The following is a 54,405-nucleotide window of genomic DNA, read 5'->3' on the forward strand; positions in this document are numbered from 1 at the left end:
CCCCGACCTCGACATCACCGAGCACGGCCTCACCCTGTGGGACCTGGAGCGGGACTTCGCGGTCGGCGGGTTCGCCGGCAAGTCGATGATGAAGCTCCGTGACATCCTCGGTGTGCTCCGTGAGTCGTACTGCCGCACCACCGGCATCGAGTTCATGCACATCCAGGACCCGAAGCAGCGCAAGTGGCTCCAGGACCGGGTGGAGCGGCCCCGCGCCCAGCAGCCCGAGCGCGAGGAGCAGCTGCGCATCCTGCGCCGGCTGAACGCGGCCGAGGCGTTCGAGACGTTCCTGCAGACGAAGTACGTCGGTCAGAAGCGGTTCTCGCTGGAGGGCGGCGAGTCCGTCATCCCGCTGCTCGACGCGGTCATCGACTCCGCCGCCGAGGCCCGCCTCGACGAGGTCGTCATCGGGATGGCCCACCGCGGCCGTCTGAACGTGCTCGCGAACATCGTCGGCAAGTCGTACGCGCAGATCTTCCGGGAGTTCGAGGGCAACCTCGACCCGCGCTCGATGCACGGTTCCGGCGACGTCAAGTACCACCTGGGCGCCGAGGGCACCTTCACCGGTCTGGACGGCGAGCAGATCAAGGTCTCGCTGGCCGCCAACCCCTCGCACCTGGAGGCGGTCGACCCGGTCCTGGAGGGCATCGCCCGCGCCAAGCAGGACATCATCAACAAGGGCGGCACGGACTTCACGGTCCTGCCCGTCGCGCTCCACGGCGACGCGGCCTTCGCGGGCCAGGGCGTCGTCGCCGAGACGCTCAACATGTCGCAGCTGCGCGGCTACCGCACCGGCGGCACCGTGCACGTGGTGATCAACAACCAGGTCGGCTTCACCGCCGCCCCGGAGTCCTCGCGCTCCTCGATGTACGCCACCGACGTGGCGCGCATGATCGAGGCGCCGATCATCCACGTCAACGGTGACGACCCGGAGGCCGTGGTCCGGGTCGCTCGGCTCGCCTTCGAGTTCCGGCAGGCGTTCAACAAGGACGTCGTGATCGACCTCATCTGCTACCGCCGCCGCGGTCACAACGAGGGCGACAACCCGGAGTTCACCAACCCGCAGATGTACACCCTGATCGACAAGAAGCGCTCGGTGCGCAAGCTCTACACCGAGTCCCTCATCGGTCGCGGCGACATCACCCTGGAAGAGGCGGAGCAGGCGCTCCAGGACTTCCAGGGTCAGCTGGAGAAGGTGTTCGCCGAGGTCCGCGAGGCCACCTCGCAGCCGGCCGCCCCGCACATCCCGGAGCCGCAGGCCGCGTTCCCGGTCGCCGTGGAGACCGCGGTCTCCGCCGAGGTCGTGAAGCGGATCGCCGAGTCCCAGGTCAACATCCCCGAGTCGATCACCGTCCACCCCCGTCTGATGCCGCAGATGCAGCGTCGTGCGGCCTCGGTGGATAACGGCACGATCGACTGGGGCATGGGCGAGACCCTGGCCATCGGTTCGCTGCTGATGGAGGGCACCCCGGTCCGGCTCGCCGGCCAGGACACCCGCCGCGGCACGTTCGGCCAGCGCCACGCGGTGCTGGTGGACCAGGTCACCGGCGAGGACTACACCCCGCTGCTGTACCTCACCGAGGAGCAGGCCCGTTACAACGTCTACGACTCGCTGCTCAGCGAGTACGCGGCGATGGGCTTCGAGTACGGCTACTCGCTGGCTCGTCCGGAGTCGCTGGTCATCTGGGAGGCCCAGTTCGGTGACTTCGTCAACGGCGCGCAGACCGTCGTGGACGAGTTCATCTCCTCGGCCGAGCAGAAGTGGGGCCAGACCTCCGGCGTCACGCTGCTCCTGCCGCACGGTTACGAGGGCCAGGGCCCGGACCACTCGTCCGCGCGTCCCGAGCGCTTCCTCCAGATGTGCGCGCAGGACAACATGACGGTCGCGATGCCGACCCTGCCCTCGAACTACTTCCACCTGCTGCGCTGGCAGGTGCACAACCCGCACCACAAGCCGCTCATCGTCTTCACCCCGAAGTCGATGCTGCGTCTGAAGGCCGCGGCGTCGAAGATCGAGGAGTTCACCACCGGCGGTTTCCGTCCGGTGATCGGCGACGCGTCGGTCAAGGCGGAGGAGGTCCGCAAGGTCGTCTTCTGCGCGGGCAAGCTCTACTACGACCTGGACGCCGAGCGGGAGAAGCGCGGCGACACGGAGACCGCGATCATCCGGCTGGAGCGCCTGTACCCGCTGCCGGGTGCGGAGATCCAGGCCGAGATCGCCAAGTACCCGAACGCCGAGAAGTACCTCTGGGCCCAGGAGGAGCCGGCCAACCAGGGTGCGTGGCCGTTCATCGCGCTCAACCTGATCGACCACCTGGACCTGGCCGTCGGCGCGGACGTGCCGCACGGCGAGCGCCTGCGCCGCATCTCGCGGCCGCACGGCTCGTCCCCGGCGGTCGGCTCGGCCAAGCGTCACCAGGCGGAGCAGGCGCAGCTGGTCGAAGAGGTCTTCGAGGCCTGAGGACCGCACGGCTGTACGTCCCGGGGACCCGGTTCCGCGCTCGTCGCGGGGCCGGGTCTCCGGCGTTCGGGCCACCTCGGGGCATCGCTATTCTTTTCGCATGTACTTCACGGACCGTGGCATCGAGGAACTGGAGAAGCGGCGCGGCGAGGAGGAGGTCACCTTCGAGTGGCTCGCCGAGCAGCTGCGTACGTTCGTCGATCTCAACCCCGACTTCGAGGTGCCGGTCGAGCGCCTCGCGACCTGGCTGGCCCGGCTGGACGACGAGGACGACGAGGACGCGTAACCCGCCGCCTCACGCCCGTCCGGCCTCCGCGCCCGCCCTGGCCCGGTGGTAGGCGAGCCCCAGCGCACCCTGCGCGAGGAGGACGGCTCCGGCGGCCGCCCACCCCCCGCTGCGGCGGCGGACGCCCCACAGCAGGAGCGGGAACCCGGCCGCGAGCTGGGCGGCGGCGATGGCCCGGGCCCGAGGGCCGCGCACCCAGGGACCGAGGCTGCCGGCCTCGACGGCGTCGAGTTCGACCCGTACGGCATCGCGCCACCCCGCCCACTCGATGCGCTCCGCCCCGCGCTGCACCCCGGCGACGCTGCGCAGCCGGTCGGCGCTCTCGCCCGGGCCGAGCCCCGGCGGCAGGGTGAGTCCCGTACGGGTCAGGACCGCGAGCAGTCCGCGCAGCCGGGCCTCGGCGTCCGCGTCGGGGTCGGGGCGGGTCAGTTCCTCCAGGGCCTGGAGGTCCAGTACGGGATCGAGGCCGAGGCGGGCCGCGAAGGTGCGCATCGCCTCGTCCTCGCCCACCGGGGTGCCGTCGGCCAGCCAGATGTAGCCGACGGTGCGGCGGAATCCGGCGGCGAGGGTGTAGCCGGCCCGGTCCCCGTCCCACCACAGGGCGATCACCGGCCAGGTGGAGCCGACGGCCAGGGCGGTGGCCCAGCCGCCGAGGACCCGGTCGACCGGCTCGGGGTCGCCGCCACCGGAACCGGCGTCCCGCCAGGGCTTCCCCTCCGGCACGAGGACGCTCCACTCCCCGCCGGCCCGCGTCAGCAGCATCTGCTCCCGCAGCAGGTGGGCGAGCGGCCGTACGGTCTCGGGGTCGGCGCGGCACAGCAGGAGCGCCCCCGTGGATGTCGCGTTCATGTGCCACACGCTAGGGCAATTTGCCCAACTCTGATGCTCTTTGCCTGCCCTAGGCGCTCACGGATGACGCTTGACTTCCCCCATCCGCGATATATCGTGTTCTCTACGAGACGCGATATGTTGCGTCGAAATCCTTTCCGGGAGGTCCTGTCCATGGCTGTGTCGAAGCGGACCGTAGCCGAACCGCAGAAGCTCACCTTCGACGACGCGGTGACCGCGCTCCACGTACGCATCGTGGGCGGCACGGTCAACGTGGTCGGGACCGACGAGCCGGGCGCCCGGCTGGAGGTCTCCTCCATCGAGGGGCCGCCGCTCCAGGTCACCCACGAGGACGGCCGCCTGACCGTGGCGTACGAGGACCTCCCCTGGCAGGACTTCCTGCGCTGGCTCGACCCCAAGGGGCGCCGCCGCAGCGCGGTGGTCTCGGTCGTCGTGCCCGCCGCCGCCTCGGTGGAGGTCGGCGTGGTCGGCGCCGGGGCCGTGGTCTCCGGGATCGGCGGCCGCACCGACGTACGCGGCGTCACCGGGGACATCACCCTCGTCGGGCTGACCGGCGCGGTCCGCGGGGAGTCCGTCTCGGGCAGCCTTGAAGCCCAGCACGTCACCGGGGACCTGCGCTACCACTCCGTGGCCGGGGACCTGACGGTGGTCGACGGGGCGGGGGCCTCGGTCCGGGCCGAGTCGGTCAGCGGGGACATGGTGCTGGACCTCGACCCCTCGGGGAAGCCCACCGACATCCGGCTGACCACGGTCTCCGGCGAGATCGCGATCCGGCTGCCGCACCCGGCGGACGCCAGGGTCGAGGCGAACACCGCGAGCGGGAGCGTCTCCAACGCCTTCGAGGACCTGCGGGTCGGCGGGCAGTGGGGCGCGAAGAAGATCACCGGCACACTCGGCGCCGGAACGGGGACCCTCAAGGCGACGACCGTTTCCGGTTCGATCGCCCTCCTGCGCAGGCCCCCCGCCGAGGACGACGCGTACGGTACCGAGCCGACCGGAGAGGTTCTCTGACATGCCCCCCGTATTCGCCCACGGCCGTCTGCGCCTGTATCTGCTCAAGCTCCTGGACGAGGCACCTCGCCACGGCTACGAGGTGATCCGGCTGCTGGAGGAGCGCTTCCAGGGCCTGTACGCCCCTTCCGCGGGCACCGTCTACCCCCGGCTGGCCAAGCTGGAGGCCGAGGGCCTGGTCACCCACGCCACCGAGGGCGGCCGCAAGGTCTACTCGATCACCGACGCCGGGCGCGCCGAGCTGGCGGGCCGCAGCGGTGAACTGGCCGATCTGGAACTGGAGATCCGCGACTCCCTCTCCGAGCTGGCCGCCGAGATACGCGACGACGTGCGCGGCGCGGCGGGCCGGCTCCGCAACGACATGCGGGCCGCCGCATCCGAGTCCCGGCAGGGCGCAGGGGCCGGCGGCACCAAGGACAAGCAGTCCTCCCCCTTCGGGGACTTCTCCGACTTCGGCAACCTGGGCGACTTCGGCGACAGCGAGGCGTGGCGCACGGCCAAGGAGGAGCTGAGCCGGGCCAAGCAGGAGTGGAAGGAGCAGGCGCGCCGGGCGAAGGACGAGTCCCGCCGCGCCCGCGAGGAGGCCCAGCAGGCCCGCCGCCAGGCCAAGGAGGCCCAGGACAGGGCGCGCGAGCAGATGCGGGACGCGGCCCGCCAGGTGCAGGAGCACTTCGCGCGGGGCGACTGGCCCTCCGGCGTACGGGAGGGTCTGGCCGAGATCACCGGCCAGCTCGGCGGGTTCGCCCGCGCGGGCGGCTGGTCCTCGTTCGGCAGGCCGGACGGGTTCGACTCCGAGGCGGCCGAGGCCGCCCCCGCGCCCGAGGGCGCCTCCGACTGGGGCCAGGACGTCCCGGTCACGGACGACCCGGCGCGCGACCTGGACCGCCTCCTGGACCGGTTCCGCGACACCGTACGGGACGCGGCCCGCGACCACGGGGTGACGGGCGCCCAGCTGGCCGAGGCCCGCCGCCACCTGGGCGCGGCGGCGGCGCGGATCGAGGCGCTGCTGACGGTGGAGGACGAGGGCGAGAACGTGGGCGAGGGCGAGGGTGAGGGCGAGGGCAAGGGCTACAAGAAGGGCTGAGCCCGGGTGGGCTGCGGCGGGGGCGGGTGCTTTGTCGGCTGCGACGGGCGGGTGCCTGGTCGCAGCCCACCAGGCACCCGCCCCTCACTTCCGCCCCGCCCTCACCCCGCCTTGGCGTGACCCCGGCCGTCGGCCTCGGGCCCGTACAGCGCGCGGTGCACGGTCGCGTACGTGGCCCCGTGCTCGGCGAGGACGTCGGCGACGACCCCGTGGGCCGCGGTGAGGGCCAGGAGCAGGTGCTCCTCGCCGATGAAGCGGTCGCCGCGCCCCAGGGCGACCCGCAGCGACTTCTCCAGGATGCTCTTCGCCCCCGGGGTGAAGGGACGGTGCCCCGACCACCACCGGCGGCCGCTGCGGCCGGCTGCGAGGGCGCCCTCACCGTGGGCCCCTTCGACCCGGTCCACGATGGCGCCGACGTCGATCCCGATCCCCGCGAGGGCGTCGGTGTCGGCCTTCGTGAGCCCGCCCCGGCGGCGGGCCTCGGCGAAGGACGCCTCCAGGGAGGCCCGGCGGCCGTGCAGCCCGAGGGCGGCGACGGCGAAGGAGGCCCGGCTGCCCTCCTGTTCCAGCAGCGCGAGCAGCAGATGCTCCTCGGTGACCGACCCGGCCCCGACGCGCTCCGCGTGCCCCGCGGCACCCTTTACGGTCGCGCGGGCCCCTTGGGTGAACCGTTCGAACATCAGCGCCTCCCGTACTTCTTGTGCACAGCCTGCCGGCTGACACCCAGCTCGGCGGCGATCTCCTGCCACGACCAGCCCTGGACGCGGGCACTGCGTACCTGTACGGCTTCGAGCTGCTCCAGCAGCCGCCGCAGCGCTGCCACCGCCCGCAGCCCGACGCGCGGGTCGCGGTCACCGGCGCGTGCGGCCAGATCCGTTGCTTCGGTCATGACGTCAACCTACATTGACACCACCCGCACGTCAATCAAAGTTGACATCGTCGTCGGCCAGACGGGCGTGCCGTTCGAGGTCGTACCGGACATCGCCGTAGCGCAGCCTCCCCCGCTCGATCCCTTCGAGCGCGAACCCGGACCGTTCGGCGACCCGGCAGGAGGCGGGGTTGTCGGTGCGGTGCCCCACCTCGAGCCGGTAGAGGCCGACCTCGCCGAAGGCCCACCGCGCCAGCGCCCGTACTCCGGCGGTGGCGACACCCCGGCCGCGCGCCGTCTCGGTGGTCCAGTAGGAGATCCAGCCCGTGTCATGGATCCGGTTGACGGCGTCGACCGCCACGCAGCCGAGCGGATCGCCCTTCTCCCCCACGACGGCCCAGGAGTAGCCCGTACGGGCCCCCCTCTCCCGCGTACGGTCCGCGATCCAGGCCAGCGCTCCGGCCCGGTCGTCGACGGGCCGGTCCGTCTGGCGGTCCATCTCGGGCGGGGCGAAGGCGCGGAGTACGGCCGAGGCGTCGGAGGGGAGCCAACCGCGCAGCAGGAACCCTTCAGGAGTGGTCAGTTCATCCATGGGAACCAGCCTCCCGCACCGTCACCACCACCTCCGCCCCGGGCCACGCCAGAACGGTCAGCCGGCCCCCGTGCGCTGCACTGCCGAGGACGCGGGCGGGGCCGGTGACCAGGACGCGCCAGCCCCGGGTGGAGGGCGGGAGGGACAGCTCCGTGACGGCGGGGCGGGGAGCCGCACGGTAGGCGAGGCGGTAGGAGCGCCTCTCCGCGTCGTACGTGTCGGAGCGGACCGCGCCCGCGACGGCGGGGGCGTACGGGGTCGCCGTCCGCTCCTTGTTCGTACGGAAGCGGCCGCGCTCGTCGACCGCGCAGTAGCCGCCGCCATAGCACCAGACGTACCCGGCCCAGCCGGAGCTGTAGCGGTTCAGGGAGGCGACGGCCTCGCGGTAGAAGCGGCCCATGTTCGGCAGGGCGTTGTTCAGCGGCCCCCACTCGCCGACGACCACGGGCATCCGGTACCGGGCCGGGTAGGCGGTGACAGCGGCCTCGTACGCCTCGATCCAGCCTGCCGAGGGGTCGTAGTCCGCGCCCGCCTCCATGGCGGTGTTGTAGAAGTGCGGCGCGTACACCGTGCGGCTGTCCTCGATCCGGCCGAGGCCGGTGGGCACGCCCTCGCCGACGATGGGGGTCGGTTCGACGAAGAGCCAGGTGTCACGGTCCTTCACCCGGATCGCGCGGGCCAGGCGGTTGTACATCGGGGTGAGGTGCTGGGCCTCGATCCGGCGGGCGGCGGCCGGCAGGTCCTCGCCCTCGCGCAGCTCCCCCATCGGCTCGTTGATCAGGTCGTAGCCGATCACGGCCGGGTGGCCGCGGAAGCGTTCCGCCAGGACCTGCCACATGGCGGCCTGGGCGCGCTGCAGGTCGGGGTCCTCGTAGAGGTGGGTGAAGGCCCGTTGGACGGCGGGCTCGAAGTACTCGGAGAACCAGTCGTCGGGGTTGGGGGTGAACGGCAGCCCGTCGGTCCTGGTGGCCCAGGCGGGGATGCCCCGGTGGCCGAACGCGGGCCCGAAGACGTCCTGGTGGGCGTCGATGAGGACGTGGATGCGGTGCTTGTGCGCCCAGCCCAGGATGCGTTCGATCTTCAGGAGGTAGCGTTCGTTGTACTGGCCGCGCCGGGGCTCCAGGTCGTCCCAGAAGACCAGCAGCCGGGCGAAGTTGAAGCCGCCTGCCCGCAGGTCGCGGAAGTGGCGTTCGGTGATGGCGCTCAGCGCGGCCTCGCCCCGGTTCGCCTTGTCCTCGACGTTCCAGCCGCGCAGGGTGAGGGTGCGGCCCCGGTCGTCGGTGAGGGGCGGGATGGAACGTTCGTACGTCGTCGGGGCGGGGGCCTGGGTGGATGCCGGGCGCGCGGAGGCGGCGGGAGCGAGGGCTCCCGCCGCCAGCACGGACGCGATGACAACTGCTATGAGTTCTCTGCCCATTCGCATGGGCGGCATCCCATCAGCAAAGCTGACACTTGTTCAAGTATGGGGCGGCGACGAGTTCCGTGGGACTATTCTGTCGGCCGGAGGACGATCTTCCCGAACTGCTCCCCGTCGGCCAGCCGCTGGAACCCCTCGCGGGCCCGGTCCAGCGGCAGCACCTCGTCGATGACCGGGCGCACCCCGGTCGTGGCGCAGAACGCGAGCAGGTCCTCCAGCTCGTCCTTGGTCCCCATGGTCGAGCCGACGACCTTCAGCTCCAGGAAGAAGATCCGGGTGAGCTCCGCGTGCGAGGGCCGGTCGCCGCTGGTGGCGCCCGAGATGACGAGTGTGCCGCCGGGGCGCAGCGACTTAACGGAATGGGACCAGGTGGCGGCCCCGACCGTCTCGATGACGGCGTCCACCCGCTGTGGGAGCCGCGCCCCGGGCTCGTACGCCTCCAGCGCGCCGAGCTCGACGGCCCGCTTGCGCCGGGTCTCGTCGCGGCTGGTGGCGAAGACCCGGAGCCCGGCGGCCTTCCCGAGCACGATCGCGGCGGTGGCGACCCCGCCGCCCGCGCCCTGGACGAGCACCGAATCGCCCGGCCGCACCCCGGCGTTGGTGAAGAGCATCCGGTACGCGGTGAGCCAGGCGGTCGGCAGGCAGGCGGCCTCCTCGAAGGAGAGCTCCTTCGGCTTGGGCAGCACGTTCCAGGTGGGGACGGCGACCTGCTCGGCGAAGGTGCCCTGGTAGCGCTCGGTGAGGATGGAGCGCGGCTCCTTCGGCCCGACCCCGTGCCCGGACTGCCCGATCACGGAGTGCAGGACGACCTCGTTGCCGCCCTCGTCGATGCCGGCGGCGTCGCAGCCGAGGATCATCGGAAGCCGGTCCTCCGCGAGGCCCACGCCCCGCAGCGACCAGAGGTCGTGGTGGTTGAGGGAGGCGGCCCGGACGGTGATGGTGCTCCATCCGGAACGCGCCTGAGGCACCGGGCGTTCGCCCAGCTCAAGGCCGTTGAGGGGCTGGTCGGGGTCGATGCGGGCTGCGTAGGCGGCGAACATGGCTAGACGATAGGCCGGGCGGGCCGACGACGTAACCGCCTACGCGTGTGACGCACACCAAGCACCCTGCAGATCAAGCCCCTCCGGCGTTTGAGGAGCGCGGACCGAATTCAAGCCCCTCCGGCGATTGAGGAGCGGGGGTCTGGGGGCGGAGCCCCGGGGGGGGGGGCCCCCCCCCCCCCCCCCCCCCCCCCCCCCCCCGGCGGGGGGGGGGGGGGGGGGGGGGGGGGGGGGGGGCGGGGGGGGGGGGGGGGGGGGGGGCCCCTCCGGCGATTGAGGAGCGGGGGTCTGGGGGCGGAGCCCCGGGGCGCCGCCCCGGACCCCGCCCCTCAACCACCGGAGGGCTGAAAATGGGCGGGGCCCCAACCATCAGGCCCCGCCCCCCCCCCCCCGCCCCCCCCCCCCCCCCCCCCCCGGGGGGGCCGCGGCGCCCCCCCCCCCCCCCCCCCCCCCCCCCCCCCGGGGCGCCGCCCCGGACCCCGCCCCTCAACCACCGGAGGGCTGAAAATGGGCGGGGCCCCAACCATCAGGCCCCGCCCACCGCACAACCGCTCAGCGCAATGTCAGCGCCGAGCCACACCCTCGGCCCGCGCGGCCGCGGCCACCGCCGCGGTGACGGCGGGAGCGACCCGCTCGTCGAACGGCGACGGGATCACGTAATCCGCCGCCAGCTCATCGCCGACCACGTCGGCCAGCGCGTTCGCCGCGGCGATCTTCATGCCCTCCGTGATCCGCGAGGCCCGCACCTGAAGCGCTCCCGCGAAGATCCCCGGGAACGCCAGCACGTTGTTGATCTGGTTCGGGAAGTCGGACCGCCCGGTCGCCACCACGGCCGCGTACTTGTGCGCGACCTCGGGGTGGACCTCCGGGTTCGGGTTGGCCATCGCGAAGACGTACGCACCGGGCGCCATCGACGCCACCGCAGCCTCCGGCACCGTACCGCCGGAGACCCCGATGAAGACGTCCGCACCGGCGAGCGCCTTCTCCAGCGAACCGGAGATCCCGGCCCGGTTGGTGAGCTCGGCCAGTTCGCGCTTGACGTCGGTCAGGTCGTCCCGGTCCCGGCTCACGATGCCCTTGCGGTCGGCCACCGCGACATCGCCGATGCCGGCCTCCAGCAGGAACTTGGCGATCGCCACGCCCGCCGCACCCGCGCCGGAGATGACACCGCGCAGGTCACCGAGCGTCCGCCCGGAGAGCTTGGCGGCGTTGCGCAGGGCGGCGAGGGTGACGACGGCGGTGCCGTGCTGGTCGTCGTGGAAGACCGGGATGTCGAGGCGCTCCTGGAGCTTGCGCTCGATCTCGAAGCACCGGGGCGCCGAGATGTCCTCCAGGTTCACGCCGCCGAAGGAGGGGGCGAGCCGGACGACGGTCTCGACGATCTCGTCGGTGTCGGTGGTCGCGAGCGCGATCGGCACCGCGTCGACGCCGCCGAACTGCTTGAAGAGGATGGCCTTGCCCTCCATCACGGGGAGGGAGGCCTCGGGTCCGATGTCACCGAGGCCGAGCACGGCGGTGCCGTCCGTCACGACGGCCACGACCTGGGACTTCCAGGTGTAGTCGTGGACGAGCTCGGGGTTGGCGGCGATGGCGCTGCACACTTTGGCCACGCCGGGCGTGTAGGCCAGGGAAAGGTCGTCCTTGTCCCGGATCGGGACGGTGGACTGCACGGCCATCTTCCCTCCCCGGTGGAGGGCGAAGGCCGGATCGAAGGGCTCGTCGGCCCCGGTGTCCGCTGCGCTCGTGCGCTGGATGCCACTGTCGGTAGTGCTGTCGCTGCGAGGATTGACGATCTCCGCTGCCATGGTGTTGACCCCTTAAGTCTTCATCGTTTGAGGGTGGCCACTCCTGGTTGAGGAGGGGTGGGCGGGCACCGCGTATGTGCCCTGCACCAGGCGGTTGGCCCGCCCCGGCAGGGAGAGGTACATACGCGCGGGCGCGCCGCACACGCGCCCTGAGCCCCGGATGAGGGGTGTAAACGTCTTTCTTACCGGACCAACCCTGTCCCGCACGAGTCCATTCCGATGCGGTGACGTGACTCATAGTCGAATATCTGGACAAGTCGGCAAACCAGCACAAATGCGCCCAGCAGGAGAGACGCACCGGAGATTCTCCGGCGTCGAGAAGCGTTCGCGGGAGATGGTCCGGTCCCCAGGTACCGGCCACGCGAGTTCGGGGGTCACCCGTTATCCGATTTTGACATGACTGGGCCCCTGAATGGGCCAGTCCAAATGGCAGGATGCCGTCATCACACAAGGTGGCGACACTCGAAGGTGCGTGCCAAGCCGCCCGAAAGCACCCTCACCCTCACCTGCCGGAGGATCCCGACATGACCGCAAGCATCATGCGTCGTAAGACCGCGAAGTCCCGGATTGCGGCGGTCGGCGCCATCGCGGTCGCCGGCACCCTGCTGCTCACCGCCTGCGGCGACCAGACCGAGAGCGCCTCCTCGGAGGGCGGCGACGGCACGGCCACCAAGGCCGGGGCCCCGCTCTTCTCCAAGCTGCCGGAGAAGTACCAGAAGTCGGGTGTCATCAAGGTCGGCACGAACGCCGAGTACGCCCCGATGGAGTCCGTCGAGAACGGCAAGATCGTGGGCGTCGACCCCGACATCGCCGAGGCCCTCGGCAAGCAGCTGGGTGTGAAGTTCGAGTTCACCTCCGGCTCCTTCGACGGGCTGATCACCGCCCTGAACTCCGGCCGCCACGACATCGCCATGTCGTCCATCACGGACAACAAGCAGCGCCAGGAGGGCCTGGACGACTCCGGCAAGAAGCTGGGCGAGGGCGTCGACTTCGTCGACTACTTCCTCGCCGGCACCGCCGTGTACACGAAGAAGGGCAACCCGCAGAACATCAAGTCCATCGAGGACCTCTGCGGGAAGACCGCCGCCGTCCAGCGCGGCACCACCTACGAGGAAGCCCTCAAGAAGCAGTCCAAGGCGTGTACGGACGGCGGCAAGAAGGCTGTCAAGATCGAGTCGTTCGAGAACGACACCGAGGCCCAGACCCGGGTCAAGTCCGGCGGTGCGGTCGCCGGTGTCAACGACTACCCGGTCGCGGTCGACCTGGCCCGCAAGGCCGACGGCGGCAACGCCTTCGAGGTCGTCGGCGAGCAGATCGACGCCGGCCCGTTCGGTATCGCCGTCAAGAAGGACAACACCGCGCTGCGGGACGCCCTGAAGGAGGCCGTCGACGCGATCATCGCCGACGGTTCGTACAAGAAGGTGCTCGACAAGTGGGGCGCCGGCACGGGAGCGATCGACAAGGCCGCCGTCAACGGCGGCAAGTGACCGGACGCTCCACTGAAGGGCAGTCACGATGACTGACAAGTTCGACAAGACACCCCCCGGCTCACCGGCCGGCCAGGTGTCCGTCTCCAAGGCCGCCACCACGGCCCCGGAGAACATCAAGGCCATCCCGGTCCGCCACGTCGGCCGCTGGATCAGCGGCATCGTGGTCATCGGCCTCCTCGTCGCCCTCGTGTACGCCTTCTCGCAGGGCAACATCCAGTGGCAGGCCGTGGGCGACAAGCTGTTCGACAGCAACGTCGTCGCCGGAGCGGGCCGCACCCTGCTGATCAGCGTCCTCGCCATGGTGCTCGGCGTGATCCTCGGTGTCGTCCTGGCCGTGATGCGGCTCTCGAAGAACCCCGTCACCAGCTGGGTGGCCTGGCTGTACATCTGGTTCTTCCGGGGCACCCCGGTCTACGTCCAGCTGCTGCTCTGGTTCAACCTGGCGCTGATCTTCCCGGTCCTGAACATCCCGTTCATCTACAAGGACGAGATGACGGACGTCATGACCCCGTTCATGTGCGCCCTGCTGGGGCTCGCCCTGAACGAGGCCGCCTACATGGCGGAGATCTGCCGTGCCGGCATCCAGTCGGTCGACGAGGGCCAGACCGAGGCGTCGCACGCGCTGGGCATGACCCAGGGCAAGACCATGCGCCGCGTGGTCCTGCCGCAGGCGCTGCGGGTGATCATCCCGCCGACCGGCAACGAGTTCATCAACATGCTGAAGACCTCCTCGCTGGTCTACGCGGTCACCTACAACGAGCTGCTCCGCTCCACCTCGCAGATCGGCTCCACGTCGTACGCGGTGATGGAGATGCTCTTCGTCGCGTCCATCTGGTACATCGTGATGACCAGCGTGTTCAGCGTCGGCCAGTACTACCTGGAGCGCCGTTACGCCCGTGGTTCGCTGCGCTCGCTGCCGCTCACGCCGCTGCAGCGCATCAAGGTGAACCTCGCCTCGTTCAGCAACCGGCCCTCCGGAGGTGTCTCCGCATGACCACCCCCATGGTGAAGGCCGAGGGCGTCCACAAGTCCTTCGGCGCCGCCCACATCCTCAAGGGCATCGACCTGGAGGTCGCCCCGCGTGAGGTGTTCTGCCTGATCGGCCCGTCCGGCTCCGGCAAGTCGACGTTCCTGCGGTGCATCAACCACCTGGAGCAGATCAACGCCGGCCGGCTCTCGGTCGACGGCCAGCTGGTCGGCTACCGGCAGAAGGGCGACAAGCTCTACGAGCTCAAGGACAGCGAGGTCGCCCTCCAGCGCCGGGACATCGGCATGGTCTTCCAGCGCTTCAACCTGTTCCCGCACATGACGGCGCTGGAGAACGTCATGGAGGCGCCGATCCAGGTCAAGGGCGAGGCCAAGGCCGTGGCCCGGGCCCGCGCCGAGAAGCTGCTGGACCGGGTGGGCCTCGCCGACAAGGCGAAGAACTACCCCACCCAGCTCTCCGGCGGCCAGCAGCAGCGCGTCGCCATCGCCCGTGCGCTGGCGATGGAGCCGAAGCTGATGCTCTTCGACGAGCCGACCTCCGCGCTCGACCCGGAGCTGGTGGGCGATGTCCTGGACGTCATGCGCGGTCTGGCCGAGGACGGCATGACGATGATCGTCGTCACCCACGAGATGGGCTTCGCCCGCGAGGTCGGTGACGCGCTGGTCTTCATGGACGACGGTGTGGTGGTCGAGTCCGGCCACCCGCGCGACGTGCTGACCAACCCGCAGCATGACCGGACGAAGTCGTTCCTGTCGAAGGTGCTGTAGCCGCTGCACAGGCTGTGAGGGAGAGGGCGGTACGGACCCGGGGTCCGTACCGCCCTCTTCCGCGTCCCGGCCCGGGTCCGGGCCTGGGTCCGCGTCCCGGCCCGGGTCCGGGCCTGGGTCCGCGTCCCGGCCCGGGTCCGGACCCGGGCCGCCCACCCCCGCGTCCGGCGGGCCCCGTCAGCCCTGGGGCAGCACCTCCGGACCGGTCAGCAACTCCCTCAGCTGCTCCCGGGAGACCGGGGGCGCGTCCAGCAGCGGCCCCTGGGTGCCGGTGCTCTCGAACCCGGTGCTGGAGCGCACGAGGAGCTGGGAGCCGTCCCTCTGGACGAGTCGGCCGGTCAGCTCCGGTCCCCAGCGGACGTCGCCGCCGCCCCGGAACTGCATGGCGTCGTTCCACACTGTCAGCACCCGGCCGTCGGGGAGCACCTCACGGGTGCAGTGGGTACGGAAGGTGCTCGGGGGCACTTCGGTGCAGAGGTCCTCGTCCGGATCGGCCGGGCGGCCCGTCTTCTCCGTCACGGCCTTCCGGTCCTCGTAGGAGAGGACGAGATAGCCCACGCCGCCGTTCTTGCGGAACGCGTACTCACCGTCCAGCGGCCCCAGGTAGTCGGGGGTCACCTGCTCGGGCGGCAACTGCTTGGTGAGGGCGAGGATCATGACCTGTTCGATCTCTCCCACGTCCGGGGGCAGCAGTGCGTCAACCCGCTCCGCCTTGGTGCCCGCGGGGCCGGGTGCCGAGTTCGTCTGGGACCCGGTCGGCAGAGGCGTCGTCGCCACCGCGGAGTGGGCGGTGTCCGCCGGCCCGCCGGCCCGGGCCACCGTGAACGCCCCGGCCGCGACCGCCGTGAGCGCCGCCGCCGAGACGACGGCCCGGCGGCGCCGGCGTATCCGGGCGACCCTGGCGTACACCGCATCGGTGGAGAACCCCGGGGCCCCTGCCTCGTCGGCGGCGCGGTCGAGCAGCTCGTGAACGTCGTTCATACCAATTCCTCCGCCATCCCGGCGCGCAGCGCCGCCAGGCCACGAGCCGCGTGGCTCTTGACCGTGTTCGTCCGCATCCCGAGCGCCTCGGCCGTGGCCTCCACGCTCAGGTCCTCCCAGTAGCGGAGGACCAGCACCGCGCGCTGCTTGGGCGTGAGCCGGGCGAGCGCCTCCCTGACGACCAGGCCGGTGTCCGTGTCGGACGTGGCCATCTGGCGGTCGGGCAGTTCGGCGTACGCCTGCTCGCGCCGCCAGAACCTCCGGCGGCTCGCGATGAAGGTGTTGACCAGCGTCTTGCGGGCGTACGCCTCGATGTTGTCGAGGCGGCCGTGCCGCCGACCGCCGAGGACGACCTTGACCAGCGCGCTCTGGACCAGGTCCTCGGCCTCGTGCCGGTCGCCGCACAGCAGATAGGCGCTGCGGAACAGCGCGGTCCGTCTGCCCTCCACGAAGTCGTGCAGCGCGGCGTCCTCACCGGTCCGCATTCCGGCCCCACTCCGGGATCCGCATGGACCGCCCCCCTCTTCCCCCGGGCCCGCGGCTGCGGACCGTCTCACCCTTTCAGTGCGTCGGGGGGTGCGGGAGGTTGCGGGATTCAGGCCGCTACTTCACCGCGAGGACCAGAGTGTCCGAGGGGGAGGCCCACACCGCGCGGGCCTCGCCGAAGCCGGAGGCGAGCAGGGTGCGGGCGTGCCAGTCGGCGGAGGGCATGTCGCCGTCCGCGTGCTCGCCGTAGATCGCGAACCGTTCGGCGGTGGGTCCGGCGAGTACGGGGTCCTTGGCGGCGACGGCCCACCACTCGGCCCAGTCCAGGGCGCCGGCGGCCTTGGCGCGGTCCATGGCGGCGTGCCGGTGGGCGCGTTCGGCGGCGTTGATCCGGGGGGTGCCGGGGTCGATCGTGCGGTCGGCGTTCATGAAGACCCCGCCGTCCCGGACGAGACCGCCGAGCTGCCCGTACAGCACGGCCAGCGGCTCGCTGTGGAACCAGTGCAGGGCGGTGGCGGTGAGGACGGCGTCGTACGAGGTGTGGGGCAGCCGCGTGGTCCAGTCGGGGTCCTTGAGGTCGGCGGTGACGAAGGTGACCCGGTCGTCGCCCTCGAAGGTGCCGCGGGCTATCGCCAGGAGAGCGGGGTCGAGGTCGACGCCGGTGCTCGTGGCGTCCGGGAACCGCTTCAGGAGCCGGTCCGTAATACTTCCCGTACCGCACGCGAGGTCGAGGACCCGGGGCGCGGGGCCGACGACCGCCTCGACCATGTCCAGCATCACCCGGAACCGCTCCTCGCGGTCGGGCATGTACCACTCCTGCTGCCGGTCCCAGCTCTCCTGCCAGGACTGCCAGTCGGTGCTCGTCCCCGTCTCCGTCACGCCAACCTCCAAGTAAGACTCATTGATGTCAGCCACCCATTACACTGGCCGACACCCAGACCCTAGACCGACCTGGTAAGGACTACAAGTGGAACTGGCCTATTACTCGGACTACGCCGTGCGCCTGGTCAACACCGAGGAGCCGGCCCGCAACAAGGACGCCCTCACCTCGGTCGAAGCGGTCCGGGAACTGTTCGGCGCCAACCAGCAGGCGGCGCGGCGGACGACGGACGCGGACGTGACCCGCTTCCGTTCCGTACGGGCCCGGCTCCGCGCGGTCTTCGAGGCGGCCGACGGCGGCGACGAGACGCTCGCGGTCGACCTGCTCAACTCACTGCTGCTGGAGTTCCCGGTGAGCCCGCAGATCTCCGGGCACGACGCACGGGACGAGGACGGCAGGCCGGACTGGCACATGCACCTGGCCGACCACCCCTCGAACGCGACCGCCGGATACGCGGCCATCGCGGCGATGGGCCTCGCCTTCCACCTGACCTCGCACGGCGTGGACCGGCTCGGCCTGTGCGAGGCGGCCCCGTGCCGCAACGCCTACCTGGACACCTCCACCAACCGTTCCCGGCGCTACTGCTCGGACCGCTGCGCGACCCGGGCCAACGTGGCCGCCTACCGGGCCCGCAAGCGGGTGGAGGCGGACCGGACCGGCCTCAGCGCCGAGGCCGCCCAGCCGAGCACCTCGGTCACCGACCGCTGACCCTTGGAGCCCTTGGCCGGGGGCCGGTAGCGGGCCCGCACCCGGGCCAGTACGAGCTCCTCGGGGACCACCCCGTAATCCGTGCTGTCCCCGCCCGCGAACGTGTTGTCGCCCCGCACCCACCAGCCGCCCGGCCGCTGTTCGACCGCCCGCTTCACCACCAGCAGGTCCTGCTGGAAGGGGTGACGCAGGATCACCACGTCACCGGGGCGCACCGGCACCCCGTACTGCACCAGCAGCAGGTCCCCGTGGTAGAGCGTGGGCACCATCGAAGGCCCCGTCACCTCCACCACCCGCAACGGCCGCCGCCCGGCCCGCCCGCCTCCGGACACCCGTCCCAGCTCCGGCACCTCGGCCACCTCCCGGTCCTCCTCCGGCACACCGTCCCGCGTACCGCGTTCCGCTCCGTACATTCGGCCGACGACCCGATTCCCACCCCGGACTTTTGACCTAAGCCCCTGGGGCAGCCACGGAAAGCGGCGCTCCACGGAGTAATGTCCCACCTGAGAAGACGATCACGAGGAGGACAGCTCCATGCTTTCCCGCCTGTTTGCCCCCAAGGTGAAGGTCAGCGCCCACTGCGACCTGCCCTGCGGCGTCTACGACCCGGCCCAGGCCCGCATCGAGGCCGAGTCGGTCAAGGCCGTCCAGGAGAAGTACCAGGCCAACGAGGACGCGGACTTCCGCACCCGCGCGGTCCTGATCAAGGAACAGCGCGCCGAGCTCGCGAAGCACCACGTCTCGGTGCTCTGGAGCGACTACTTCAAGCCCCCGCACTTCGAAAAGTACCCGGAGCTGCACCAGCTGATCAACGACACCCTGAAGGCGCTCTCCGCGGCCAAGGGCTCGAACGACCCGGCGACGGGCCAGAAGGCCCTGGACCTGATCGCCGAGGTCGACAAGATCTTCTGGGAGACCAAGAAGGCTTGATCCCCGGTGGGACCGGCCGGCCTGCCCTTCGCGGCCGGTCGTGTCACCCATCCGACCGCACCCGGTTCACGGGTCGCCGAATTCGGCGGCTCCGGTGGACCGGGTGCGGTCTTTCTGCGCTCGGGCGGTCGCCTTGCGTTCGGGCGGCCACCCTGCACTCGGGCGGTCGCAGGTGGACGGGGTACCATGAGAACGCAACGAAACGATACGTCTCGTCTCAAGCATTGCGAGGTTCGCCATGGACCGCTTCGTCGATGTCGCGCCCGGTGCCCGGCTCTGGGTGGCAGAGCGCGGCGCCCCCGACGCCCCCGCCCTGCTGCTGGTCATGGGTGCGCAGGCATCCGGGCTCGGGTGGCCGGACGAGCTGGTGGAGCTGCTCGCCGCCCGCTTTCGGGTGATCCGTTACGACCACCGCGACACCGGGCGCTCCACCTGGATCTTCGCCGAACAGCCCTATCCGCTCACCGCACTTGCCGAGGACGCCGTGCGGGTGCTGGACGCCCTGGGGGTCGAGCGGGCCCATCTGGTGGGCATGTCGCTCGGCGGAATGCTGGTCCAGCTGATCGTCTCGGACCGGCCCGAGCGGGTGCTCAGCGCCACCCTGATCGGGACGGGTGCGCTCAGCTCCGTACCGTACGAGCATCCGGACGGGACCCGGACGCCGGCCGAGGAGCTTCCCGGTGTCTCGCCAGGACTGCTGGAAATGTGGGCCCGGCCCGTCGAGGACCGGGGGCCGGAAGCGGAGTTGGAGCGGCGGGTCGAGCACTGGCGGGTGCTCGGTGGTGACCGGATTCCTTTCGACGCCGCCTATGCCCGCGAGCAGGAGCGCCGGATCATCGCGCACACCGGGCACCACCACGCCGGTACCGCGCACGCCCGGGCCGACGCCTCCGGCATGGACCGGACCGAAGCCCTGGCGCGTACCCGGGTCCCCACCCTGGTCGTCTCCGCGCCTGCCGAACCCGTCTACCCGCCGCCCCACGCCCGCCACATCGCCCAGGCGGTCCATGGCGCCCGGCTCGTCGCGATTCCCGGCATGGGGCACGCGCTGCCCCGTGAGGTGCATGCCCCGCTCGCCGCCGCGATCCTGAACCACGCCGGGCAGAGCTGACGCCGACCCCCGTACCCCCGTACCTGCGTGATACCTGGGAGCTACGCCGAAGATCCACTCCTCAGCGGGACGTCAACTACCCCTCCCTCTCCGTAACTTCTGTACTGGAAACGGACAAAGCTCCCCGGTACGGAAGGACCCCATCCCATGGCGGACCGCCCGCGCAGACGCCGTCTGCGCCGCACCCTGCTCGCCGCTCTCGTCACCTTCGCGGTGGCCGTTCCGGTCTCCGGGGCGGCCCGGCCCGCCGCCGTGCCCGCCCCCGCGCCGACCGTGCTCGGGCCGCTGCGGGACGCGGGGCCGGCTGCGCTGGAGGAGCGGTACGCGGTCAGCCGGCGGGACATCCGGGCGGCCGGTCGGGTCGCGGACGGGCACGGGGATCTCAAGCGGGCGGCCTCCCTGCGGGCGATGGCCGCGCCGGGGCGGCAGTTCCTCTCCTTCGACGGGCGCGACGGGGGCCGGAGCGTGGAGGTAGTCGGGGAGCTGTCCTCGGCCCGGCGCGTCGCGGTGCTGGTCCCCGGGGCGGGCATCGGCCTCGACGCGTACGGGCGGCTGAGGCGCGGGGCGGTGGCGCTCCAGCGGGAGTTGGGGGAGGGCGGGGCGGTCGTCGCCTGGCTCGGGTACCGCTCGCCCGCCACCGTCAGCCCGGCCTCGCTGACCGAGGGGCGGGCCGCCGAGGCCGCGCCGGGGCTGCGGGCTCTGGTGGACGGGCTGAGCGCCACCCTGCCGGGCGCCCGGGTCACCCTGCTCTGCCACTCCTACGGTTCGGTGATCTGTGCCCGGGCCGCGTCCGGGACCGCGGCCGACGCCATCGTGCTGTACGGAAGCCCCGGTACCGGCGCCCGGGATGTGGCCTCGCTGCGTACCGGGGCGCGGGTGTGGGCCGGGCGTAGCGGCGGGGACTGGATCGACCGGGTGCCCCATGTCCGGGTGCGGGTGCCGTTCGTCGCGACGGTGGGGTTCGGGACCGATCCGGTGGCGGACCGGTTCGGGGCCGAGGTGTTCGACGCGGGCGACGGTGGCCACAGCGACTATCTGCTGCCCGGTTCGCGGTCCCTGACCAACCTGACCCGGATAGTCTCCGGCCGCGCCCCGCTGGAGGCCTCCCATGCCTGACGTGCGTGAGTCCTCCCGTCGTGTCGTCGCGCGGATCGAGGCCGCCACCCCGCCCGGCCGCGACCGGGCCGTCGATGCCCTGCGGGCCCTGGCCATCCTGGGCGTGGTGGGCGGCCACTGGCTGGTGACCGCGCTGGTCGCCGACAGCGGCACCGTACGCGGGGCGAGCCCGCTGGCGTACCTGCCGCACCTCACCCCGGTCTCCTGGGTGTTCCAGACCCTCGCGGTGTTCTTCCTGGTGGGCGGGATGGTGGCGGCCGGGAGCTGGGCCTCCGCGCGCAAGAGGGGCGTGCCGTACGGGCAATGGGTGGGCGGCCGCCTGGCGCGGCTGTTCCGGCCGGTGGCGGCGGTGCTCGTGGTGTGGACGCTCGCGGCGGGCGCGATGCTCGCCTCGGGGGTCGGCGAACCCACCGTGCTCGCCCTGGCCAAGCTGGTCTGGTCGCCGCTCTGGTTCCTGCTGGTCTTCGCCGCGCTGACCGCGCTGACCCCCTTGGTGGCGCGGCTCCACCCGCTGTGGCCGCTCGCCGTGGTGCTCCACGTCGACCTCGTACGCTTCGGCCTCGGCGGACCCGGCGAGCTCGGGTGGATCAACGTGGTCGCGGGCTGGCTGGTGCCGTACTGCCTGGGGGCGCTGGTCGCACGGGGCGGGCTGCGCGGCCGGAGGAACAGCTGGGCTCTGCTGCTCGGTGGAGCTGCGGCGGCCGTCGCGCTCGTGCTGTGGGCGGGCTATCCGGCCTCCATGGTCGGCGTTCCGGGCGGCCGGATCTCCAACCTGGACCCGCCGAGCCTCGCCGCCGTCGCCTTCGGGCTGGCGCAGTGCGGGGCGGCCCTGCTGCTGCTCGGGCCCCTGCGCCGGGCGCTGCGCAGGCCCGCCGCGTGGGCGGCGGTGGCGCTGGTGAACCTGGCGGCGATGACCGTCTTCCTCTGGCATCAGACAGCGATGATCGTCGTCACGGCGAGCGCGCTGCTGGTCGCCGGTGAGCCGCTGCCGGGTCTGCACACCGTGCCCGACGGCGTCGGCTGGGTGGTCGCCCGGCTGCTCTGGCTCCCGGTGTTCGCCCTGGCCCTGCTGGTGTGCTGGGCCGCGTTCCGGAACTACGAACAGGGCGGGCAGAGGAGGAGCAGCCGCTCCCTCCTCGTACGGGAGTCGACTTCCGGGCCGTCCCCCGAGCGGAAGCAGGTGGTGCGTCGTGCCTAGTCTGAACGCGGGTGAGTCCGAGGGGGCGGTGGGGGACGTGAAGGTGTCGGAGGCCGGGAAGGCGCCGAGGGGCGTACGGCTGCGGGCCGCGGTGCGTCGGGCGCCGCACGCCCTGTGCAAGGAGCTGTGGTCGGAGCCCGCCGACCGGGTGCCGCGCATGGGAGAAGCCGACGCCCCGGTGTGGCGGCCGGTGTTCCTGGTGCTGCTGGTGATCACTGCGGTCGGGATCACGGTGATCCGTACCGTCGAACTCTCCCCGCACGGAGCGGCGGTCAGCGGGCCGGCGGTGCTGGTGGCGGTCGCGCAGTCCGCGGTGCTGGTGGCTGGAATGATCCGTCCGGTGGGGTCGTGGTGGGCGGCGACCGTGCTGGCCGTCGTGGCGGTGCTGGTCACCGTGGCCGGCGCTCCCGCGCATCTCCCGTACCCGCTGGTCAGCACCGTCCCGCTGACCCCGGAGGTCCTGTACCCCTCCCCCTTCGCCGGGGCGGCGCTGCAGGGCGGTGCCCTCTTCCTGCTGGCGCTGCGGGTCCGGCCCCGCCGGGCGGTGGCCGCGCTGGTGCTCTCGATGGCGCTGGCGCTGTTCCTGGCCCTGCGCACACCGCCCCTGCCTCAGGTCAGCCTTGTCGCGTCGGTGCTCGTGTTCTCCACCGCGCTGGTGCTCGGTACCGCGCTGCGCAGCGTGCGGCTCGCCCGTAAGGACCTCGACGTCCAGGTCGAGCTGACCGCCGACGAGCGGGCCCGGCGCACCCTGCTGGAGGAGCGCCACCGGATCGCCCGTGAGCTGCACGACGTGGTGGCCCACCACATGTCGGTGATCTCCATCCAGGCGCAGGTCGCCCCGCACCTGGTGAAGGACCCCACGGACGAGCTGAAGGAGAACCTCACGGGCATCCGCGAGAACGCCCTGGAGGCCCTCGCCGAACTCCGCAGGGTGCTGGGCGTCCTGCGCTCGGAGGAGGCACCCGCGCAGAGCGCCCGGCACACCCCGCAGCCCAGCCTCGACCGGCTCGGCAGCCTCATCGGCTCCGTGCGCTCCGCCGGTCTTGACGTCACCCTCTCCACCACCGGCGAGCCGCGCCCCCTGCCGCCGGGCGTCGAGCTCTCGGCGTACCGCATAGTGCAGGAGGCCCTGAGCAACGTGGTGCGGCACGCTCCCGGGGCGAGCGCCCGGGTGGAGATCGGCCACCGGGCCGGCGGGCTGTCCGTCCGCGTCACCAACACCGCGCCGGTCCGCGCGTCCCCCCTCTCCCCCGGGGTCCGGCACGGCCTGCTCGGGATGCGCGAGCGCACCACGATGCTCGGCGGCGACCTGGCCACCGGGCCCATGCCGGACGGGGGTTGGGAAGTCACCGCGATCCTGCCCGTTGCTTTCCCCGCCACCACCACCGCTCCCAAGGCCACCGCCACGACCGAGGACGCCCCATGACGCCACCCATCCGCGCAGTGATCGCCGACGACCAGATGATGGTCCGCCAGGGCTTCACCGTCCTGTTGAACGCCGAGCCGGACATCGAGGTCGTCGGGCAGGCCGTCAACGGCCTCGACGCCGTCGCCAAGGTCGACGAACTCACTCCGGACGTCGTCCTGATGGACATCCGGATGCCGGAGCTGGGCGGCATCGAGGCGACCCGCCGGATCACCTCACGCGAGGGCTCCGAGGTGAAGGTGCTCGTGCTGACGACCTTCGATCTCGACGAGTACGTGTACGAGGCGCTGCGCGCGGGCGCCTCCGGCTTCCTGCTTAAGGACGCGTCGGCCGACGAACTCGCCAACGCGGTACGGGTGGTGGCGGCAGGCGACGCACTGCTCTCCCCCAACATCACCAAGCGGCTGATCGTGGAGTTCTCCCGGACCGCCGGTGCCCCGCGCGCCCCGCTGAAGGAGCGGATCGGGGATCTGACGGAGCGGGAGACGGAGGTGCTGTCCCTGATCGCGGCCGGCCTTTCGAACGCGGAGATCGCCGGGCAGCTGACCCTCGCGGAGCAGACGGTGAAGACCCATGTGGGCCGGATCCTGGTCAAGTTGGGCGTCCGCGACCGGACCCAGGCGGCGGTGTTCGCGTACGAGTCGGGGCTGGTGCGCCCGGCCAACCTCTGACCCGTCGCAGGGCCGATCCCTGACCCGTCGCAGGGCCGATCCCTGACCCGCCACCAGGCCATCCTCCGACCCGTCCCCGGAAGCTCCCTCCGACCCGCCCCCGGAGGGTTGCCGGATCCCGTTTCGTAGGATCGCCTCCGTGACAACGGGGAACGGGGCAGGAACAGAGAGCGGCGGAGCGGCGGCGCCCACGGAGATCGAGCGTGCGCTGGCCGGAGCGGTAGCGGGCGGGGGCGGCGACGCGGTGGTGGAGGTGCTCGCGCGGACCCGGCTGTATGTGCTCGTCGCCCGGCTGCACGCGGACATCCCCGGCTGGACGGCCCCGCTGCCCACGATCCGCGACGAGGCCACCCGGCGGACCTGCGTCCCGGTGCTGACCCCGGGGATGCTGCCGCCCTGGCACTCGGAGTGGGTGTTCCGTGAGGTGAGCCTCGGTGAGCTGGCCCGGAGCCGGCCGTACGACGTGCGCCGGCTCGCGGTGAACCACGGCACGCCGTACGCGGCGCTGGTCGACGCCCGGCCCAGGCACCTCAAGGCCTGGCTGAAGGCCGTCGAGCGCTCCGGCGGCCCCGAGCACGGTGTCCTGCTCACCGACAGCGGCGGACCGCTGCACGGCCCGCTCGCCCACGGGCTGGCGCTCGGCGCCCATCTGGCCGTCGCCAACGGCCTGATCTGGAACCGGCTCGGCGCCGCCTACGAGGACTACGCGACGGACCGGGCCCGGCTGCGGAGTCCGTGGGGCATCCCGCACCGCGCCGAGTACCGCGACCGGCTCGCCTCACTGATGAAGAACCAGCTGGTCGGCCGGGCCCAGGAGGCCGTCCTGCGCACCCGGCACACCCTGGCCGCCCGGCTGGGGCGCACGCCGACGCGTGAGGAGTGGTCCGAGGCGGTGGCCCGTGCCTTCACCGCGCGCGACGCCCACGACCGGGCGCTGGCGGACCGGTCGCTCCACCACATCGCCCGGTACGAGGACAGATTCCGGGCCGACGGCGTGCTCGCCCCGGACGGCCGCGTCGACACCCTGGCCGCTTTCGACCTCGGCCGGGCGGTCAACGTCGTACGGCTCGCGCTAGGCGCCCGGTTCGGCGATCCGCACGAGGCCGAGCAGGACGTGCTGCGGCTCGGCGAACTCGCCCGGGGGGCCTACTCCTCGTGGGCGGACTTCTCCCTCGGCTACCTCATGGCCCGCATCGTCCACCGGGCCGAGGACGACGGCCCGGAGGCGGCGGAGCCCACGTACCGGCAGTCGCTCGCCGAGCACCGCATGCTCACGCAGGACCCCACCAGCCCCTACCGGAACATCCCGTGGTCATGAACCCGATCTCCCCGAACCACCCCCCAGCTCACCCGGCTCCCCCGGCTCCCTGGATCCCGCCGTCGGAGACCGAGCAGCTCCTCCACGAGGCGACCCTCCGCAGCGACGCACGGGCCCAACTCGCGGCACTGGCCGGGGCCGAGCTGTACATCCCGGCCCCGCGCGCCGAGGTGGACGCGAAGCCGGACACCATCACCTGGCGCGCGCACCACGACCCGTCGGGGTTCGTCTGCCGGCCCGTGCTCACCCGGGGCATGCTGCCCGCGTGGCATCCGGACTGGGTCTTCCACAGGGTCTCGCTGCGCTGGGTGGCCGAGTTCGGCTGGCCCGACGCGGGAATGTTCCTGGGGGTGAACGTGGGGACGCCCGGCCAACTGCTGCTGCCGGCGACGCCGACCGAGCGGGCGCTGTGGCAGCGGGCGTACGCGGAGAGCGACCGTCTCCCGGAGAACCGGCTGCTCGCGCTGCGCCACGGTGCGCTGCACGGGCCGCTGGCGTACGGGCTGGCCTGCGGGGCGCACCTGGCGATCGGGAACGCGGTGCCGTGGAACGAGGTCGGCACGGTCTACCGGGAGTACACCACCGAGCGCGATCTGCTCCGCGACTCCTGGGGCATCACCGGCCACGCGGAGTGGCGCAAGCAGCTGGACGCCCTGTTGGACGCCCGTAACAGTCCCCCGGAACCGGACTTCGTGCTGCGCACCCGCGAGCAGTTGGCGGCGGGGATCGGGGAGCTGCCCCCGGCCGATCTGTGGCGGGAGACCGCCGCCGGCCACGCCCAGGACCTCGGGGCCGACGCGGGCTCGGTCAAGGGCATCGAGGACCTCGTACGCCGGATCATGCGCTACGAGGCGCGGTTCCGCGCGGACGGGCTGCTGCCGCCGGACGGCCGGGTGCGCACGACGGTCGCCTACGACTACGGGCGGGCGGTGAACCTGGCGCGCTGGGGGCTGTCGGCGCGCTACTGCGCCCCGGCCGACGCGGAGCAGGCGATCGTCTACGCCGGGGCGCTGAGCAAGTCGGCCCACCGCTCCTGGGAGGAGTTCTCGGCGGGATACTCGCTGGGGCGGGTGCTGCGGTTCGACGAGGAGGAGTACGGGCCGTTCTACGAGAAGAACGTCCTCGCCCACCGCCTGCTGACGGAGAGCGAGGGCAGCCCGTGGCGCCACATCCCGTGGCGGTGAGGCGGGGTCTCCCGGTCAGCCGCCGGGCAGCAGGTGGCGGTAGCTGTCCGGGTTCTCCGTGAGGAATTCGGTGAAGCTCTTGGCCGGGTGGCCGGTGAGCGTGGGCACCGCGTCCGAGACGGCGGCCAGTTCGCCGTTGGCGATCGCCTCGTACGAGGTGACCCAGCCGGCCACCTCCCACTCCTGCGCCCCGTACCCGGCCCGCGACGCGTAGGCCTCCTCCCGGGTCTCGGGGACGTAGACGACGGGACGCCCGGTGACCCGGCTCAACTCCTCGGCCGCCTCGGCGAGGGTGAACGCCTCGGGGCCGGTGAGGTCGTAGGCCCGGCCGTCGTGGGTTTCCGACTCGTCCAGCAGTACGGCCGCCGCGGCGTCCGCGATGTCCTCGTGGGCTACGGCCGCCACCCGCCCGTCGCCGCCCGGACCGCGCAGTACGCCGTCGGTCCCGGTCATCGCGGGCAGCCCCGCCAGGTACCAGTTGTCCCGCAGGAACGTGTGGCGCACGTCGGCCGTGCGGATGTGCGCCTCGGTGTGCCAGTGGTCGCGGGCGAAGGTGAACGTGGCGTCGGGTGCCGCGCCCTGGAAGGACACGTACACGATCCGCTCCACGCCCACCGCCACGGCCGCGTCCACCGCCGTGATGTGCTCGCGCACCCGGTCGGGGCTCTCGTGGGCGGAGACCAGGAACAGGGTGTGCGCCCCGTCCAGGGCCCGGCGCATGGCCTCGCCGTCGCCGTAGGGGGCGGCGGGCGCGCGGTCGGCGCCCGGCAGGTCGGGGAGGCGGGCCGGGTCGCGGCCGAGGAGGCGTACGGGGACTCCGGTACGGGCGAGCCGCTCGGCGACCCGGCCGCCGACCGCTCCGCTCGCTCCGGTCACTGCGGTGAGGGGGCCGATCACTGGGGTTCGTCTTCCTCTCGTCGTGCTGCGGGCTCTCCGTGTGCTGCGGGCTCTCCGTGTGCTCCGTGCCAGGGCCGCACCTCCACGACCGCTTCCACCGGGAGCGGTCCGTACAGGTGCGGGAACTCCTCGCCGCCGGGCTTCATCGCCTCGTACCGGACGGGGTAGGTGAGGCGGTCGGGGTCGACGACCAGGACCACCAGGTCATGGCCGCGGTCCCCCATCCCGTCCTCGCCTCCGCTCCCGGGCCTGTCCCCGTACAGCATTCTTGCCACGCCCGGGAGTTGGCTGGGCAGGGAGAGGTGGATGAAGCCCTCCTCCTGGAGGGTGCGGTCGCGGGTGGACATCTCGTACGTCCCCTTCCCGCGGGCCGCCTCCCACAGGGGTGCTTCGGCGAGGTGCAGCAGCAGTTCGGTCATCGAACCACGCTAGCGGGCGTGGCTAGTACGTGCGGCGTCGCGCCCGGCGCGTGGCCACGAGGACCGTTCCACCGGCGGCCACCAGCGCTGCCGCGATGGAGCCGATGATCCATTCACCGCCCCTTGACCCGGTGTCGGGCAGTTGACCCCCGTCGGACGGGGAGGGGGTCGGCTTCCACGTCGGCGTGTCGGTGGGAGTCGGTGTGGGCTCGGTGGGGGTCGGGGTCGGGTCCGTGGGGGTGGGGGTCGGGTCCGTCGGCGTGGGAGTGGGGTCCGTCGGCGTCGGAGTGGGATCCGTGGGGGTCGGCGTCGGAGTCGGGTCCGTCGGCGTCGGAGTGGGATCCGTCGGCGTCGGCGTCGGGTCCGGGGCGCAGGTCGGGAGGTCGCCGTCGAACGGGTACGCGTGGATCTCCTGGCCGCCCGAGCGGCCCGACGAGGTGTGGGTGAGCGAACCCGCCGTGTAGAAGCGGCCGTTGGTGCCGCTCATGGAGAGCGTGGTGGTGCTGGCCGGCTGACCGACCAGCACGCTGCCCTGGAACTGCGCCGGACCGGTCAGCGTCAGGTCCGTCGCGTCCGGGAAGTTCCACAGGAGGCGCTCGCGGAGCCCCGCGTTGGGCAGGGACCCCATGAACGTGGCGACCGTGCGGGCGCTCCCGTACACGTTGACCAGGACGGTCGCCCCGGCGGGGATGCCATTGAAGGTGAACCCGGCGTTGCCGCCCATCGAGGAGACGAGGTCCGTGTCCACGTCGAAGACCTGGATCGCCGAGGTGCCGTCGCCCGTGAAGGTGAAGGTGTCCCCGGTCCTCGTCCAGCTGCCGGTCGTCGCACGGTGCGCGTCGCCGTCGTACGCGTAGCACCGGCTGGCCTCGGTGAGCTCCGGGCGCAGGCCGGTGAACGGGGCGACGGCCTCCGGGTCTTCGCGCGGGGCCGTCAGCGGGTTGACCGTGCCGCTCAGGGACCCCGCGTGGACGACCCGGCCGGAGTTCGCACCCTCCTCGGCGAGGAGGCGCTTGCCGGCCGCGATGGTGATGTCGCCGCCCACCGTCAGATAGTCGGAGCCGTCCGGCGGCGGTACCCGCGAACCGACGCCCGCGACACCGACGTTGTAGATGTCCGAGGCCTCTTCCCGCTTGTCCATGTCGAACCGGCCGAGGGTGACGATCTTCCCCTCGGCCTCGGCGGCGGCCTCCCTGACCAGGTAGTCCCCGCCGACGTAGATGTTGATGTTCTCGTCGTAACCAGCGACCGGTCCGTTGTTGGGGTCGCTCCAGCTGGGCGGGCAGCTGCTGCCGAGACAGGGGCCGAGTCCGCCCGGCAACGGATCAGCGGAGGCGGCCGGGGCCAGCATGCCCACCATCGCCGCGGCCGTCGCCACTGTCACTGCTGCCCGGATTGCGTTGCCGCGCCTGCGCGCCTGTTGTTCCATGCCGCGCAATATGCATCTTTAATGCTAGTCATTTGTTATGACACGCCGGATTTACCCCTATGCGTCGACCTATAGGAGGGTGTCGACCCGCAGGAGGGTTCAGAGAGCCAGCAGCTTCTCCTCCAGCCGGGGATCGAGGCCGACGGCCGGCCGGTCCGGCCGCTGGGGTGCGGTGCCGCCCCGCTCGCACAGCCATGCCCAGGTGTCGGCGACGGTCTCGGCGGCCGGCCGGCAGTGCAGCCCCGCGGCCTCGGCCTTGGCGTGGCCGCCCCGGAACAGGGTGTCGTACAGCTCTTTCTCCGGCAGCCAGATCGGCAGTCCGGTCCAGGGCTCGACCCCGGCGGCCAGCAGGGTCTCCGGGTCCGTCCAGCGCAGCTCGGCGTCGGAGCCCGTGACCCGGACACAGGCGTCGAGCAGTTCGCCGATGGTCGTGTGGCCGGGGCGGCTGACCGTGTTGTACGCGCCGTGCAGCCCTGCCGTCGCGGCGTCCAGGAGCCAGCTCGCCAGGTCGCGCGCGTCGACGTACTGGAGCTCCGTGGTACGCGGGCCGGGGGCGATCACCGGGCCGCCACGGGCGATCCGCGAGAGCCACCAGGGCAGCCGTCCGATGTTCTCCCCGGGGCCGATGATCAGCCCCGCCCGTGCCAGCAGCGCCCGGTCGCCGAAGGCGTCGAGGGCCGCCAGCTCCCCGCCGCGCTTGGCCCGGTCGTACGGCACTTCACCGTCCCGGCCGTCCTCGTCGGGAGAGGCTCCGGCGACCAGCGGTCCGTCCTCGTCCAGCCCGGCGGGCGCCGGGTAGGCGTACACCGAACGGCTGGAGACGTACGTGTAGTGGCCCGCGCGGCCCGCCAGGAGCCGGGCGGAGTCCCGTACGGCGGTGGGCACCCCGCTCCAGGTGTCGACCACGAGGTCCCAGTCGCCCGCGTGGCCCGCGAGCGCCGCGAGGCCCTGCTCCCCTCCCGTACGGTCGCCCGTCAGCACGCGCACGCCCGGCGGCGGCGCGTGGTGGCCGCGGTGGAAGACGGTGACCTGCCAGTCCCGCTCCAGCGCGGCCTCGGTGACGGCCCGTCCGACGAACTCCGTACCGCCCAGCATCAGTAGCCTCATGCGCCGAGCCTGCCCGCTCGGGCCGCCCCCGGGAACACCAGCACGCTGTCAGCAGAACGGGGAACTTCCCGGGCGCCACGACGCCAGGTCAGGGCGTCAAGGTGTGCGGGCGAGCGGGCTGCGGTGGCGCAGCAGCCATTCGTAGTAGCCGCTGGAGCGCCGGGCCGCCTCCCGGTAGGCATCTTCCAGCTCCGCGTACGCCATCGAGGTGTCCGTCTCCGGCCGGGAGACCAGGAGCAGCCGGACGGCTAGCGGGTCGTCGCGCAGCGGGCGGATCGCCATGTCGTCGCGCGGTCCGGAGGTGGGCTGGCAGGGCGCGACGGCCTCGCCGAGCACGACGAGGGAGGCCGCGGTGAGGTAGTCCCCGTGCAGGACCGGCGGGTCGAGCCCGGCGGCCCCGAGCACCCGGCGTACCCCGTCCCACTCGCCGTCCACCGTCGGATCGACCATCCACCGGTCCCCGGCCAGGTCCCCGAGCTCCACGACGCGGCGGCGGGCGGCCGGATGGTCCCGGGAGAGGGAGATGAACTGCGGTTCGCGGTCCAGGAGTACGCGTTGGTCCAGGCCGGCCGGGAGGTCCAGCGGGCAGCCCTCCACCTCGTGCACGAAGGCGACGTCCAGCCGGCCCGCGTCGACCGAGCGCAGGAGTGCGTGGGCCGAGACGTCGACCCGCAGGGATATCTCCGTACCGGGCAGGGCGACCCGCAGCCGGCGGAGCCAGCTTCCGATGACCCGGCTCGCGGTGGAGCCGATGCGCAGCCGGGGGCCCCGGGAGCGGGTGGCGTCCGCCTCCGCGAGGGCGTGGGTGACCAGGGCGCTCATCCCGTCGACGAGCGGCCGGGCCCGGCTGAGGACGGCCCACCCCAGGGGGGTCGGGCGGCAGCCGGTGCGTTCGCGGCTGAACAGCTCGGCGCCGAGCGAGTTCTCGATCCGGCGCAGCTGGGTGGTCAGGGAGGGCTGGCTGACGCCGAGCCTGCGCGCCGCCTGGTGCAGACTGCCCGCGTCGGCGATGGCGCACAGCGCCCTGAGGTGCCTTACCTCAAGCTCCATGAAGCGGAGACTACGACCGGCCACGCCTGTGGCACCAGCGGCCACAACCGCATCAAAGGGCGTTAATTCAGGGAGTGTTGGGCGGTACGACATCGAGCGATGTCATGGTTGCGCGGCTCGGCGGAGGCGGGGATAGGCCGGTGCTATCGCGGGTTGGCATCATCCCCGGCGGGTGTCCGCTCCCCCACACTCTCCCCGTACCGCCCCGCGCCCCGTCCGTTCAGCGGACAACCCCCACGGCGTGGGTTCACCGGACAGTAGGAGAAATCCCCCATGAGACACCTCCGGACCGCCATCGCCTCCGCCATCGCCGGGCTCGGCCTCGTCGCCGCGCTGGGTACGGCTCCCGCGGTCTCTGCCGCTCCTGCCCCTGCCGCCTCCACCCCCGCCACCATCGCCGCGTACAACGGGTCGGGCGAGAACGCCGCCGCGAACCGGGCCTTCTTCGACGCGGTCATGAAGTCCGTCGCCGAGAAGCGGGCCGCCAACCCGGGCGCCCTGGCCGTCACCGTCACCTACAGCACGGCCTCCGCCCCGAGCTTCCGCACCCAGATAGCCAACAGCACGCGGATCTGGAACAGCTCGGTCTCCAACGTCCGGCTCCAGGAAGGCTCCAACGCCGACTTCACCTATCGCGAGGGCAACGACCCGCGCGGTTCGTACGCCTCGACCAACGGGCACGGCCGGGGCTTCATCTTCCTGGACTACCGGCAGAACCAGCAGTACAACTCGACCCGCGTCACCACGCACGAGACCGGGCACGTGCTCGGCCTGCCGGACACCTACTCCGGTCCGTGCAGCCAGCTGATGTCCGGTGGCGGCCCCGGCCCGTCGTGCACCAACGCCCAGCCGGACGCCAACGAGCGGTCGCGGGTGAACTACCTCTGGCAGAACGGCTTCGCCGCCGCTCTGGCCGGCACCGCCTCCTGACCCCGGGCGGACCGACCCGCACCACCCGCCATCAGCTGACCGCTTCACCCGCATGAGCAGAGGGCCGTTCCGGACGCGGAACGGCCCTCCGTGCTGCGGCCGGAGACAGGGCTCGGCCCGGAAGCGCCGACGAGCCTGCGCGCTCAGCCTTCTGCCGTACGCCGGTGGCGTCAGGTGGACAGTTCGGCGCGGACCAGCGTCAGCAGCTCCTCCTCCGTCATGCCCAGCTCCCGGGCGTCCGCGACCACTTCGCGGACCCGCTCCAGCAGCTGGGCCCGGCGGGGCGAGGCGCCCGCGGTGACCACCGCACCGCGGCCGCGCCGCAGTTCGATCAGCCCCTCCTCGCGCAGTCGCTGGTAGCCGCGCAGCACCGTGTGAACGTTCACCCCGAGGGACTCGGCGAGCACCCGGGCGGCTGGGAGCCGCTCGCCCGGGGTCACCGTGGAGTCGGCGACCGCGCGGCGCACCGAGGCCGCGATCTGGTCGCCGAGCGGCACGGTGGAGGTGGGGTCGAGCCGGAACAGCATGGTCAGCGCCCCGCCCGGTTCCGGTCGACGAGGGTGTTGAGCAGGGCGGCGCCGGTCGCGGAGTCCTGGACGGTGACCGCGAATTCACGTCCGCCGGTCTGCCGGGCGACGATGGCCTCGCCCGAGCGGACGATGAAGCCGGTGCGGCCCGGGCGGATGCGGTAGCCCCAGCCACCGAACTCCGCGACCGCGTCGACCTGCCGGCTGTCCGCCGACTCGATGCGCTCCAGCGGGACCTGGACGCGGGGCCAGGGCAGCAGACCGGAGACGGTGAGGCCGCGCCGGTCCACGGTGACATGGGCGCGGCTGAAGGCGAGCACCAGCAGGGTGAGGACCAACAGGGCGGCGCCGACGTACCGGTTGCCCCCGTAGCCGAACCCCGTGGCGGTGGCCGCGAGCACCAGGGCGCCCACCGGAGTCCACCAGGCGCCGGTGGTGCGCGCCCGGCCGGCCACCTCACCGTCGGCGAGCGCGATCCGCTCGCGGTCGGCGGGGTCCTTCCCCGCGTCGGGGTCTTCCGGTGCCGGGACCAGCCGGGCCAGCAGCAGCCCGACCGCTCCGGCCAGGGCAGCCACCCCGAAGGCCACGGCGAGGTGCCACATGGGGAAGCTGCCGGCCGGCCCCCCTTCGGGTGTGTCCAGGTTGACGATCAGGGCGGCGCCCAGCACGTACTGGAGGAAGGCGGCGACGGCCCAGCCGCCGCCGATGAGCAGGCGGTGGGCGCGCCCGTACATCCTTCCGCCGACCGCCATGAGGACCCACACGGCGCCGAGCACGGGCAGCACGGGGGCGGTGGCGAGGACGTAGGTGGTGCGGTCGACATAGCCGTTCGCGTCTCCGGAGACGTCGAAGTGGCCGGCCAGCCGGGCGGGCAGCCGGTCCTTGAGGGCGATGAAGAGGATCAGGTGGATGAGGAAGGCGAGGACAAAGGGCAGGGCCGCGAGTGTGGCGAGGCCAAGGTTCTTGCGTGTCATGGAAACGTCCATTGTTCGCATGTTAGTAGAACAACTGGAGGTGAGGCAATGGCGTTGCGGCAGCGGGCGCCGTGCCCGGGTGCGGGAACAGGCGCGGGAACAGGTCTGCCCCGTACCGGAGTTGCGATACGGGGCAGGGATGGGCAGGTGGGAAGGTGCCGGTTCTCAGGCCGGTTCGAGGGGGAAGGCTCCCCGGTGGCCGGTTCCGGCGCCCCGGACCGGGCGCACCTCGAACTCCTTGCAGCTCCAGATCTCCTGGACGAATCCGGTCCGCCGGTCCCACAGGTCCAGCACGGCGTCCTCGCCCTCCGTGTCCCGGTAGGCGTCCTTGGCCCCGCGGAAGCAGGCGAGACCGCCGGAGAGACCGCGGCCGGGGGCCGGGAAGTAGTCGGAGAAGGCGCAGGCGATGCAGGTCTGGAGCTGGATGCCGTCCGGGAGGACGCGCTGGATCGCCGTCAGCGCGGCGGCGAAGTCGCTTTCGGCGCGGGCGGATTCGTACACCGCGCCGTCCAGGTGGAGGGTGAGGTAGAGGTCCGGGTCGACCCGGCGCAGGGAGAGCAGGCAGCCGAGGGTGGCCTGGCGCAGGGCGCCCGCGACGAGGACGGGCAGCGGGAGGTCCCACTCCAGTACGCAGTCGGTGAGCGCGCCGTCCGCCAGGGCGAACATCCCGCTCTCCGGAGGTGTGCCCGACACCGGTGCCAGGTCGTCGAGGCTCTCGCCCTCGAAGTCGACCCCTCTGATCCGGATCCGGAGCTGCTGTCCGTCCGTGGTGAGAACGACGGCATCGGAACCGTTGCGGTCCCGGTACCAGCCGGCCCACGACTCATCTGTCATGAGCAGGGACTGTAGTCCCTGTCCGGCGCGGCCCCGGTGCCACCCTCCGCCGACGGGTCAACCCGCTTGCGGCTCACGCCACATGGGCCACATCGACGGGCCGTCGGGCAGTTCGACGGCGCTTCCCAGGAAGCGGAAGCCGAGCCGTTCGTAGAGCGTACGGCTGCGGGCACTGCTCGCCTCCAGGTAGGCGGGTACGCCGTCACGGTCGCAGCGGTCCAGCTCCGCCCGGATGAGCTCGGCCCCAAGGCCCTCCCCCTGGCGCTGCGGGGAGACACCGATCATGAGCAGGTAGGAGTGGGCGCGGTCGTGCGGGTGCACCTTCCCGGTCAGCCTTCCGACCAGTTCGCACCGCTCGTTGTCGGGGTCGGCGGTCTGCCGCATCAGGGCGGGTGTGGGGTCCTCCTCCTCGGGCGCACCGGCGGGCACCGGCAGCCACAGGGCCACCGCGGCGCCGTCCTCCGCCACGTCGATACGGCCTTCGGCGAGGGTGATGTCGGCGAAGACGCCGAGGAACCTGCCGTGCACCGCCCGCCGGTGCGCCTCGTCGGGGAAGACCCAGCTGCTCACCGGGTCGTGGTGGAAGGCCTCCTCCAGGACCGCTACGACCAGCTCCCTGTCGTCCTGGCCCGCCTGCTGTATGCGTATGCCCATGACCGGCTTCCGCCCCTTCGCCTGCTGCTTCCGGCTCCCGATGAGCCTCCGGAATCATAGGAGTTGAGAGGCGGGCGCCGGTCGGAGCGGGCCGGTCAGCTGGTGCGGCGGGTGACGAATTCGGCCAGGGCCAGCAGGTCACCGGCCCCGCCGGGTTCGGGGACCGCCCGGGAGAGGTGGTGGACCGCCCGGGCCATCCGGTCGGCGGCACAGACCTGGGCCCAGTCCCGGCCGCCGGCCCGGTCCACGGCGTCGGCCGCCCGGTCCACCTCCGCGGAGGTGGTCATGGGCCCCCGGTAGAGCGCAGCGAGCTCGGCTGCGGCCGGGGTGCCGGAGGTCAGCGCCGCCACGACGGGCAGCGACTTCTTGTGGGCGGCCAGGTCCGCGCCGACGGGCTTGCCGGTGAGGGCCGGGTCGCCCCAGATGCCGATCAGGTCGTCGATGAGCTGGAACGACAGGCCGGCCTCCCGCCCGAAGCCGTCCATGGCACGGACCGCCCGGTCCTCCGCCCCGGCGTAGAGGGCGCCGAGCGCGCAGGCGCAGCCGAGCAGGGCGCCGGTCTTGGCCGTCGCCATGGTCAGGCATTCGTCCAGGGTGACCTCGTCCGGGCCGCGGTCCTCGAAGGCGCAGTCGGCCTGCTGGCCCGCGCAGAGCTCGATGACACAGGTCGAGAGGCGGGCGGATGCCCGCTGTGCGGCCGGGTGGGTGTCCTCGGCCAGCAGCCGCTGGGCGAGGGCCAGCATGGCGTCGCCGGTGATGATCGCGTCCGGGACGCCGAAGACGGCCCAGGCGGTGGGCCGGTGTCTGCGGGTGGTGTCCTCGTCGATGACGTCGTCGTGGAGCAGGGTGAAATTGTGCGCCAGCTCGACGGCTACGGCGGCGCGCACGGCGCGTTCCGGATCGCCGCCCAGTGCGCGGGCGGCGGCCAGCACGAGCGCCGGCCGGATGGCCTTGCCCGCCTGTCCGGCGGCGGGCGTTCCGTCGGCGTTCTCCCAGCCGAAGTGGTACATCGCGATCCGGCGTATGCCACCCGGCAGCGATTCCACGGCCGATCGCAGATGCGGGTCGACGAGTCGGCGGGTGCGCTCCAGCAGCGCCGCGGCCTCGTGCCCTTCCGTCGCTGCGTCCGTACTGGTCATGGTCACGGTCACTCCCTGGGGCGGTGCGATGGGGCGGGCCCCGGGGGCCCGGCCGGTGTCGGCCGACCGGACCCCCGGGGGTGACACGGGGTCAGCGCCAGCGGCTCACCTCCACGTTCTCCAGTACGCCGAGGGCGTCCGGTACCAGGATGGCGGCGGAGTAGTACGCGGTCACGAGGTAGGAGATGATCGCCTGCTCGTCGATGCCCATGAAGCGGACCGAGAGGCTCGGCTCGATCTCGTCCGGGATTCCGGTCTGCTGGAGGCCGATGACACCCTGTTCGGCCTCACCGGTCCTCATGCAGATGATGGAGGTGGTGCGGGCATCGGTGACCGGGATCTTGTTGGACGGGAAGATCGGCACCCCGCGCCAGGCCGGCACGTGGTGACCGCCGATGTCCACGCTCTCCGGGACCAGTCCGCGCCGGTTGCACTCGCGGCCGAAGGCGGCGATGGCTCGCGGGTGGGCGAGGAAGAGCTTCGATCCGCGCCGGCGCGAGAGCAGCTCGTCCATGTCGTCGGGGCTGGGCGCCCCGTCGTGCGGCTGGAGCCGCTGGCCGTAGTCGCAGTTGTTGAGGAGGCCGAACTCCCGGTTGTTGATGAGCTCGTGCTCCTGGCGCTCGCGCAGCGCCTCGACCGTGAGCCGCAACTGCTGCTCGGTCTGGTTCATCGGCTGGTTGTAGAGGTCGGCGACCCTGCTGTGCACCTTGAGCACCGTCTGGGCGACGCTCAGCTCGTACTCGCGGGGTGCGGCGTCGTAGTCGACGAAGGTGTGCGGGACGACGGCCTCGCCCACGTGGCCGGCGGAGAGGTCGATCGCCGCCTCGCCGTACTTGTTGGTCCGCTGGTGCGGGATGGAGAGCAGACCGGCGAGATGGGCGCGCAGCGGCTCGGCCCGCTCCGCCAGGTTGAACACATCCGCGCGGCTGAGCGTCAGCAGCGTGCAGGCGGTGACGGCCCGGGCGGTGTACTCCCAGACGGCGTCACCGTCGACCAGGCTCCGGTCACCGAAGTACGCGCCGTCGGCAAGCACTTCGAGCTCCGTCTCGTCCCCGTAGAGACCTGAGCCGATCTTCTCGACCTTGCCGTGCGCAACCAGGAAGACCCGGTCCGCCGCGTCCCCCGACGCGGCGAGCACCTCCCCCGCGGCCACGTCCCGCTGCTCGCACCTGCGGGCGAGCTCGGCGAGGACCTCCTCGTCCCCGAAATTGCGCAGAGCGGGCAGTTCCCCCAGCTCGGCGGGGATCACGGAGACCCGGTCCCCGGTCTGGACGAACGTCACCCGGCCGTCACCGACCGAATAGCTGAGCCGACGGTTCACCCGGTACGTACCGCCCTGTACCTGCACCCACGGCAGCATCTTCAGCAGCCACCGTGAGGTGATCTCCTGCATCTGCGGCGCGGACTTGGTGGTCGTCGCGAGGTTCCGCGCAGCCGCCGTCCCCAGACTCTGCTGCGGCGGCGCCTGCGTGTCGCGAACCTCTTCACCAACGGACATCTGACGTCCTTTCGATCATGGGCTGACCTGCTGGAGAAGCCTTTCAGCAGGGGACGTCGCCCGCCATTACACAAAAGAGTGTGACTAATCAGCCCTCGGGTGGGGCATGTTGCCCCTCGTCGCCCCGCGGACCGCAAAAGTTGCATCTCAGATGCCACTTATCTAGGGTGGAGTCATGCGGCTGACCCGATTCACCGACGTGGCGCTCCGCGTCCTCATGCGGCTGGCGGTCGCCGAGGGCGCGGACGCGCCCACCACGCGCGAGGTGGCGGACACCATGCGGGTGCCCTACACGCACACGGCCAAGGTCGTCGCCCGCCTGCAGCACCTCGGACTGCTCGACGCCCGCCGGGGGCGGGGCGGCGGACTCACGCTGACCACGGCCGGGCTCTCCGCCTCGATCGGCACTCTCGTCCGGGAGCTGGAGGGCACGGACGACGTCGTGGAGTGCGAGGGCCCCACCCCGTGCCCGCTGCGCTCCGCCTGCCGGCTGCGCGGCGCCCTGCGGAAGGCCCAGGACGCCTTCTACGCCTCGCTCGACCCGATCACCGTCACGGATCTCGTCGCCTCCCCCACCGGCCCCCTGCTGCTCGGCATCGGCAGCGGCCCGCGGACGGACTGAGCCCGGACGGCCCGGACTCCCCGCACCCCCTTTCACCCCACCCACGACCCCCGCCCATCACCCGTCCTCCGTTGCCCAAAAATACGCATCTTGAATACCAATTAACAGAGGAGCTCCCCAGCCATGCTCTCCGACCGGTCCACCGCCACCGTCCGCGCCACCCTCCCCGCCGTCGGCGCGGCCATCGGGGACATCGCCGGCCTCTTCTACGAGAAGCTCTTCGAGGCCCATCCCGAACTGCTCCGCGATCTGTTCAACCGGGGCAACCAGGCATCGGGCGACCAGCGCACAGCACTGGCCGGATCCATCGCCGCCTTCGCGACCGCACTGGTCGAACACCCCGGCACCCGGCCCGACGTGATGCTGAACCGGATCGCCCACAAGCACGCCTCACTGGGGGTGACCCCCGAGCAGTACGAAGTGGTGCACACCCATCTCTTCGCCGCCATCGCCGACGTCCTGGGGGGCGCCGTCACCCCGGAGGTCGCCGCGGCCTGGGACGAGGTCTACTGGCTGATGGCGGGTGCCCTCATCGCCGTCGAGGAGCGGCTCTACGCCCAGCAGGGCGTCCTGGCGGGCGATGTGTGGCGGGAGTGGGAGGTCGCCGCCCGGATCGAGGAGACCGAGGACGTCGCCACCTTCCACCTGCGCCCGGCGGACGGCGGTGACGCCCCCGCCTTCCGGCCCGGCCAGTACGTCTCCGTACAGGTCGCGCTGGCGGACGGGGCCCGGCAGATACGCCAGTACAGCCTCTCCTCCTCCCCCGGCTCCCGGCTGCGCTCCATCACGGTGAAGCGGGTCCGCGGGGAGGCGGCCCCCGACGGCGAGGTCTCCCTCCGCCTGCACGAGCACACCCGCGTGGGCGACCGGCTGCACGTCTCCGTCCCCTACGGGGACCTGGTCCTCGACCACCTGGACGCGCCGCTGCTGCTCGCCTCGGCGGGGATCGGCTGCACCCCCATGCTGTCGATGCTGGAGTACCTGGCCGAGCAGGGCCACGACCGCCCGGTCACCGTGGTGCACGGCGACCGTTCGCCCGCCGACCACGCCCTGCGCACCCACCACCTCCGGCTGACGGAGAAGCTCCCGGAGGCCGAGCCGCACTTCTGGTACGAGGCCCCGGAGGCCGGCCACCCGGTCCACCGCACAGGGCTCGTCGACCTGAACGGCATCACCGTGCTGCCGGGCACCCACGCCTATCTGTGCGGCCCGCTCCCCTTCATGCGCACGGTCCGCACCCTGCTGCTGGAGGCGGGGGTGCGCCCGGCCGACATCCACTACGAGGTGTTCGGCCCGGACCTCTGGCTGGCGAGCGCATAAGAAGACGCCTCGATGACGGTGCCCAGGGCGGCGTCATCGAGGCGCGCCACAATGGACGCGTGAACCACCCGCCTCGCCCCGAGACCCTCCTGCGCCCCCGGGCGCCGTCCCCGTTGCAGGAGGTCCGGGACGACAGTTTCGCCCGGCGCGGGGTGACCCTGCTGCTCAAGCGGGACGACCTGATCCACCCCGACCTGCCGGGCAACAAGTGGCGCAAACTCGCCCTCAACCTGGAGGCGGCCGCCGGGCGGACCCTGCTGACCTTCGGCGGCGCCTACTCCAACCATCTGCGGGCCACCGCCGCGGCCGGGCGGCTGCTGGGTTTCCCCACCATCGGTGTGGTGCGCGGCGACGAGCTGGCGCACCGGCCGCTCAACCCCTCGCTCGCCCGGTGCGCCGCCGACGGCATGCGGCTGCACTTCGTGGACCGTACGACCTACCGGGCGAAGGCCTCACCCGAGGTCCTGAAGGGGCTGCTGAGCCTGTTCGGGGACGTTGAGGTGATCCCGGAGGGCGGCAGCAACGCCCTGGCCGCACAGGGCTGCGCAGCGCTGGGGCGGGAGTTGCGCGGGCACACCGATGTGGCGGCCGTGGCCTGCGGGACCGGAGGCACCCTGGCCGGGCTGGCCGCCGGGCTGGACGGCGGGCAGCGCGCCCTGGGCGTACCCGTGCTGCGCGGCGGCTTCCTCGGGGCGGCCGTCACCGCACTCCAGCGCGAGGCGTTCGGCGGACCGGCCGGTCACTGGTCGCTGGACGAGCGCTTCACCTTCGGCGGCTACGCCCGTACGACCCCGGAACTGGACGCCTTCGCCGCGGACTTCGAGGACCGGCACGGGCTGCCGGTCGAGCGGGTCTACGTCGCCAAACTGCTGTTCGCGCTGACGGCCCTGGCCGAGGAGGGGGCGTTCGCGCCGGGCACCCGGGTGGGCGCGGTCGTCACCGGAACCCCTGGCACACAGCCCCCTCAGGAGTCGTCCGCCTCCCGGTAGGCGGCCGCCTCCTCCAGGTCCAGCCGGCGCAGCAGCGTACGCATCATCTCGTCGTCGATCCGCCGCTCGTCCCGGAGCCGGACGAAGACCTCGCGCTCGGCCTCGATCATCTCGCGGGAGAGCCGGCGGTAGGTGTCGTCCGCCGACTCACCCGTGACCGGGTCGGCCGTCCCCAGGCGCTCCCAGACGGCGTTGCGGCGGCGGTCCAGCACGCTGCGCAGCCGGTCGGCCAGCGGCGGCGGCAGGCTGTTGTGCGGGTCGGCGAGCAGCTCGTCCAGACGGGCCTCGGCGGCCACCGAGGCCTCGCTCTGGGCCTGCGCCTCGATGAGCGTCTCCTTCTGCGGGTCACGTCCCGGCAGTTTCAGTACGCGGACGAGGACGGGCAGGGTCAGGCCCTGGATCACCAGCGTGGCGATGACGGTGGTGAAGGTCAGGAACAGCACCAGGTTGCGGCCCGGGAACGGCTCGCCGTCGTGCGTGACCAGCGGGATGGAGAAGGCGACGGCGAGCGAGACGACACCGCGCATGCCCGCCCAGCCGACGATCAGGGGTGCCGTCCAGTCGGTGCCCGGCTCCCGTTCCCGTACGCGCTTGGAGAGCCACCGGGGCAGATAGGTGGCCGGGTAGACCCAGACGAAGCGGACCACGACGACCGCGACGAACACGATGACCGCGTACCCGACGGCTTCCGTCACCCCGCCCGCTTCCAGCCCCTTCAGGACGAAGGGCAGCTGCAGCCCGATCAGGGCGAAGACCGTGGACTCCAGGATGAAGGCCACCATCTTCCAGACAGCCGCCTCCTGGAGGCGGGTGGCGAAGTCGACCTGCCAGGAGCGGTGTCCCAGGTAGAGGGCGACGACGACCACGGCGAGGACTCCGGAGGCGTGCACCCGTTCGGCCGCCGCGTACGCCACGAACGGGATCAGAAGAGAGAGCGTGTTCTGGAGGAGGGCCTCTTTCAGGTGGGTGCGCAGCCAGTGCAGCGGCACCATCAGGAGCAGGCCGACCCCGACCCCGCCGACCGCGGCCAGCAGGAACTCGGCGATCCCCTCGCCCCAGCTCATCCCCTCCCCGACCGCGGCGGCGAGCGCCACCCGGAAGGCGGTGATCGCCGTGGCGTCGTTCACCAGCGACTCACCCTGAAGGATGGTCGTGACGCGGGCGGGCAGCCCGACCCGGCGCGCGATGGCGGCGGCCGTCACGGCGTCCGGCGGCGCGATGACCGCCCCCAGGACGAGCGCGGCGGTGAGCGGCAGCTCCGGGATCACGAGGTACGCCAGCCAGCCCACCGCCATGGTCGCGAAGAGGGTGTACCCCACGGAGAGCAGCGCGACCGGCCGGATGTTGGCCCGCAGATCGAGGTAGGAGCTGTCCATCGCAGCCGTGTAGAGCAGCGGCGGCAGCAGCAGCGGGAGCACCACGTGCGCGTCGAGGTGGTACGTCGGAACGCCCGGCAGCAGGCCCGCGACGAGGCCGACGGCGACCAGGACGAGGGGGGCCGGAACCGGGGTGCGGCGCGCCGCACCGGCGACCGCGGCGCTGGCCGCGACCAGTGCCACCAGCGGCAGCGCGTCCATCTCACCCTCCTCGGATCCGTCGTAACCTGCCCATCATGAGCGAGTGTGCGCACGTAGCGGATCTGCCACGCCCCGAGCCCGTACCGCTCGGGGCGACCTGCCCCGAGTGCGTGGCCGCGGGGACCCACCCCGTGCAGCTGCGGCTCTGCCTGACCTGTGGGCACGTCGGCTGCTGCGATTCCTCACCCCTGCGGCACGCCACCGGGCACTTCCGGGAGACCGGTCACCCGGTGATGCGGAGCTTCGAGCCGGGCGAGGGCTGGCGCTGGTGCTTCGAGGACGGTTCGATCGTCTGACGTCTGGGTACGTCAATCCGGCGCCGGTTCTTCGTAATTGGACGCCGCAGACCCCTAGCCACTGTGTGTACTCATGGGTTTACCATGAGTGACGGCCGGGGGATGGGGTGCGGGCGACACTGCATCATGGATCCGATAGCGTCGCCGAGCTGAGAACCGTCGACCGACCGCATGGCTCCGGGCCACCCTTCCCGGAACCTCGAAAGAGTTTGTGCCACCTTGGAGGTGAGGGTGTCCCAGATCGCAGGCGAGCCCGGGAATCAGGACTTCGTAGAAGTCCGGCTGCCCGCTGCGGGTGCCTACCTGTCGGTGCTGCGAACGGCCACGGCCGGTCTCGCAGCGCGTTTGGACTTCACTCTCGACGAGATCGAGGATCTTCGCATCGCGGTCGACGAGGCCTGCGCGATCCTGCTTCAGCAGGCCGTGCCCGGCTCCGTCCTCAGCTGCGTCTTCCGTCTCGTCGAGGACTCTCTCGAGGTGACGGTGTCGGCCCCCACGACGGACGGCCGCGCACCCGAGCGTGACACCTTCGCCTGGACAGTGCTCTCCGCACTGGCCGGCAAGGTCGACTCGACGGTCGCCGACGACCGTACGGTCAGCATCAGCCTCTACAAACAGCGCGGCGCGGGCCCCGGGCCGGCGTGAGCGACGGGAACGGGGACGGTCCTGTGCGGGACGAGACGATCCGATCCGGGGTGGTGCGGCCGGCAGGCATCCCGGAGCAACAGGCCCGGCCGCATCCGGTGGACGGAGCGGACGGGTCCCAGAGCCTCAACGTCGCGGTGGAGCAGTCCCAGGAGCGGGCGGGCCAGATGAGCGAGCACGGGCACCACGATCCCCACGACCGCAGCAGGGCCCGGGCCCTGTTCATCGAGTTGCGGGAGCTTCCCGACGGCTCCGCGGAGAAGGCGGAGCTGCGCAACCGGCTGGTGCGGATGCATCTGCCGCTGGTCGAGCACCTGGCCCGGCGCTTCCGCAACCGCGGGGAGCCGCTGGACGACCTGACGCAGGTCGCCACGATCGGGCTGATCAAGTCGGTGGACCGGTTCGACCCGGACCGGGGCGTGGAGTTCTCGACGTACGCGACTCCCACGGTCGTCGGCGAGATCAAGCGCCACTTCCGGGACAAGGGCTGGGCGGTGCGGGTGCCGCGCCGGCTGCAGGAGCTGCGTCTTTCGCTGACCACGGCCACCGCCGAGCTCTCCCAGCAGCACGGCCGCTCACCGACCGTTCACGAACTGGCCGAGCGGCTCGGCATCTCCGAGGAGGAGGTGCTGGAGGGCCTGGAGTCGGCCAACGCGTACAGCACGCTCTCGCTGGACGTGCCGGACACGGACGACGAGTCCCCGGCGGTCGCGGACACGCTGGGCTCGGAGGACGAGGCGCTGGAGGGCGTGGAATACCGGGAGTCGCTCAAGCCGCTCCTGGAGGACCTGCCGCCGCGCGAGAAGCGGATCCTGCTGCTGCGGTTCTTCGGGAACATGACCCAGTCGCAGATCGCCCAGGAGGTCGGCATCTCGCAGATGCACGTCTCCCGGCTGCTGGCCCGCACCCTGGCCCAGCTGCGCGAGCGCCTGCTCGTCGAGGAGTAGGCGCGGGGGTAGGCGAGGAGCGGACCGGCCTGCCCCCGGGGATGCCCTGGGGGACTCAGGCCCCGGGGTTGGCCCCGGCACCCCTGCGCAGGCCGAGGATCTGGGTGGTCGCCGGGTTCAGGACGAGCGTCAGACCGGTCACGGCAACCGCCGCCAGCACGATTCCGGCGGGGATCAGCGCGCCCTGGGAGCGCAGTAGCGTCCAGGCCACGGGCAGCGCCATGATCTGGGTGATCAGCGCCGGGCCCCGGCTCCAGCCGCGAAGCAGCAGCAGGCCGCGGGCGGCGGCGAGCGGGATGGTGCCCAGTGCGATCAGCGTGATGCCGACCGTCTCCGCCTGCTGCGGGCTCTCGGGGCGCCCGAGCACCCCCATCACCAGCAGGTAGAGCCCGCTGACCGCGAGCGCGGCGCCTTCGAGGGCGTTGATCCCGGCGAGGGCGGTGATCCTTCGCGGGCGCTCCGCCGCGGCGGGCGAGGGGGAGGACGAGGTCGCTTGAGTGCTCACGCCTTTCAGGTTGGCATCCCCGGGGCCCGGAAGTGAAGCCGGGGTGCGTGGGCGCGGTGCATGTCACGTACGGGTGAGGGTCACGGATCGTGACGGGCCGGGAGCGCAGCGAACCGCGACTTCAGGGCCGAACCGCCCGGTAGGTACTCTGACGGGCATGCGCGCACTCCTCGTGGTCAACCCGGCAGCTACCACCACCAGTGCGCGCACCCGTGACGTACTCATCCACGCTCTGGCCAGCGAGATGAAGCTGGAGGCGGTGACCACGGAGTACCGGGGTCACGCGCGGGATCTGGGGCGGCGGGCGGCCGACAGCGACGACATCGATCTGGTGGTCGCCCTCGGCGGTGACGGCACGGTGAACGAGGTCGTGAACGGGCTGCTGCACCGGGGCCCGGACGTGGACGGCGTCCCGAAGCTCGCCGTGGTCCCCGGCGGCTCCACCAATGTCTTCGCGCGCGCCCTGGGGCTGCCCAACGACGCGGTGGAGGCGACCGGCGCGATCCTGGACGCCCTGGAGCACCGGAGCGAGCGCACGGTCGGCCTGGGCCTCGCGGCCGGCACCCCGGGCACCGAGGACGAGTCCGTTCCCGAACGCTGGTTCACTTTCTGTGCCGGTCTCGGCTTCGACGCCGGAGTGGTCGGCCGGGTCGAACAGAAACGCGAGCACGGCAAGCGTTCGACCCATGCGCTGTACGTACGTCAGGTGGTGCGGCAGTTCCTCGACGAGGCCCACCGCAGACACGGGACGATCACGCTCGACGTGCCCGGCCAGGACCCCGTCACCGACCTCGCGCTCTCCATAATCTGCAACACCGCCCCCTGGACCTACCTGGGGAATCGTCCGGTGTACGCCTCTCCGAAGGCCTCGTTCGACACCGCTCTGGACGTCCTCGGACTGAAGCGTCTGTCCACCGCGGCGGTGGCCCGTTACGGCACCCAGCTGCTCACTTCGAGCCCTGACAGAGGGCCCCGCGGGAAGCACGCCGTTTCACTGCATGACCTCACGGACTTCACCTTGCATTCAAAGGTCCCACTGCCCTTCCAGATGGACGGCGACCACCTGGGAGTGCGTACGAGCGTGACGTTCACAGGCGTACGCCGTGCACTGCGTGTGATTGTGTGAGTGGAAGGGCCGAAAGTCCTTTAACTCGAACGTTTGGCCTGGCCCCCACCCCTTAGAAGTGCGGCTGTGACCTAGTCGACACCGAGGAATCAAAAAAAACTTTCCAGAAGGGGTTGTATCCGCCGCCGAGGTTTGCGAATCTCTACATGGCGATCGGGACGGCCCGCAACACCGGCCTCCACTGAGAGCCAGAACCCCTCCTCACCATCACAGACCACGACCAGTTCTTCTGGGAGTCGGCCCGTCATCTGTGGGGGGATTCGTGAAAGCGTTCACATTCACAAGCAACAAGCGTGTAATACCAAGGAGAGGTAGCAGCCATGGACTGGCGTCACAACGCCGTTTGTCGTGAGGAAGACCCCGAGCTGTTCTTCCCCATCGGCAACACCGGTCCTGCGCTGCTGCAGATCGAGGAAGCCAAGGCCGTCTGCCGTCGCTGCCCCGTCATGGAGCAGTGCCTGCAGTGGGCGCTCGAGTCCGGCCAGGACTCCGGCGTCTGGGGTGGCCTCAGCGAGGACGAGCGCCGCGCGATGAAGCGCCGTGCCGCTCGCAACCGGGCGCGTAACGCCAGCGCCTGACCGACGCCCCCACGAAACACGCCTCAGCCCGGCGGCGCGCACAGAGCGTGCGCACAGCCCCGCCTTCGAGTCGCAGCGCGCAGTACCCCGAAGCGCATCGCAACGTGAGCATCACGGAGCGGGCCCGGACCGTCACCACGGTCCGGGCCCGCTCTGCTGTGTGCTCGCTCGCGGCCGTAAGGCTACTTGTCGCCGCGCACCGGCAGGTCCAGCACCACCTGGGTGCCGCGCTCCGGCGCCGGGACCATGCCGAACGTGCCGCCCAACTCCCCCTCCACCAGCGTCCGTACGATCTGGAGCCCCAGATTGCCGGTCCGCTGCGGGTCGAACCCCTCGGGCAGACCGCGCCCGTCGTCGGTGACGGTGATGAGGAGCCGGCCCTCGGTCGGTGAGCCGCCGCGCACGGCGGAGACCTCCACCGTGCCCTGATCGCCCACCACGAACGCGTGTTCCAGGGCGTTCTGCAGGACTTCGGTCAGCACCATGGAGAGCGGGGTGGCGACCTCGGCGTCGAGGATGCCGAAGCGGCCGGTGCGCCGGCAGGTCACCTTGCCGGGCGAGATCTCCGAGACCATCGCGATGACCCGGTCGGCGATCTCGTCGAACTCGACCCGCTCGTCCAGGTTCTGGGACAGCGTCTCGTGGACGATCGCGATCGAACCGACGCGCCGCACCGCCTCGTTGAGCGCCTCGCGCCCCTGTTCGGAATCCATCCGGCGGGCCTGGAGGCGCAACAGGGCGGCCACCGTCTGGAGGTTGTTCTTCACCCGGTGGTGGATCTCCCGGATGGTCGCGTCCTTGGTGATCAACTCGCGTTCGCGGCGGCGCAGTTCGGTGACGTCCCGGAGCAGGACCAGCGAGCCGATGCGGACGCCCTTGGGCTTGAGCGGGATGGCCCGCAACTGGATCACCCCGCCCGCGCACTCCACCTCGAACTCGCGCGGCGCGTACCCGCTGGCCACCTTGACCAGCGCCTCGTCCACCGGCCCTCGGGAGGGCGCCAGTTCGGCGGTGGTGGTGCCGAGGTGGTGGCCGACCAGGTCGGAGGCGAGGCCGAGGCGGTGGTAGGCGGAGAGGCCGTTGGGGCTGGCGTACTGCACGACCCCGTCCGCGTCCAGCCGGATCAGGCCGTCGCCGACGCGCGGGGAGGCGTCCATGTCGACCTGCTGGCCGGGGAAGGGGAAGGACCCGGCGGCGATCATCTGGGCCAGGTCGGAGGCGGACTGGAGGTAGGTGAGCTCCAGCCGGGAGGGGGTGCGCACGGTGAGCAGGTTGGTGTTGCGGGCGATCACCCCGAGGACCCGGCCCTCACGGCGTACGGGGATGGACTCGACCCGTACGGGAACCTCCTCGCGCCACTCCGGGTCGCCCTCGCGCACGATCCGGCCCTCGTCCAGGGCCGCGTCGAGCAGCGGGCGGCGCCCGCGCGGCACCAGGTGGCCGACCATGTCGTCCTGGTAGGAGGTGGGGCCGGTGTTGGGCCGCATCTGGGCGACGGAGACGTACCGCGTGCCGTCGCGGGTGGGGACCCACAGCACGAGGTCGGCGAAGGACAGGTCGGAGAGCAGCTGCCACTCCGAGACCAGCAGATGGAGCCACTCGAGGTCGGTGTCGCTCAGAGCGGTGTGCTGGCGGACGAGGTCGTTCATGGAGGGCACCTGTGGAGCGTACCCGGGGTGAACGGGAGTGTTCGAACCGATCGGTCCGGCGGGTCGTGCCACAGGGCGGGCCACGGGTGGACCGGGCTCCGGCGGGCAGGAAGGTGATGGACAGGGCGCGGGGCGCGACCGGAGAATGTCGTGCACACGGATGGACACGGGCAATTGGTCTAGTCCACAATGAGTTCACCAAGATCTCCGCTCTCCCCGCACAGGAGGGCGGACCGAGGCACCCGGCGCTCTCTGCCCTGACTGCGCCGGTGCCTCCAGTGGCCGGAGGCACCGCACACCGCCGGCCAGGTAGGGCCTGCCTTTTGGAACAGGCCGGATCAGCGAGCGGGGTCCGGTGCGTGCAGCTGCAAGGCGGAGGAGGGAGTCGACGCGGAGCGTCGGCGACCGACGGCAACGCCGCAGATGTGCGTGCCGGACCCCGGGAGCCCGGCCTGTTCCGAAAGGCAGGCCCGCAGCTCCCGGGCTGCGGTGCCGGGCGGGCTGAGGGTCCCGTCCTGGCGCCGCGGCCCGCGGGTGTTTCCGGAGGTCCGTGCGTCTGCCTGTTCTCAGCGGGTCTCCGTGACCTTGGCCAGGGCGCGTGGTGAGTCCGGGTCCTGGCCCCGCGCGATGGTGACCTCGTACGCCAGCATCTGCAGCGGCAGGATCTCCAGGATCGGCTGCAGCTCCTCGGGCACCCCCGACGTCGGCAGCGCGAAGCCCGCCGATGCCGCCTCCACCTGCGCCTTCGGGCCGACCACGAAGAGGTCGGCGCCGCGCCCCCGCAGCCGGTCCAGCACCGGCTGGAGGGCCTCGCCGCCCCGGCCGTCGGTGACCACGGCGATCACCGGGGAGATGTTGTCGACCATCGCCAGCGGGCCGTGCAGCAGGTCGGCGCCCGAGTAGGAGAGAGCCGGGATGTAGCTGGTCTCCATGAGCTTCAGGGCCGCCTCCTTGGCCGTGGGGTAGCCGTAGCCGCGCGAGGTGATCACCATGCGCTCGGCGAACCGGTAGCGGGAGGCCAGCGCCTTGACCTCGGCCCGGCGGCCCAGGATCGCGCCCGCCAGGTCGGGCAGGACCGAGGCGGCCTGCGTGCCGTCACCGCCTCCCAGGCCCTCCACGAAGAGATAGAGGGAGAGCAGGGACGCCGTGTACGTCTTGGTCGCCGGGAGCGCCTTCTCCGGGCCCGCCAGGATGTCGATGTGGTACTCGGAGACCGCCGCCAGGGCGGAGTCCGGGTTGTTGGTGACGGCGAGGGTGACCGCCCCGGCCTCCCGGGCGGCCCTCGTGGAGGCCACCAGGTCCGGTGAGCCGCCCGACTGGCTGACGGTGATGACCAGCACGTCCCGCAGGTCCGGCTTGGCCCCGTAGGCCGTCGTGGTGGACATGGAGGCGAGCCCGCAGGGCAGGCCGAGCCGGATCTCCAGCAGGTACTTCGCGTAGAGCGCCGCGTTGTCGGAGGTGCCGCGCGCGGTGAGCAGGACGAAGCGAGGCTTCCTGGCGGCGATCTCGGCGGCCACCTCGTGGATGCGGGGCGCGCCCTGTCCGAGGATGCGCCGCAGCATCGCGGGCTGCTCGGCCATCTCGCCGGACATGATGCGGCCGGGCACATCGCGCTGGTCGTCCGGGCCGGGTGGAGGGGTGGCGGGCATGTGGGTGCCTCCCATGCGGTGACGTCGGCGGTGGCGGCGTACGGAACTGGGCGCGGACCGCCGCGTCGGCGCCGTACCGGACAAGTCGACCAGGCAATCGCGGGGTCCGCCAGCGGACCGGGCGGGCGGACCTGGCGGGGGGTCCGATGCGCGGGCTGTTCACCGCACAGCTGCCCGATTCTGCTAGATTGGGTCCTTGATTGGTCTATACCACAGGGTTCCACTCATCAGATCGGCAGGCACAGCGTGGAAGTTGTCATCGTCCCGGACGCCACGGCAGGCGGCGAACTGATCGCGGAGGCCATCGCCTCTCTGCTCAGCCGCAAGCCCGACGCCCTGCTCGGCGTTGCCACCGGTTCTACCCCGCTGCCCATCTACCGCGCGCTGGCGGCCAAGGTCGCCTCCGGGGCCGTCGACGCCTCGCGCGCCCGCATCTGCCAGCTGGACGAGTACGTCGGGCTGCCCGCGGGCCACCCGGAGTCGTACCGCTCCGTGGTCCTGCGTGAGGTCGTCGAGCCGCTCGGGCTCTCCGAGGCCTCCTTCATGGGCCCCGACGGCTCCGCCGAGGACGTCCAGGCGGCCTGTGAGGCGTACGACCGGGCGCTGGCGGAGGCCGGTGGGGTCGACCTCCAGCTGCTCGGCATCGGCACCGACGGGCACATCGGCTTCAACGAGCCGTGCTCCTCGCTCGCCTCGCGCACCCGGATCAAGACGCTGACCGAGCAGACCCGGGTGGACAACGCGCGCTTCTTCGACGACGACATCGACCAGGTGCCGCACCACGTGATCACCCAGGGCATCGGGACCATCCTGGACTCCCGGCACCCGATCCTGCTGGCCACCGGGGAGGGCAAGGCGGAGGCCGTCGCCCAGACGGTGGAGGGGCCGGTCGCCTCGATCGTGCCGGCCTCGGCGCTCCAGCTGCATCCGCACGCGACGGTGGTGGTGGACGAGGCGGCGGCGTCGAAGCTGAAGCTGGCGGACTACTTCCGCGCCACGTATGCGGCGAAGCCGGGTTGGCAGGGGCTGTAGGCCGTACGTTGCACGTGGCTGAGGGCCGGGACGCCTGATGGTGTCCCGGCCCTCGGCCGTTGTGCCGCCCGTCCGGCGAGAGGCTTTGTCCTCAATCGCCGGACGGGCTCGAATTACCGGCCTGACGGCCTTGTCCTCAATCGTCGGACGGGCTCGATTTGTCCGCCCGACACGCTTGGTCACCCACCGGGCGGGCTTGATTCTGTCCGGGCTCGATGCGGTTACGCCTTAGAGCCCGTCACCGCTTCCGCTGCTGCCTGGCCGCAGACGCGGGAGGCGCCGTGGGTGGCGATGTGGAGGGCTCCCCGGGGGGTGGACTCCGGGACGCCCATCTCGACCACGATCGTGTCCGGGCGCGCCGCCAGCAGGGCGTCCAACGCCTCGCCCATCCAGGCGTGGCGGTGTTCGTCGCGGACCACGGCGACGATGCGCCGCTCCCCCGCCGCCGCGACCGCCTCGGCCGCCGGGTCGGTACTCTCGCCGGTGTACGTGGCCACCTCGGTGCCCGGCAGGAGCCGGGTGAGTCCGGCGGCGATGCCCCAGGGGGTCTCGTCGCCGACCGCGATGTTCGCCACCGCGGAGAACTCCGCGACGTAACCCGGCTCGGTCAGCCGGTCGCCGGTGCCGGTGACCTTCACCGCGCGACGGGCCGCCACCAGGCCGATGTCGGAGCTGACTCCGGTGCCGGGCGCGGTCCCCTCCTGCACTTCCGCGCCCGGCTCCGGGACGTCCCCCCTGGCCCCCTGCGTCCAGGACGCGAGGGCCCGTACACGAGCGGCCGCGTCCGCGAGCCGCTCCTCGGCCAGGTCTCCGCTGTGCACCGCGGCGACGAGGGCGTCGCGCAGGCGCAGCACCGTCTCCTCGTCGGCCAGCCCGCCGCCGACGCAGATCGCGTCGGCGCCCGCGGCGATCGCGAGGACCGATCCGCGCTCGATGCCGTAGGTCCTGGAGATGGCTTCCATCTCCACACCGTCGGTCACGATCAGACCGTCGTAGCCCAGTTCCTGACGGAGCAGACCGGTGAGGATCCGCGGACTCAGGGTGGCGGGGCGGTCGGGGTCGAGTGCGGGAAGCAGGATATGCGCGCTCATCACCGATTTGGAACCCGCCGCGATGGCCGCCCGGAAAGGCAGCAGCTCACGGGCGTGCAGGGTGTCGAGATCCACATCGATGCGGGGCGTCGCCAGGTGCGAGTCGACCGCGGTGTCGCCGTGGCCGGGGAAGTGCTTGGTGCAGGCGGCGACGCCGGCGGCCTGGAGTCCCTCGATGTACGCGGCGGTGTGCCGGGCCACCAGCCGGGTGTCGGCGCCGAAGGAGCGTACGCCGATGACCGGGTTGCCCGGGTTGGAGTTGACGTCCGCGGACGGCGCCCAGTTCAGGTTGACGCCGCACGCGGCGAGCCGGCGGCCGAGCTCGTGGGCGACGGCCCGGGTGAGCTCGACGTCGTCGACGGAGCCGAGGGCGAAGTTGCCGGGGAACGAGGAGCCGTCCCTGACCTCCAGGCGGGTCACGTCCCCGCCCTCCTCGTCGATGGCGACGAGGACATCGTCCCGCTCGGAGCGCAGCCGCGCGGTGAGGGCGGCGAGCTGCTCGGGCGATTCGATGTTGCGGCCGAACAGCCCGACGGCGGTGAGCCCTTCACCGACGCGGCGCAGCAGCCAGTCCGGTGCGGTGGTTCCGGTGAATCCGGGCTGGAGCACCGCGAGCGCGTCGCGCGTCAGGGTGTCCGTGGTGGAAACGAGGGTGGTCATGGGCCCGCACTATCCCTTCACAGCGCCGGAAGTGAGGCCTGCGGCCATCTTCTTCTGGATGATCATGAAGAACACGACGACGGGCAGGGCGATCATGGTCGAGGCCGCCATGAGTGCGCCGTAGTCCGTTCCGCGCTCGGTGGTGAACGTCATCAGCCACACGTTCAGCGTGTACTTGGAGTTGTCGTTGATCAGGATGTACGCGAACAGGTACTCGTTCCAGGCGTTGACCAGCGCGAAGATCGACGCGGCGGCGAGCCCGGGGGCGAGCAGCGGGAAGATCACGCGGCGGAAGGCCTGGAAGCGGGTGCAGCCGTCCACCATCGCGGACTCCTCCAGCTCCACCGGGATGTTCACGACGAAGCCGCGGATCATGATGGTGGCGAAGGGCAGCGTGGAGACCAGGTAGACGACGATCAGGCCCCAGTACTCGTCGATCCCGCCCATGGCGTTGAGCTGGGCGTAGATCGGGATGAGCATCGCCGTCGGCGGGAGCATCTGGACCAGGATCATGACCAGGATCAGGGCCTTGCGGCCGAAGAACCGGAACCGGCCGATCGCCAGGGCCGCCAGCGTCGCGATGATCATGCCGCCGACCACCGCGGTGACGGCGACGATCAGGCTGGACTGGATGGCGGTGCCGAAGTTCGGCATCTCGGTGGCCCGTACGAAGTTGTCGAAGGTGATCGACGTGGGCCACAGGGTCTGGTCGTAGCTGCGGATCTCCCGGTTGGGCCGCAGGGCGCTGATGACCAGCCAGTACACCGGGAAGATCATGACCGCGGCGATGCCGAGGCCGATGATGTCGAAGTGGAGCCGGCTCTTCTTGCGGTCGGGGCGCAGCACCTGTGTTTCGGTCGTACTGCTCATTCGACCTCTCCCGTCTTCATGAGCTGGCGCAGGTAGTACACGGCCACGCCGGACAGCAGCAGCACCGTGATGAGGGCGATCGCGGAGCCCTGGCTGAAGGAGGTGGACTCGAACGCCTTGGAGTAGGAGTAGAGGCCGAGGGTCTCGTACTCCGGCTCGGGCTTGTTGCCGCGCAGCAGCCAGATCTGGCCGAAGACGTTGAAGTCCCAGATCACCGAGAGGGTGGCGACCATGGTGAAGACCGGCTTGATGACCGGCCAGGTGACGAACTTGTAGATGCCGTAGGCGCTGGCGCCGTCGAGGGCGGCGGCCTCCTCCAGTTCCTGGGGGACCTGGGTGAGGGCGGCGTACAGAGTGACGACGACGAACGGGATGGCGCCCCAGACGACCAGCAGGGTGATGATGCCGAAGCCCTGGATCGGGTTGAGGTACCAGTTGTGGCCGAGCCAGTCCTCGCCGACGACCTTGGCGATCAACGTGTTGATCAAGCCGTAGTCCGAGTCGGCCATGAACCGGAAGATCGAGGCGGCGACCATCAGCGGCATCGACCAGGCGGCGATGAGGGCGACCGTCAGGACGAGCCGGACCCAGGTGGAGAGCTTGCGCATGAGCAGGGCGACCAGCAGCCCGATGCCCATCGTCAGCGTCACGCAGATGGCCATGAAGACGATCGTGCGGAAGGTGACCCACCAGAACTCGGGGTCGCCGAGGATGTTCGTGAACT

Annotated in this window: 55 protein-coding genes (2 of these 55 running past the window's edge); 26 read left to right on the forward strand and 29 right to left on the reverse strand. The window is 71.8% G+C overall.

Translation table 11 applies throughout. The features are described 5' to 3' along the window. On the forward strand, positions 1-2,461 hold the 3' portion of the coding sequence (locus ACK8N7_RS10685) for a multifunctional oxoglutarate decarboxylase/oxoglutarate dehydrogenase thiamine pyrophosphate-binding subunit/dihydrolipoyllysine-residue succinyltransferase subunit (protein WP_500442028.1). It extends 1,382 nt beyond the left edge of the window; 2,461 of the gene's 3,843 nt are visible here — the last part of the coding sequence; the start codon falls outside the window, past its left edge; it ends in the stop codon at positions 2,459-2,461. Positions 2,462-2,561: 100 nt separating this feature from the next. Then, positions 2,562-2,747: a DUF6104 family protein gene (locus ACK8N7_RS10690; protein ID WP_003966321.1), complete on the forward strand. Its 186-nt coding sequence runs from the start codon at positions 2,562-2,564 to the stop codon at positions 2,745-2,747. A gap of 9 nt (positions 2,748-2,756) precedes the next feature. On the opposite strand, the gene ACK8N7_RS10695 is transcribed toward ACK8N7_RS10690, so the two are convergent. Further along, on the reverse strand, positions 2,757-3,596 hold the full coding sequence (locus tag ACK8N7_RS10695) for a hypothetical protein (protein WP_403209690.1): 840 nt from the start codon (positions 3,594-3,596) through the stop codon (positions 2,757-2,759). Positions 3,597-3,749: 153 nt separating this feature from the next. Here ACK8N7_RS10695 and ACK8N7_RS10700 point away from each other — a divergent pair, with 153 nt between their 5' ends. Continuing rightward, positions 3,750-4,607 (forward strand): DUF4097 family beta strand repeat-containing protein, encoded by an 858-nt coding sequence (locus tag ACK8N7_RS10700; RefSeq protein ID WP_403209688.1) that lies wholly within the window; start codon positions 3,750-3,752, stop codon positions 4,605-4,607. 1 nt (position 4,608) lies between these two features. After that, a complete protein-coding gene (locus tag ACK8N7_RS10705) occupies positions 4,609-5,691 on the forward strand; it encodes a PadR family transcriptional regulator (RefSeq protein ID WP_500442030.1) in 1,083 nt (360 codons plus the stop codon). 101 nt (positions 5,692-5,792) lie between these two features. Here ACK8N7_RS10705 and ACK8N7_RS10710 read toward each other — a convergent pair whose 3' ends face one another. From ACK8N7_RS10710 to ACK8N7_RS10735, 6 genes are all read right to left on the reverse strand, one after another. Continuing rightward, positions 5,793-6,371 carry a Clp protease N-terminal domain-containing protein gene (locus tag ACK8N7_RS10710; RefSeq protein ID WP_403209684.1) on the reverse strand — a complete coding sequence of 193 codons (579 nt, stop codon included), beginning with the start codon at positions 6,369-6,371 and terminating at the stop codon, positions 5,793-5,795. Further along, a complete protein-coding gene (locus tag ACK8N7_RS10715; protein WP_006127526.1) occupies positions 6,371-6,580 on the reverse strand; it encodes a sigma factor-like helix-turn-helix DNA-binding protein in 210 nt (69 codons plus the stop codon). Before ACK8N7_RS10715 ends, ACK8N7_RS10710 begins: the two co-directional genes overlap by 1 nt. A gap of 31 nt (positions 6,581-6,611) precedes the next feature. Then, positions 6,612-7,151 (reverse strand): GNAT family N-acetyltransferase, encoded by a 540-nt coding sequence (locus tag ACK8N7_RS10720; protein ID WP_403209682.1) that lies wholly within the window; start codon positions 7,149-7,151, stop codon positions 6,612-6,614. Further along, the gene (locus ACK8N7_RS10725; protein ID WP_500442033.1) at positions 7,144-8,574 is read right to left on the reverse strand and encodes a cellulase family glycosylhydrolase; all 1,431 of its coding nucleotides are present in this window, start codon (positions 8,572-8,574) and stop codon (positions 7,144-7,146) included. The genes ACK8N7_RS10720 and ACK8N7_RS10725 overlap by 8 nt, the downstream gene beginning before the upstream one ends. Positions 8,575-8,639: 65 nt before the next feature. Beyond that, positions 8,640-9,608, reverse strand: a complete 969-nt coding sequence (locus ACK8N7_RS10730; RefSeq protein WP_403209678.1) for a zinc-binding dehydrogenase — start codon at positions 9,606-9,608, stop codon at positions 8,640-8,642. A gap of 563 nt (positions 9,609-10,171) precedes the next feature. Then, on the reverse strand, positions 10,172-11,413 hold the full coding sequence (locus ACK8N7_RS10735; RefSeq protein ID WP_500442035.1) for an NAD(P)-dependent malic enzyme: 1,242 nt from the start codon (positions 11,411-11,413) through the stop codon (positions 10,172-10,174). A gap of 524 nt (positions 11,414-11,937) precedes the next feature. Here ACK8N7_RS10735 and ACK8N7_RS10740 point away from each other — a divergent pair. From ACK8N7_RS10740 to ACK8N7_RS10750, 3 genes are read left to right on the forward strand one after another with little or no spacing between them, the layout of a single operon-like run. Then, a complete protein-coding gene (locus ACK8N7_RS10740; protein ID WP_403209675.1) occupies positions 11,938-12,900 on the forward strand; it encodes an ABC transporter substrate-binding protein in 963 nt (320 codons plus the stop codon). Positions 12,901-12,928: 28 nt separating this feature from the next. Continuing rightward, positions 12,929-13,897, forward strand: a complete 969-nt coding sequence (locus tag ACK8N7_RS10745) for an amino acid ABC transporter permease (RefSeq protein WP_403209673.1) — start codon at positions 12,929-12,931, stop codon at positions 13,895-13,897. After that, complete coding sequence (locus ACK8N7_RS10750) at positions 13,894-14,658, forward strand: amino acid ABC transporter ATP-binding protein (protein WP_015611301.1); 765 nt, start codon at positions 13,894-13,896, stop codon at positions 14,656-14,658. Before ACK8N7_RS10745 ends, ACK8N7_RS10750 begins: the two co-directional genes overlap by 4 nt. 177 nt (positions 14,659-14,835) lie before the next feature. On the opposite strand, the gene ACK8N7_RS10755 is transcribed toward ACK8N7_RS10750, so the two are convergent. The 3 genes from ACK8N7_RS10755 to ACK8N7_RS10765 form a co-directional block, all read right to left on the reverse strand. Further along, the gene (locus tag ACK8N7_RS10755; protein ID WP_403209671.1) at positions 14,836-15,639 is read right to left on the reverse strand and encodes a hypothetical protein; all 804 of its coding nucleotides are present in this window, start codon (positions 15,637-15,639) and stop codon (positions 14,836-14,838) included. Next, a complete protein-coding gene (locus tag ACK8N7_RS10760) occupies positions 15,636-16,124 on the reverse strand; it encodes a SigE family RNA polymerase sigma factor (protein ID WP_032757922.1) in 489 nt (162 codons plus the stop codon). Before ACK8N7_RS10760 ends, ACK8N7_RS10755 begins: the two co-directional genes overlap by 4 nt. Positions 16,125-16,242: 118 nt before the next feature. Continuing rightward, positions 16,243-17,004 carry a class I SAM-dependent methyltransferase gene (locus ACK8N7_RS10765; RefSeq protein WP_500442038.1) on the reverse strand — a complete coding sequence of 254 codons (762 nt, stop codon included), beginning with the start codon at positions 17,002-17,004 and terminating at the stop codon, positions 16,243-16,245. Between the two features lie 88 nt (positions 17,005-17,092). Here ACK8N7_RS10765 and ACK8N7_RS10770 point away from each other — a divergent pair, with 88 nt between their 5' ends. Next, entirely contained in the window at positions 17,093-17,713 is a 621-nt protein-coding gene (locus ACK8N7_RS10770; protein WP_403209667.1) for a CGNR zinc finger domain-containing protein, read from the forward strand. Here ACK8N7_RS10770 and sodX read toward each other — a convergent pair. After that, positions 17,626-18,126 carry a nickel-type superoxide dismutase maturation protease gene (sodX, locus tag ACK8N7_RS10775; RefSeq protein ID WP_500442040.1) on the reverse strand — a complete coding sequence of 167 codons (501 nt, stop codon included), beginning with the start codon at positions 18,124-18,126 and terminating at the stop codon, positions 17,626-17,628. The genes ACK8N7_RS10770 and sodX overlap by 88 nt on opposite strands. Before the next feature lie 121 nt (positions 18,127-18,247). Here sodX and sodN point away from each other — a divergent pair, with 121 nt between their 5' ends. From sodN to ACK8N7_RS10815, 8 genes are all read left to right on the forward strand, one after another. Further along, positions 18,248-18,643: a superoxide dismutase, Ni gene (gene sodN / locus ACK8N7_RS10780; protein WP_109163657.1), complete on the forward strand. Its 396-nt coding sequence runs from the start codon at positions 18,248-18,250 to the stop codon at positions 18,641-18,643. Between the two features lie 238 nt (positions 18,644-18,881). Continuing rightward, positions 18,882-19,754 (forward strand): alpha/beta fold hydrolase, encoded by an 873-nt coding sequence (locus ACK8N7_RS10785; RefSeq protein ID WP_500442042.1) that lies wholly within the window; start codon positions 18,882-18,884, stop codon positions 19,752-19,754. Positions 19,755-19,901: 147 nt separating this feature from the next. Continuing rightward, the gene (locus ACK8N7_RS10790; protein ID WP_500442043.1) at positions 19,902-20,870 is read left to right on the forward strand and encodes an alpha/beta hydrolase; all 969 of its coding nucleotides are present in this window, start codon (positions 19,902-19,904) and stop codon (positions 20,868-20,870) included. After that, positions 20,863-22,068, forward strand: coding sequence for an acyltransferase family protein (locus ACK8N7_RS10795; RefSeq protein WP_500442045.1), 1,206 nt, complete (start codon positions 20,863-20,865; stop codon positions 22,066-22,068). Before ACK8N7_RS10790 ends, ACK8N7_RS10795 begins: the two co-directional genes overlap by 8 nt. Then, positions 22,061-23,494, forward strand: coding sequence for a sensor histidine kinase (locus tag ACK8N7_RS10800; protein ID WP_500442047.1), 1,434 nt, complete (start codon positions 22,061-22,063; stop codon positions 23,492-23,494). The genes ACK8N7_RS10795 and ACK8N7_RS10800 overlap by 8 nt, the downstream gene beginning before the upstream one ends. Further along, positions 23,491-24,165 (forward strand): response regulator, encoded by a 675-nt coding sequence (locus tag ACK8N7_RS10805; protein ID WP_500442048.1) that lies wholly within the window; start codon positions 23,491-23,493, stop codon positions 24,163-24,165. The genes ACK8N7_RS10800 and ACK8N7_RS10805 overlap by 4 nt, the downstream gene beginning before the upstream one ends. Before the next feature lie 139 nt (positions 24,166-24,304). Next, positions 24,305-25,483, forward strand: a complete 1,179-nt coding sequence (locus tag ACK8N7_RS10810) for a DUF1266 domain-containing protein (protein ID WP_500442050.1) — start codon at positions 24,305-24,307, stop codon at positions 25,481-25,483. Further along, positions 25,480-26,667 (forward strand): DUF1266 domain-containing protein, encoded by a 1,188-nt coding sequence (locus tag ACK8N7_RS10815; RefSeq protein WP_500442051.1) that lies wholly within the window; start codon positions 25,480-25,482, stop codon positions 26,665-26,667. The genes ACK8N7_RS10810 and ACK8N7_RS10815 overlap by 4 nt, the downstream gene beginning before the upstream one ends. Before the next feature lie 15 nt (positions 26,668-26,682). Here the strand turns inward: ACK8N7_RS10815 and ACK8N7_RS10820 are convergent, their stop codons facing one another. From ACK8N7_RS10820 to ACK8N7_RS10840, 5 genes are all read right to left on the reverse strand, one after another. Then, entirely contained in the window at positions 26,683-27,564 is an 882-nt protein-coding gene (locus ACK8N7_RS10820) for an SDR family oxidoreductase (protein ID WP_055559613.1), read from the reverse strand. Continuing rightward, a complete protein-coding gene (locus ACK8N7_RS10825; RefSeq protein ID WP_500442053.1) occupies positions 27,561-27,983 on the reverse strand; it encodes a DUF952 domain-containing protein in 423 nt (140 codons plus the stop codon). The genes ACK8N7_RS10820 and ACK8N7_RS10825 overlap by 4 nt, the downstream gene beginning before the upstream one ends. 22 nt (positions 27,984-28,005) lie before the next feature. Continuing rightward, entirely contained in the window at positions 28,006-29,412 is a 1,407-nt protein-coding gene (locus tag ACK8N7_RS10830; RefSeq protein ID WP_500442055.1) for a choice-of-anchor A family protein, read from the reverse strand. 99 nt (positions 29,413-29,511) lie between these two features. Continuing rightward, positions 29,512-30,519, reverse strand: a complete 1,008-nt coding sequence (locus tag ACK8N7_RS10835) for an NAD-dependent epimerase/dehydratase family protein (protein ID WP_500442057.1) — start codon at positions 30,517-30,519, stop codon at positions 29,512-29,514. A gap of 96 nt (positions 30,520-30,615) precedes the next feature. Then, positions 30,616-31,569, reverse strand: coding sequence for a LysR family transcriptional regulator (locus ACK8N7_RS10840; RefSeq protein WP_500442059.1), 954 nt, complete (start codon positions 31,567-31,569; stop codon positions 30,616-30,618). A gap of 273 nt (positions 31,570-31,842) precedes the next feature. On the opposite strand from ACK8N7_RS10840, the gene snpA reads away from it, so the two are divergent. Further along, positions 31,843-32,499 carry a snapalysin gene (gene snpA, locus ACK8N7_RS10845; protein ID WP_403209643.1) on the forward strand — a complete coding sequence of 219 codons (657 nt, stop codon included), beginning with the start codon at positions 31,843-31,845 and terminating at the stop codon, positions 32,497-32,499. 170 nt (positions 32,500-32,669) lie between these two features. Here the strand turns inward: snpA and ACK8N7_RS10850 are convergent, their stop codons facing one another. The 6 genes from ACK8N7_RS10850 to ACK8N7_RS10875 all read right to left on the reverse strand — a co-directional run bounded on the left by ACK8N7_RS10850 (position 32,670) and on the right by ACK8N7_RS10875 (position 38,125). After that, entirely contained in the window at positions 32,670-33,026 is a 357-nt protein-coding gene (locus tag ACK8N7_RS10850) for a GntR family transcriptional regulator (RefSeq protein WP_015611281.1), read from the reverse strand. Between the two features lie 2 nt (positions 33,027-33,028). Then, entirely contained in the window at positions 33,029-34,000 is a 972-nt protein-coding gene (locus tag ACK8N7_RS10855; protein WP_500442062.1) for a DUF1648 domain-containing protein, read from the reverse strand. Positions 34,001-34,165: 165 nt separating this feature from the next. Further along, positions 34,166-34,834 (reverse strand): DUF6304 family protein, encoded by a 669-nt coding sequence (locus ACK8N7_RS10860; protein WP_403209639.1) that lies wholly within the window; start codon positions 34,832-34,834, stop codon positions 34,166-34,168. Between the two features lie 57 nt (positions 34,835-34,891). Next, on the reverse strand, positions 34,892-35,488 hold the full coding sequence (locus ACK8N7_RS10865; protein ID WP_500442064.1) for a GNAT family N-acetyltransferase: 597 nt from the start codon (positions 35,486-35,488) through the stop codon (positions 34,892-34,894). A 95-nt stretch (positions 35,489-35,583) separates the two neighbouring features. Beyond that, complete coding sequence (locus tag ACK8N7_RS10870; RefSeq protein ID WP_500442066.1) at positions 35,584-36,627, reverse strand: family 2 encapsulin nanocompartment cargo protein polyprenyl transferase; 1,044 nt, start codon at positions 36,625-36,627, stop codon at positions 35,584-35,586. 91 nt (positions 36,628-36,718) lie between these two features. Beyond that, entirely contained in the window at positions 36,719-38,125 is a 1,407-nt protein-coding gene (locus ACK8N7_RS10875) for a family 2B encapsulin nanocompartment shell protein (protein WP_403209633.1), read from the reverse strand. Positions 38,126-38,300: 175 nt separating this feature from the next. Here ACK8N7_RS10875 and ACK8N7_RS10880 point away from each other — a divergent pair, with 175 nt between their 5' ends. From ACK8N7_RS10880 to ACK8N7_RS10890, 3 genes are all read left to right on the forward strand, one after another. Beyond that, on the forward strand, positions 38,301-38,747 hold the full coding sequence (locus ACK8N7_RS10880) for an RrF2 family transcriptional regulator (protein ID WP_500442068.1): 447 nt from the start codon (positions 38,301-38,303) through the stop codon (positions 38,745-38,747). A gap of 123 nt (positions 38,748-38,870) precedes the next feature. Beyond that, positions 38,871-40,067: a globin domain-containing protein gene (locus ACK8N7_RS10885; RefSeq protein WP_500442070.1), complete on the forward strand. Its 1,197-nt coding sequence runs from the start codon at positions 38,871-38,873 to the stop codon at positions 40,065-40,067. A 59-nt stretch (positions 40,068-40,126) separates the two neighbouring features. Then, positions 40,127-41,056, forward strand: coding sequence for a 1-aminocyclopropane-1-carboxylate deaminase/D-cysteine desulfhydrase (locus tag ACK8N7_RS10890; RefSeq protein WP_500442072.1), 930 nt, complete (start codon positions 40,127-40,129; stop codon positions 41,054-41,056). On the opposite strand, the gene ACK8N7_RS10895 is transcribed toward ACK8N7_RS10890, so the two are convergent. Continuing rightward, the gene (locus ACK8N7_RS10895; protein ID WP_403209625.1) at positions 41,032-42,633 is read right to left on the reverse strand and encodes a Na+/H+ antiporter; all 1,602 of its coding nucleotides are present in this window, start codon (positions 42,631-42,633) and stop codon (positions 41,032-41,034) included. The two genes, ACK8N7_RS10890 and ACK8N7_RS10895, sit on opposite strands and share 25 nt — an antisense overlap. A 35-nt stretch (positions 42,634-42,668) precedes the next feature. Between ACK8N7_RS10895 and ACK8N7_RS10900 the strand changes: the two genes are divergently transcribed. From ACK8N7_RS10900 to ACK8N7_RS10910, 3 genes are all read left to right on the forward strand, one after another. Next, positions 42,669-42,929 carry a UBP-type zinc finger domain-containing protein gene (locus tag ACK8N7_RS10900; protein WP_403209623.1) on the forward strand — a complete coding sequence of 87 codons (261 nt, stop codon included), beginning with the start codon at positions 42,669-42,671 and terminating at the stop codon, positions 42,927-42,929. 231 nt (positions 42,930-43,160) lie between these two features. Then, positions 43,161-43,574, forward strand: coding sequence for an ATP-binding protein (locus tag ACK8N7_RS10905; RefSeq protein ID WP_403209621.1), 414 nt, complete (start codon positions 43,161-43,163; stop codon positions 43,572-43,574). 23 nt (positions 43,575-43,597) lie between these two features. Then, positions 43,598-44,521, forward strand: a complete 924-nt coding sequence (locus ACK8N7_RS10910; protein ID WP_500442074.1) for an RNA polymerase sigma factor SigF — start codon at positions 43,598-43,600, stop codon at positions 44,519-44,521. A 55-nt stretch (positions 44,522-44,576) separates the two neighbouring features. Here the strand turns inward: ACK8N7_RS10910 and ACK8N7_RS10915 are convergent, their stop codons facing one another. Beyond that, complete coding sequence (locus tag ACK8N7_RS10915; RefSeq protein ID WP_403209618.1) at positions 44,577-45,026, reverse strand: hypothetical protein; 450 nt, start codon at positions 45,024-45,026, stop codon at positions 44,577-44,579. A 157-nt stretch (positions 45,027-45,183) separates the two neighbouring features. Here ACK8N7_RS10915 and ACK8N7_RS10920 point away from each other — a divergent pair, with 157 nt between their 5' ends. Both ACK8N7_RS10920 and ACK8N7_RS10925 read left to right on the forward strand, forming a co-directional pair. After that, positions 45,184-46,152, forward strand: coding sequence for a diacylglycerol/lipid kinase family protein (locus ACK8N7_RS10920; RefSeq protein WP_403209616.1), 969 nt, complete (start codon positions 45,184-45,186; stop codon positions 46,150-46,152). 320 nt (positions 46,153-46,472) lie between these two features. Beyond that, positions 46,473-46,730 (forward strand): WhiB family transcriptional regulator, encoded by a 258-nt coding sequence (locus tag ACK8N7_RS10925; RefSeq protein WP_003953983.1) that lies wholly within the window; start codon positions 46,473-46,475, stop codon positions 46,728-46,730. Between the two features lie 182 nt (positions 46,731-46,912). Here the strand turns inward: ACK8N7_RS10925 and ACK8N7_RS10930 are convergent, their stop codons facing one another. Beyond that, positions 46,913-48,379 (reverse strand): sensor histidine kinase, encoded by a 1,467-nt coding sequence (locus ACK8N7_RS10930; RefSeq protein ID WP_403209614.1) that lies wholly within the window; start codon positions 48,377-48,379, stop codon positions 46,913-46,915. 566 nt (positions 48,380-48,945) lie between these two features. Then, positions 48,946-50,028: an SIS domain-containing protein gene (locus ACK8N7_RS10935; protein ID WP_403209612.1), complete on the reverse strand. Its 1,083-nt coding sequence runs from the start codon at positions 50,026-50,028 to the stop codon at positions 48,946-48,948. A 246-nt stretch (positions 50,029-50,274) separates the two neighbouring features. On the opposite strand from ACK8N7_RS10935, the gene nagB reads away from it, so the two are divergent. Then, entirely contained in the window at positions 50,275-51,060 is a 786-nt protein-coding gene (gene nagB / locus ACK8N7_RS10940) for a glucosamine-6-phosphate deaminase (protein ID WP_015611265.1), read from the forward strand. Positions 51,061-51,281: 221 nt separating this feature from the next. Here the strand turns inward: nagB and ACK8N7_RS10945 are convergent, their stop codons facing one another. The 3 genes in view from ACK8N7_RS10945 to ACK8N7_RS10955 are tightly spaced (at most 9 nt apart) and all read right to left on the reverse strand, a layout consistent with a single transcriptional unit that may run on beyond the window. Next, positions 51,282-52,811, reverse strand: coding sequence for a glycoside hydrolase family 3 protein (locus tag ACK8N7_RS10945; protein WP_403209610.1), 1,530 nt, complete (start codon positions 52,809-52,811; stop codon positions 51,282-51,284). 9 nt (positions 52,812-52,820) lie between these two features. Continuing rightward, positions 52,821-53,681, reverse strand: a complete 861-nt coding sequence (locus ACK8N7_RS10950) for a carbohydrate ABC transporter permease (RefSeq protein ID WP_403209608.1) — start codon at positions 53,679-53,681, stop codon at positions 52,821-52,823. After that, on the reverse strand, positions 53,678-54,405 hold the 3' portion of the coding sequence (locus tag ACK8N7_RS10955; protein ID WP_032757899.1) for a carbohydrate ABC transporter permease. The gene runs 283 nt beyond the window's last position; 728 of the gene's 1,011 nt are visible here — the last part of the coding sequence; its start codon lies off the right edge, out of view; it ends in the stop codon at positions 53,678-53,680. The genes ACK8N7_RS10950 and ACK8N7_RS10955 overlap by 4 nt, the downstream gene beginning before the upstream one ends.

The organism is Streptomyces griseobrunneus, from assembly GCF_046713465.1.
GTDB classification, from domain to species: Bacteria; Actinomycetota; Actinomycetes; order Streptomycetales; family Streptomycetaceae; genus Streptomyces; species Streptomyces microflavus.

Excerpts from the sequence above, each read along its gene's own strand:
- ACK8N7_RS10690 (WP_003966321.1), top strand. The coding sequence starts at position 2,562 with ATGTACTTCACGGACCGTGGCATCGAGGAACTGGAGAAGCGGCGCGGC.
- ACK8N7_RS10695 (WP_403209690.1), bottom strand. The coding sequence starts at position 3,596 with ATGAACGCGACATCCACGGGGGCGCTCCTGCTGTGCCGCGCCGACCCC.
- ACK8N7_RS10700 (WP_403209688.1), top strand. The coding sequence starts at position 3,750 with ATGGCTGTGTCGAAGCGGACCGTAGCCGAACCGCAGAAGCTCACCTTC.
- ACK8N7_RS10705 (WP_500442030.1), top strand. The coding sequence starts at position 4,609 with ATGCCCCCCGTATTCGCCCACGGCCGTCTGCGCCTGTATCTGCTCAAG.
- ACK8N7_RS10710 (WP_403209684.1), bottom strand. The coding sequence starts at position 6,371 with ATGTTCGAACGGTTCACCCAAGGGGCCCGCGCGACCGTAAAGGGTGCC.
- ACK8N7_RS10715 (WP_006127526.1), bottom strand. The coding sequence starts at position 6,580 with ATGACCGAAGCAACGGATCTGGCCGCACGCGCCGGTGACCGCGACCCG.
- ACK8N7_RS10720 (WP_403209682.1), bottom strand. The coding sequence starts at position 7,151 with ATGGATGAACTGACCACTCCTGAAGGGTTCCTGCTGCGCGGTTGGCTC.
- ACK8N7_RS10725 (WP_500442033.1), bottom strand. The coding sequence starts at position 8,574 with ATGCGAATGGGCAGAGAACTCATAGCAGTTGTCATCGCGTCCGTGCTG.
- ACK8N7_RS10730 (WP_403209678.1), bottom strand. The coding sequence starts at position 9,608 with ATGTTCGCCGCCTACGCAGCCCGCATCGACCCCGACCAGCCCCTCAAC.
- ACK8N7_RS10735 (WP_500442035.1), bottom strand. The coding sequence starts at position 11,413 with ATGGCAGCGGAGATCGTCAATCCTCGCAGCGACAGCACTACCGACAGT.
- ACK8N7_RS10740 (WP_403209675.1), top strand. The coding sequence starts at position 11,938 with ATGACCGCAAGCATCATGCGTCGTAAGACCGCGAAGTCCCGGATTGCG.
- ACK8N7_RS10745 (WP_403209673.1), top strand. The coding sequence starts at position 12,929 with ATGACTGACAAGTTCGACAAGACACCCCCCGGCTCACCGGCCGGCCAG.
- ACK8N7_RS10750 (WP_015611301.1), top strand. The coding sequence starts at position 13,894 with ATGACCACCCCCATGGTGAAGGCCGAGGGCGTCCACAAGTCCTTCGGC.
- ACK8N7_RS10755 (WP_403209671.1), bottom strand. The coding sequence starts at position 15,639 with ATGAACGACGTTCACGAGCTGCTCGACCGCGCCGCCGACGAGGCAGGG.
- ACK8N7_RS10760 (WP_032757922.1), bottom strand. The coding sequence starts at position 16,124 with ATGCGGACCGGTGAGGACGCCGCGCTGCACGACTTCGTGGAGGGCAGA.
- sodX (WP_500442040.1), bottom strand. The coding sequence starts at position 18,126 with ATGTACGGAGCGGAACGCGGTACGCGGGACGGTGTGCCGGAGGAGGAC.
- sodN (WP_109163657.1), top strand. The coding sequence starts at position 18,248 with ATGCTTTCCCGCCTGTTTGCCCCCAAGGTGAAGGTCAGCGCCCACTGC.
- ACK8N7_RS10785 (WP_500442042.1), top strand. The coding sequence starts at position 18,882 with ATGGACCGCTTCGTCGATGTCGCGCCCGGTGCCCGGCTCTGGGTGGCA.
- ACK8N7_RS10790 (WP_500442043.1), top strand. The coding sequence starts at position 19,902 with ATGGCGGACCGCCCGCGCAGACGCCGTCTGCGCCGCACCCTGCTCGCC.
- ACK8N7_RS10795 (WP_500442045.1), top strand. The coding sequence starts at position 20,863 with ATGCCTGACGTGCGTGAGTCCTCCCGTCGTGTCGTCGCGCGGATCGAG.
- ACK8N7_RS10805 (WP_500442048.1), top strand. The coding sequence starts at position 23,491 with ATGACGCCACCCATCCGCGCAGTGATCGCCGACGACCAGATGATGGTC.
- ACK8N7_RS10815 (WP_500442051.1), top strand. The coding sequence starts at position 25,480 with ATGAACCCGATCTCCCCGAACCACCCCCCAGCTCACCCGGCTCCCCCG.
- ACK8N7_RS10825 (WP_500442053.1), bottom strand. The coding sequence starts at position 27,983 with ATGACCGAACTGCTGCTGCACCTCGCCGAAGCACCCCTGTGGGAGGCG.
- ACK8N7_RS10830 (WP_500442055.1), bottom strand. The coding sequence starts at position 29,412 with ATGGAACAACAGGCGCGCAGGCGCGGCAACGCAATCCGGGCAGCAGTG.
- ACK8N7_RS10835 (WP_500442057.1), bottom strand. The coding sequence starts at position 30,519 with ATGAGGCTACTGATGCTGGGCGGTACGGAGTTCGTCGGACGGGCCGTC.
- ACK8N7_RS10840 (WP_500442059.1), bottom strand. The coding sequence starts at position 31,569 with ATGGAGCTTGAGGTAAGGCACCTCAGGGCGCTGTGCGCCATCGCCGAC.
- snpA (WP_403209643.1), top strand. The coding sequence starts at position 31,843 with ATGAGACACCTCCGGACCGCCATCGCCTCCGCCATCGCCGGGCTCGGC.
- ACK8N7_RS10850 (WP_015611281.1), bottom strand. The coding sequence starts at position 33,026 with ATGCTGTTCCGGCTCGACCCCACCTCCACCGTGCCGCTCGGCGACCAG.
- ACK8N7_RS10855 (WP_500442062.1), bottom strand. The coding sequence starts at position 34,000 with ATGACACGCAAGAACCTTGGCCTCGCCACACTCGCGGCCCTGCCCTTT.
- ACK8N7_RS10860 (WP_403209639.1), bottom strand. The coding sequence starts at position 34,834 with ATGACAGATGAGTCGTGGGCCGGCTGGTACCGGGACCGCAACGGTTCC.
- ACK8N7_RS10865 (WP_500442064.1), bottom strand. The coding sequence starts at position 35,488 with ATGGGCATACGCATACAGCAGGCGGGCCAGGACGACAGGGAGCTGGTC.
- ACK8N7_RS10870 (WP_500442066.1), bottom strand. The coding sequence starts at position 36,627 with ATGACCAGTACGGACGCAGCGACGGAAGGGCACGAGGCCGCGGCGCTG.
- ACK8N7_RS10875 (WP_403209633.1), bottom strand. The coding sequence starts at position 38,125 with ATGTCCGTTGGTGAAGAGGTTCGCGACACGCAGGCGCCGCCGCAGCAG.
- ACK8N7_RS10880 (WP_500442068.1), top strand. The coding sequence starts at position 38,301 with ATGCGGCTGACCCGATTCACCGACGTGGCGCTCCGCGTCCTCATGCGG.
- ACK8N7_RS10885 (WP_500442070.1), top strand. The coding sequence starts at position 38,871 with ATGCTCTCCGACCGGTCCACCGCCACCGTCCGCGCCACCCTCCCCGCC.
- ACK8N7_RS10895 (WP_403209625.1), bottom strand. The coding sequence starts at position 42,633 with ATGGACGCGCTGCCGCTGGTGGCACTGGTCGCGGCCAGCGCCGCGGTC.
- ACK8N7_RS10900 (WP_403209623.1), top strand. The coding sequence starts at position 42,669 with ATGAGCGAGTGTGCGCACGTAGCGGATCTGCCACGCCCCGAGCCCGTA.
- ACK8N7_RS10920 (WP_403209616.1), top strand. The coding sequence starts at position 45,184 with ATGCGCGCACTCCTCGTGGTCAACCCGGCAGCTACCACCACCAGTGCG.
- ACK8N7_RS10925 (WP_003953983.1), top strand. The coding sequence starts at position 46,473 with ATGGACTGGCGTCACAACGCCGTTTGTCGTGAGGAAGACCCCGAGCTG.
- ACK8N7_RS10930 (WP_403209614.1), bottom strand. The coding sequence starts at position 48,379 with ATGAACGACCTCGTCCGCCAGCACACCGCTCTGAGCGACACCGACCTC.
- ACK8N7_RS10935 (WP_403209612.1), bottom strand. The coding sequence starts at position 50,028 with ATGCCCGCCACCCCTCCACCCGGCCCGGACGACCAGCGCGATGTGCCC.
- ACK8N7_RS10945 (WP_403209610.1), bottom strand. The coding sequence starts at position 52,811 with ATGACCACCCTCGTTTCCACCACGGACACCCTGACGCGCGACGCGCTC.
- ACK8N7_RS10950 (WP_403209608.1), bottom strand. The coding sequence starts at position 53,681 with ATGAGCAGTACGACCGAAACACAGGTGCTGCGCCCCGACCGCAAGAAG.